The sequence below is a fragment of the Parvibaculum sp. genome, from assembly GCF_045863935.1.
GTDB lineage: Bacteria > Pseudomonadota > Alphaproteobacteria > Parvibaculales > Parvibaculaceae > Parvibaculum.
Genome location: NZ_BTVP01000019.1, coordinates 5,154 through 62,559, shown reverse-complemented (window position 1 = coordinate 62,559; position 57,406 = coordinate 5,154). Strand labels below are relative to the sequence as shown.

The window sequence follows — 57,406 nt, the reverse complement described above, 5'->3', positions numbered from 1 at the left end:
TATTTCGAGACGGTTGCCCGCAAGTACCGTCTCCTGCCGCATATCCATTTCAATACCGAGATCGTGGAAGCGCGTTTCGACGAGGCCGAGGGCCTCTGGCACATACGCAGCGCGGCCGGTGAGGCGTTCACGGCGAACGTCCTGATTTCGGGCGTCGGCCAGCTCAACCGTCCGGCCTATCCAAAAATCGAAGGTCTCGACGACTTCAAGGGCGCCGCCTTTCATTCAGCGCGCTGGGACCACGACGTCGATCTCGCGGGCAAGCGCGTCGGCGTGATCGGCAACGGCGCCAGCGCGATCCAGTTCGTGCCCGAAATCGCGCCCAGGGCCAGCAAGCTCACCATCTTCCAGCGCACACCGAACTGGTGCGTGCCGAAACCGGATCGTCCCTTCACGGATTTCGAGAAGAAGCTCCACCGCGCCATCCCCGCGCTTGCGCGACTGCAGCGCTGGTGGACCTGGATGATGCTCGAACGCAACTACCTGGCTTTCGTGCAGGGCAGTTTCTTCGGCAAGCTCTTCGAAAGGGCGGCGTTGAAGGAGATGGAGACCCACATCGAGGATCCCGAGCTCCGCAAGAAGCTGACGCCCGATTATCCCGCCGGCTGCAAGCGCATCCTGCTCACGAACGACTGGTATCCCACACTCGCGCGCGACAATGTCGAGGTCGAGACGAGTCACATTGCAAAGATCACCGCGGATGCCATCTTGACGGAAGATGGCGTTTCCCATCCCGTGGACGTCATCATCCACGCGACGGGATTTGAATCGACAGACTTTCTGGCGCCGATGAAGATTACCGGCCGCAACAACCTGGACCTGAACGATGTCTGGGCGCGCGGCGCCGAGGCGCATCGCGGTGTCGCGGTGGCGGGCTTTCCTAATTTCTTCATGCTCTATGGACCCAACACAAACCTCGGACACAACTCGATCATCTTCATGATCGAGTGCCAGGCGAACTACATCGCGCAATGCGTCGCGGCACTTCGCAACAGCAAGCTGCGCTACCTCGATGTCCGCAAGGAGGCGATGGAGAGCTTCAACCGTGAACTGCAGCAGGACATGCAGAAGACGGTCTGGGCGGCGGGCTGCTCAAGCTGGTACAAGACAGCGGACGGCAAGGTCACCAACAACTGGTCGAGCTTCACCGCGCGATACTGGTGGCAGATGCGCCATCCGGACTTCGAGGAATATTCGCTCGTTGCCGCATGACGGAATTGGCTTATGTACGGGGATAAGTACCCCCGACTGTCATCGAAATGTCATGAAAACGTCATCGAGTTCGGGGCAGCGTCACGCTCCCAAAATTAGGGTGCGCGTTTCCCGACCCGATTTCCCGGCCTGGTTTCAGAAATACCGCGCGATGCGAAGCTGGATGAAGTCGTCGTCGCTGTAGGAGAAGACCGGGTCCGAGCGCGGTACGTTGCCGAAGAAGCGTGCTTCGAGGCTGACGAAGTAATCCTCGCCGAAGCGCCGTTCCGCCTCCACGGAAAATCCGAAGGCCTGCGTGTCGAGATCGACTGTCGTGCCGGCGAGAACGGCTGTGGAGGCCTCGTCGTTGGGTGTCCAGCGCAGCGCCAGGAAGAGGTCGTTTGCGAACGGGTTCTGGTTGTTCGCGCCGCGGTCGTCCCAGACATATTCCGCGACGAGACCGGCATCGGATGGCGTGTCGAAGATTCCATACAATGTGTATTCGATGCCGCCGGTTGCCTGCAGGTTCTGCTCGTCGAGCTGGTCCTGCCAGAAGCCTTCGAACTTGTAGAGCCATGCGCCGGACGTTGCCTGGATATCCGTGCTGACGCGGTCGGTCTGCACGTAGTAGGGGATGAGGACCAGCCGCCCGCCGGAATCGAGGCCCGGAACCATCACGGGATTTCGGTTCGTACCCCGAAAATAGCTTACCCCCACATCCCAGATGTCGAACGTGTTGCTGTAGCGCAGGGCAAAGTCGAGATGCTGCTGCTTCGCGCCGCTCTCGTATTTCGTCTGCGTTTCATCGACGGGAATGTCGAAGGCCGGCCGGCCGGACAGGCTCGGAAAGGTGCGTTCGCGGAAGTAGGGCAGCAAATAGCCTGTGAAGGTGCCGATCTCCCATGTGGAAGAGACCATTGCCATCGGCTGGCCTAGTTTTTCTTCGCCGTCGATGCTTTCCACGAGGTCCGTCTGGTTGACGATGTCGACGAGATGGACCGCTTCGGTCACGCCCCAGAAGATCTTGTCCATGCCGACGTGGAATTCCCAATTGTCGATGACGCGGGCATATTTTGCCTCGCGCATGTCGACATGAGAGCGGTTTCCATCGCGCAGGTCCCATCGCGCGAAGGGCTTCACGACGATCCACTGGTTCGAATTGTCCCAGAAACTTTCGAACGTCACTTCGGCCGCGGCAGAGGTGTTCCATCGGCGCTGTTCGTTGCCGCTGGCGCTTTGGGTGAAGAGCTGCAACTCCGGTTCCACATAGCCGGTCACACGGATTTCGTCGGCATAGGCTGCCGTTGCGGTCATTGCAATCGCCAGCGCCGTTGTCGCGCCGATAACTCCGAATTTCATTCGATCCCCCACCCTCGGTCGCCACGATCCGCAGTGCCAGACAGGTACTTTGGATCGTGGCGTTCAAGCCTCATTTTCGCTCAGCGGGCGCGCTTGAGCGCGTTGGTGCTGAAGTCGTTCTGCGTCAACCCGTTGCCGAAGCTGTATTGTTCCCAGGTCAGCCGGGTCGATTTCCCCGTGACGACGTTCTCCATGAAGAGATCATGTGCGCGCCAGAACTTGTCCTTATAGAGACGGTAATCGTCGAATGTAAGGGTCTTCAGAAGTTGATCCTTGCGGTCGAAGTACTCGATCCGGCGCGGTTGATAGTCGGTCGTGTCTGTCCATACGGTCTGGCGCGTATATCCCGAATGCTCGTATTCGGGGTAGCGTTCGGTCACATGACAGGTGCGGTCGGCCACAGGCGCAGGACAGGCCTCGTCTCTCAGCCATTTGTAGCTGTACTTGCCGACTTCGGTGGACGAGAAGTCCTCGAATGCAAATTCGCTGCCCATGAAGGGGCCGGATTTGTTGACCGAGGAAATGCGCTTCACGCGTTTGACGGCCGGCAGGTACATCCACTGATCGTCCGGCTCGAGAATTTTCGCATAGGTGAGCAGCGCCGTGCCGTCCACATCGCGCGGCTTGTCGAAGACGTTCAGCGTCCAGTCGCCTTCCTCGGCATTCGAATTCTCGAGCGTCATGGAACGCAATTCGCGCTCGCTTGTCTCACCGTAGGCATTCTCGAGGATCATCTTCATCGAGGCCTTGGTGTCGCCGAAGCCTTGATTGCTGCGATCGGTCGCTTCGGCGATCGCAAGCCCCCTGGCGGCGGGATCGTCGGGCAGGGACACGCTGCCGGCCGCGCGAACGGTGGCGGGCGCCAGCATCAGTGCGGCGAGAGCGACGGCCGCCACGACGCGGCCACGAGGTAGGTCTTGTATACGCATTTGATCCTCCAGTTTATCCCTGCTCTCCGGTAGAGAGATTTTGTCCTATTGGCGTGGCCCGGTCTATTCCGCCGGAGACGTTGCCGCCGCATCCGCCGGCGCGACCGCATTCTTGCGGCGGTCGACCGTGATGAGCAACGACGGCAGAAGAAGGAAGTCGATAACGAGCGCCACGGCGACGGTCAGCGCCACCATGATGCCCAGCATCGCGTTCACCTTGAACGGTGACAAGGCCAGAATGGCGAAGCCGACGACCAGAACGAAGGTCGATACCCAAAGCGCGGTGCCGACCGTCGAGAAGGCGTAACGCACGCTGTCTTCCGGCGATTTGCCCTGTTCGATGCTCGCTCTGCGGTACTTGGAGAGAAAGTGCACTGTTGCATCGACGATGAGACCGAGCGCTGTCGCGATCACGAAGGTGGACCAGAAGCCGACTTCAGCCGTGAACAGGGCGAGGATGCCAAACGACACGAGCGGCGGCGTCAGGTTCGGGACGAGGCTTATCAGTCCAAGCTTGAGATTACGGAGAGCCAGCATCAGGCAAGCCGAAATCAGAATGAGCGCGATCGCCGTTCCGGTCGTCATGGAGTTGAAATTATTGCGCCCGATGAACGCAAACATGACGGACTGCCCGGCCGGATAGGAATACATATGTTCCGGTGCGTTTTTCCTGAGCCACGCATCGGCCCGGTTGATGAGGTCCTGCATCTGGGCGGTCGATACATCGGTCAGCGTCAGCGTGAGTTTGGTGGACGATTTGTCCACGTTGATCTGGTCGTTGAGGTCGAGCCCGTAAGGAAGCGACATCTCGTAGAGGAGCAGGAACTGCGCCGCCATTTGCCGGTCGTCCGGCACGCGGTAGTAGCTCTCGTCGTCGCCATGCATGCTCTTGTTGATGCGCTTCATGACGTCGGAGAAGGTCGAGACATGAACGACCTCCGGTTGCTCCCGGAACCAGTTCGCAAATTCTTCGAGCTTCGCCACGTATTCCGGATTGGAAACGCCACCGGTTTCGCCGGAGGAAAGCGAATAACTGATCTGGTAGATACCGGTGAGGTGATCTGCCGCCCAGTCGGAAGCGACCCGGAACTCCATCCTGTCGTCGAAATAGGTCACGAAGCGGTCATTGAACGTGAAGCGCGGCAGCAGCGTCGTGAATCCGACGATGACGACGGCCGTGGCGACCAGCAGCATGCGGCGATTGCCGATCACGAATTCGGCGAAGCGCTCCATGAACTCGCTTTGCCGTGTCAGTGTACCCTGTGCCTTCATCGGCAGGATGGCGGCGATTGCCGGCAGCAGCGTTACCGACAGGACCCAGGCGATCACCGCACCGGCCGCTGCCGTGTTGCCGAGATCGCGGAAGGGCGGGGCATCCGAGAAATTGAGGCTCGCAAAGCCTATCGCCGTCGTCACGCTGGTCAGGAAGACAGGCCCCCAGTTGACGCGCAGGCTTTCCACGATGGCGTCGAACTTTTCCCGGCCTCGCCGCATCTCGACAAGCATTGTCACGAGAATGTGGATCGAGTCGGCCACGGCAATGGTGAGAATGATGGTCGGCGCGCCGGAGGAGGGCGGCGTGAGCTTGACGCCGAACCAGCCCATGACGAGCCCCATGGCCGCCGCCGCAGACAGCGTGACCACCATGATGGTGGCGATGGTGCCCGGGATCGAACGGGTGAGGAAATAGACGGTCAGCGCCAGCACCAGATACATGGCCGGCGTCAGCGTTTTCAGATCCCTTTGAGCCGCTTCCGAAAAGGAACTGGACAAGGCGACGGAGCCGGTCAGTTCAAAGCGGATTTCGGGATGCTTCGCCCGCATGTCGGCGAGCAGTTCGCGTGCATAGGTCATGACGCCGGACGTCGCAACCTGGTCGTCGCGCGGCATCTTCAGCGTCGCGACGATCGCCGTCGTCGTTTCGTCGTCCGAAATGAGACGGTTTGCGATGACGGGTTCCCCGAGTGCGATGGCGCCCACCGCATCGGCCTGCGCCTGTGTGAGGGCTTGCGGGCTCTCGACAAGGTCGCGCACCGTCAGGTCGTCGTTCTCTGCGCGGGTATGCTGGTAGTTCGTGAGGCTGTCGACGCGGATCGAAAAGGGCGTCTGCCAGGCGCGCTCGGTGATCTCCTTCACGATGGCAAGGCGTTCAGGCGTGGTGATCTTGCCCTCGTTCGGACGAAGCACCCAGAGCAGCGTGTCGGGACTGGTATAGGTTCGCTCCAGCCGCTCGAAGGCCTGGAGGTTCGGATTCTGTTCGGTGAAGAAGTACCGGTAGTCGTTGGAGAATTCAATGAAGCGCCCGCCGCTGGCGAGAAACAGCGCGCCTGCGATAGCCGCCAGAACCACGAACCAGCGAAGCTTCACAACAAGCCTGCCGTAAGCCACCACCCAATTGTTCATGAGCCTCACTCCCAACGCCCTGCGGACACTATGGCCGCAGGCTTTCCAGGTAATCGAAGAATGCTGTAGCGGCCGACAGCCCGACATTTCTGTCCTGCGTCGCCTTGATCATGCTTGTGACGCCCTGATGGCTCGCGACAACGAGTGTCGCGACGCATTCGGGGTCGATATCCTTGCGTACCGTGCCCTTTGCCTGCCCCCTCACGAGGGCGGCTGCGATTGAGCCGCGCCACCGGTTGAACAGTTCCGTGAAATAGGACTGGAAGTCCTTGTCGATCCCCGACATTTCCTGCGAAAGGTTCTGGAACGGACAGCCGCGCAGCGGGGCGATGCCCAATTCCTCATTGGCGTACCGTTTGATGATGAGGCGGATCGAGGTGAGCGGATCGTCCGTGCTGGCGAGCGGCTTGATCCATGTCTGATCGATATGCGCGCCCATATGCTCCGCGACGGCGGCAAGGCCGAGCGCGTGTTTGTCGGGGAAATGATGGTAGAGCGAACCTTTGGTGCAGCCGGCCTTCCGGATGATCTCGTTCAAGCTGGCAGAGCGGAACCCTTGTTCGTAAATCTCGAAAAAGGCGGCATCGAGCAGGGCCTGGCGCGTACGGCTGCCGCGGGCAAGCCGCCCATCATGGACCGCCGTTGCCGCTGGAAGGTCTGTTTTCTCGAGGTTTTCCGCCATTTTTTATATAAACCGACCAGTTGGTATCTTTTATGAATAAACCGGTGCCTCGTCCCGGTCAAGTCCCCACTGGTGCGGTACGGCTGATCGGCGTCCAACCCTGCGAATGGCCAGGCCGCTATTTCTTGCTCTTCTTCTGCGGCTTGCCCTTCCGCTTCGTCGAAGCCATTTCCTCGAGTTCCTTCTTGCTCATGGACGCGGCCATGGACTTCGAGGCGCCTTTGAGTTCGCTCTTCTTCTTGTCACCGCGCTTGGCGGCAAGCGCCGCTCCCGCGGCCATCTGCTGGGATTTCGACTTCGCGGGCATGGAAAGCTCCTCTTCTTGATGAGTGGGGAACGATGGAACGTGTTGAGCGCCAGTTTGGTTCGCTCCACGGAGGGACCTCTCCGGCTTCTCCCAAATCAGACGAAATCGCGCGGTATCTGTTCCTGCCCGCTTGGCATAAGCGCCGAACGCTCCACATTTCCGGACGAATTATCAATTTTTATGGACGGGGTGGTTACGCGTATCCGCCCTGCCTCCTGCATCCTTTCCGCAACGAGCCGCCGCCGGCGTGAGCCGAAGAGCGGACATGAGGAGGAGGGAGAATTCCATGGATTTGGTGCAAGAGCCGGGGAGTGTTCCAGACAAGTCCGAAATCAGGTCCTGCTTCGATCCGCAGAGTGGAACGCTGGACCGGCGGGTCTTTGCCGACCAGGCGCTTTACGACCTGGAGATGAAGAATATCTACGCGCGCGCATGGAACTTCATGTGCCACGAAAGCCATATCCCGAATCCAGGCGACTACTTCATCAACTATATCGGCGAGGACCAGGTCATCGTCGTCCGCGACAGGCAGGGCGAGGTGCAGGTGCTCCTCAATACCTGCCGTCATCGTGGCAACGCGCTTTGCCGCGCCGAACAGGGCAACGCCAAATCGTTCGTCTGCTCCTATCACGGCTGGAACTACGACCTGAACGGCGACCTGATCGGTGTGCCGGGCCTGTCGTCCTACTACCGCAAGGACTTCGACAAGTCGCAATGGGGCCTCGCCAAGGCGGCGCAGGTCGATCACTTCCATGGCTTCTACTTCGCGACGCTCGATCCCGCCGCGCCGCCGCTTCACGATTATCTCGGTGAGGTCGGTCGCATCGGCCTGGGGCTCCTCGTTGCCAACGGCCCGGTCGAAGCCGTGGACGGCGTCCAGAAGAACGTCATCGACTGCAACTGGAAGATCGCCGTCGATAATCTGTTCGACTGGTATCACGTGCAATACAGCCATGCTTCCGCAGGCATTGCGGGCTTCATGGACCTCGCGGCAATCCTGCATCCGAACAACCAGATAGTGATGTTTGGAGAATACGGGCACGCAATCAGCGGCCCGGTCATTCCCGAGGAAAGGCAGGCGGAAATCGACGCTATGACGGATGAGGAGCGGCTTGCCGTCGTGGCGGAGGGAATGCTCAAGAATCCGGACAAGCCCGTGGCACCGCCGCGCCCCAGCGCCGCGCGGGACCTGCTCGGCCCCACCGGCGTGCGCTGCATGGGCCATCCCAACATCTTCCCGAACCTCTGGGTCTCGACGAACGGCACGCAGCTTTCGCTGCGCCTGCCGCGCGGACCTTTCGCAACGGAAATCTGGTGGTTCACCTTCCTGCCCAAGGGTTTGCCCGAGGAGATAAGAAAGAAGCAGATCGCCTTCAACGCGCATCTCTTCGGCCCGGCCGGCATGCTCGAGCAGGACGATGGCGAAAACTGGAGCCAGAGCACGCGTACCTCGCGCGGCGTGGTCTCGCGGAGCTATCGCCACCACCTCGCGATGGGCCTCGGCCATGACGAGGTCATGACCGACGCCGCAGGCGCCGCGCGCGTCGAAACCGCGATCAGCGAACATGCGCAGCGCTGGCTCTACCGCAACTGGATGGACTGGATGACGGCCGACGACTGGGCGGACCTGAAGGCCAACCGTTCTCCGGTCCCGCAGGGGAGGGTGTGATGTCGCAGGTAAAGACAGAGCAGGCCGAAACGGCCGGTCCCGACGCTCTTTCCTTTCAGCAACGCATGGAGCTTCAGTTCGAGATCGAACAGTTCCTCTACGCGGAAGCCGCCATGATCGACGGGCGCGCATACCGGACCTGGCTCGACCTCTGGACGGAGGATTGCACCTACTGGATGCCGATCCGGCGCACGGTGACGCTATCGGATATCGACCGCGAGTTCACGAAACGCGGCGACATGTCCTTCTACGACGATGGCAAGGCAGCGCTTGCCATGCGGATTGCCAAGATGGAGTCGGGTTCGTCCTGGTCGGAAGATCCGCCGTCACGCACGCGCCATATCGTGAGCAACGTGCGGATCATGGAAGTCGAAGGCAACGAGATCGGCGTGGAGGTGGCCTTTCTGCTCTACCGCAGCCGCCTCAACACCGAGGAGAGCATGTGGGTCGGCCGGCGGGTGGACAGGCTGAGGCGTGTCGACGGCGCGCTGAAGCTTTGCGGGCGGGAAATCTATCTCGACCAGACGCTCATTCGCGCGACCAACATGAGCACGCTGTTCTAGGCGGCATCGGAATTCCAACGAGCGGGGAGGCTCATGGGAGTTTTATCGGGAGAGGTCGCTCTCGTTACAGGGGGCGGGTCCGGACTTGGCCGCGCGATCGTCGGCAGGTTCGTCGAGGAAGGCGCGCGGGTGGTCGCGTTCGACCGCTCGGCTGAAAGGCTTGCCGCGCTTCGGGACGAGTATGGCGAAGCGGTTGCGACACATTCGGGCGATGTGCGTTCGCTCGACGACAACAAGGCGGCCGTTTCGCTCGCCGTGGAACGCTTCGGCAAGCTCGACTGCGCGATCGGCAATGCCGGCATATGGGATTACAGCGTCACGCTGGACGAGATGGCGGAGGAGCAGATCGGCGGCGCCTTCGACGAACTCTTCGGCATCAATGTGAAGGGCTACCTGCTGCTCGCGAAAGCCGCGCTTCCGGCCCTTGTCCGGTCCGGCGGTTCGCTCGTCTACACTGTCTCCAATGCCGGCTTCGATCCGGCGGGCGGCGGCGCGCTTTACACGGCCTCCAAGCATGCCGTCGTCGGGCTGATCCGCCAGCTTGCTTTCGAGTTTGCGCCGGTGGTGCGCGTGAACGGCGTCGCGCCCGGTCCGATCGACACTGATCTGCGCGGTCCAACCGCACTCGGTCTCTCCGAAACGGCCATCAGCAGCGTCGATCTTCCGAAGGTCGCAGCTCCGGTCGTGCCGCTCGGACGAGTACCGGCGACCTCGGAATATGCGGGCTCCTATGTCTACTTCGCCTCGCGCAGGGACAGCGCTCCGGCGACGGGCGGCGTTCTCATCTGCGAGACAGGCATCGGCGTCAGAGGAATAGGCGTCGTCTCGGCGGGGACGGGACTTGCGGCGAAATACGGAAACGGGAAGGCAACATCATGAGCGTGGCATCGCTGGGCTATATCGGTTTCGAGGTGAGCGACCTCAAGGCGTGGGACAATTACATGACGGGCTTTCTCGGGCTCATGCCGGGGCGAAGCAACGGCGCGTCGGCGCGCTACCGGATGGACGACCGCGCGTTCCGCCTCCAGATCGACGAGGGAAAGGCGGACGACATTTCCTTCATCGGTCTTGAGGTTGAGACCTGGGAGGGGATGCAGGCGCTGCGCGAGAAGCTGGACAAGGAAGGCGTCAAATACGCGCCCGCCTCCGACAATCTGAAGGCGGAACGCGGAGTGCGCGATCTCATCGTGCTCACCGACCCCGCCGGGCTTCAGATCGAGATCTATGTCGGGGCGACGGCGCTCACCAGCGTGCCGTTCAACTCGCCCGCGGGCGTGTCGGGCTACCTCACCGGCGAGCAGGGCGCGGGACATGTCGTGCTGGCGTCGGAAAAGATGGACGAGGTGCGCGACTTCTACACGCGGCTTCTCGGCTTCAGGCTTTCCGACACGATCGGCATCGCCATCGCGCCGGATTTCACGCTGACGCTCGAGTTCTATCACTGCAATCCACGCCACCACACGCTGGCGCTGGCGCCCATGCCCGCGCCCAAGCGGCTGCATCATTTCATGGTGGAGATGGCGACGATGGACGATGTCGGCTTCGCGATGGACCGCGTCGAGAAATGCGGCGTGAAGCAGACCATGACGCTCGGCAAGCACAGCAACGACCAGATGATCTCCTTCTACGCGGCAACCCCCTCGGGCTTCGAGGTGGAAGTCGGGACCGCAGGCATCGCCGTTCACGATGAGGTCTGGCGCGTCACCCATCATGAGGTCACGAGCATGTGGGGCCACAAGCGCTGCAACTGAATGGCCGCGACGGCCGCAAGAAACTCAAAAGAATCCAGAAATTTTGTCGACAGGAGAGGATATGAGCGTCACCGAAGAAAGCACGAGCCGGTTCGTTACCGTCAACGGCGTGAAGATTCACTACAACGAGGCGGGCTCGGGCCCAGCGCTCGTTCTCATTCACGGCGGCGGCCCGGGCGCGAGCGGCTGGTCGAACTACAACCGGAACATCGAGGTGCTTTCGCGCAGCTTCCGCGTGATCGTTCCCGATCTGCCGGGCTTCGGCAAATCGGACATCAAGCCGAAGGGCAGCGCCATGCCGGCCTGGTATGCGACCAAGATGGGCGAGCTCCTCGACGAACTCGGCATCGAGAAGGCGCATTTCGTCGGCAATTCGCTGGGTGGCATGGTGACGCTGCGCCTGGCGATGGACCGGCCGGAAAAGGTCGCTCGCATGGTGCTCATGGGGCCGGGCGGCAGCATTCCGATGTTCAGCCAGTTTCCGACCGAGGCAATCAAGACGCTCCTGTTCTTCTATGATGGCCCCGGACCCTCGATCGAGCGCCTGCGCGGCTTCGTCAAGGACTTCGTCTACGATCCCACGCAGATCACGGAGGAGCTTCTCGAAGGCCGTATGAAGACGGCTCTCCAGCCTCATATCGTCGAGACGCCTCCGATGCGCCCCGATCCCAAGGCGCTGATGGAGCCCGTTTGGTCCGATCCGCGCCTCGCTTCCCTCAAGCACGAGACGATGATCATCTGGGGGCGCGAGGACAAAGTCATGCCGATCGACATGGCGTTTCCGCTGCTCAAGCAGATTCCGCGCGCACGGCTCTTCGTGCTGCCGCAATGCGGACATTGGGCGCAATGGGAGCATGCCGACGAGTTCAATCGCGTAACGGCCGATTTCTTCGGAGCGGCCGATGCCGCTTGATCTGGGCGCGATAGCGGCCGCCCTGGCCGAGGCGCGGCGTAACCGGACCCCCATACCGCCGGTTACCGAAACCTCCCCCGGTTTCGACGTCGCCTCGGCCTACGCCGTCCAGGACATCAATACGCGGCGGCGTCTCGCGGCAGGCGAGCGGATCGTCGGCCGGAAGATCGGGCTCACATCGCCCGCCGTGCAGGCGCAACTCGGTGTAAGCGAACCCGACTACGGCATGCTGTTCGACGTGGACGACGCGAGCGACGCGGCATTTATGGCGGTGGCGGATATGATGCAGCCGAAGGTCGAGGCGGAAATCGCCTTCGTCCTCGACAAGCCGCTCAAATCCGCGACCCCCTCCATCGGCGAGATCGCCGCGGCAATCGGCTATGCGGTGGCGGCGGCGGAGATCGTCGACAGCGCCATCGCCGACTGGCGGATCACGCTGGCGGATACGGTGGCGGACAACGCATCCGGTGCGAAATTCGTACTCGGCAAGGACCGGCGGAAGCTTTCGGAAATCGACCTGCATCTCGGCGGCATGGAAATGCGTCTCGGCGAGCGGCAGGTGTCGGTGGGCGTGGGCGCCGCCTGCCTCGGCAATCCGTTGAACGCGGCCCTGTGGCTCGCGCGGAAGATGGCCGAAGTCGGCCGTCCGCTGGAGGCAGGCGACATCGTGCTTTCCGGCGCCCTCGGTCCCATGGTGAATGTTGCCGCGGGCGACAAATTCACCGTTCACGTGCAGGGGTTCGAGCCCTTGCATGTCTCTTTCGCCTAGGAGGGCGCATGGCCGGAGACAGGGAGAAGGTTCGCGCGGCGATCATCGGTTCGGGCAATATCGGCACCGACCTGATGATCAAGATCATGCGCCTCTCCAAATCGCTGGAGATGGCGGCGATGGTGGGCATCGATCCCGAATCCGACGGGCTTGCCAGAGCTGCGAGGCTCGGCGTTGCCACGACGGCGCAGGGTATCGAAGGGCTCTTGGCGATGCCGGAATTCGAGAGCATCGGCATCGTCTTCGACGCGACATCGGCAGGCGCGCACAGGCACCACAACGACATGCTGCAGGCGCATGGCAAGCAAGTGATCGATCTGACGCCTGCCGCCATCGGCCCCTATGTGGTGCCGAGCGTCAATCTCGACGGCTTCGCAAACGAGCGGAACCTGAACATGGTCACTTGCGGCGGACAGGCAACGATTCCCATGATCGCCGCCGTCAGCAGCGTATCGCCCGTGTTGTACGGTGAGATCGTCGCTTCCATCGCGTCGAAATCCGCCGGTCCCGGCACGCGCGCGAATATCGACGAGTTTACGGAGACGACGTCACGGGCCATCGAAACCGTTGGCGGCGCCAGGCGCGGCAAGGCGATCATCATTCTCAATCCGGCCGAACCGCCGCTCATCATGCGCGATACGGTGCACTGCCTGTGCGACGATGCCGACCCGGCGAAGATCGTCGCGGCCATCGAGAAGAAAGTTGCCGAGGTTCAGGCCTATGTGCCGGGCTATTGCCTGAAGCAGGCCGTGCAGATCGAGAAAGTAGGCGGCAACAACCCGCTTTACCTGCCGGACATGGACCGCGCCTTCACCGGTCTCAAGGTGAGCATCTTCCTCGAGGTCGAAGGCGCCGGTCACTACCTGCCGCCCTATGCCGGCAACCTCGATATCATGACGTCGGCCGCGCTGCGCACGGCGGAAGCTCTCGTTCAGAAGTGGCAGGTGGCGGCATGAACGTCCCCGACCGTCTTTACATTCAGGACGTGACGCTGCGCGACGGAATGCACGCGATCCGGCATCAATATTCTCTCGACCATGTGCGCGCCATCGCCCGCGCGCTGGACGATGCGGGGGTGGATGCCATCGAGATTGCGCATGGCGACGGGCTTTCGGGGTCGAGCCTCAATTACGGCTTCGGCGCCTGCACCGACTGGGCGTGGATCGAAGTGGTTTGCGACGTCGTCAAATCGGCTGTCGTGACGACGCTGCTCCTGCCGGGCATCGGGACCATCGAGGATCTGCGCCGGGCGCACGGCATGGGCGTGCGCTCCGTTCGCATCGCAACGCATTGCACCGAAGCGGACGTTGCGCGGCAACACATAGAGTCGGCGCGCAATCTCGGCATGGATGTCTCCGGCTTCCTGATGATGAGCCACATGTCGCCGCCGGAAGCGCTGGCGAAGCAAGCAAAGCTGATGGAGAGCTACGGCGCCCATTGCGTCTATGTGACGGACAGCGGCGGCGCCATGACGATGGACGACGTTGCCGCCCGCCTGCAGGCTTATGACAGGGTGCTGAAGCCGGAAACGCAGCGCGGCATCCATGCGCACCACAATCTGAGCCTTGGCGTGGCGAACTCGATTGCCGCCGTTCAGAACGGTGCCGTCCGCGTCGACGCATCGCTCACCGGCATGGGCGCGGGCGCGGGGAATGCGCCGCTCGAAGTCTTCATCGCGGCGGCCGACCGCTATGGCTGGAAGCATGGCTGCGACCTGCTCGCGCTGATGGACGCAGCCGAGGATATCGTCCGGCCCTTGCAGGACCGGCCGGTGCGCGTCGACAGGGAAACGCTGAGCCTTGGCTATGCCGGCGTCTATTCGAGCTTCCTCCGCCACGCCGAAGCGGCATCCGAGAGATACGGGGTCGATGTTCGCAGGATACTGCTGGAAGCCGGGAAACGCGCTATGGTTGGCGGTCAGGAAGACATGATCGTGGACATAGCCCTCGATCTCGCGCGGCAGGAAGACACGAACGCAGGTTGATCAACCCGGTCGGGAACCTACTCACGTATGGCCGATAGAACAGGAGCCGAAGCGAACGGCTTTCGATCGCTCGGGAGCATGGATGCCAGCGACATTCGCGCCGACGTGCGAATGGACGGTGTCTATTTTTTTCGCTCGTTCGCTTCATATCCTGTCAACAAGCGTCTCGATCCCGGCGACTTCTCCTATTGCTTTATGGTGCGCCGGGGGAATTTGCGATTGACGACCGACTTTCCCGAACCGAAAAGCATCGATCTCGCGCCCGGCGCCATCGTAGGCATCAGCGGGCTCGCGCCGCACCGCATTCATTCGATCCAGGACCCTGCGGAAGTCGCTGCGCCGGACGGTTTCCCGCACGTACCCATTTCCGAACAGATCGATGCGGGCAGCGACGTCGAACTCCTGCTAGGTGTCGTGCCGTCCGAGAATATGGCCCTCGGTAATCTCATCATCGGTCCGATCTATCTGAGTGAGGAATCGTCACCCGAGTGCGCACGCCGTATCTGGAAGGCAGCGGAAATGCTCGACGAGGAATTCGTCGGCGCCAGTCATGAATATGGACAGGCGATCATCATACGGAGAATTGCCGAAATCATCGTGATCAACATGACGCGCTCGATCCTCGAAAATCGAGGTAATGGAGATGGCCCAGAGATCGGCATGATGAAGAGCAGGGGCATCATCAAAGCCATCCGGGCATTTCTGGATGCACCGCTCGATGACTGGAGTATCGACCGGCTGGCGCGCATGGCCGGCATGTCGCGCACGAAATTCGCCGAAGACTTCCGGCGCATCGTCGGCCGCACGCCGATGCAGACGCTCGCGCGCATGCGCCTGACGCTTGTGACGCGAAAGATGCTCACGGAGGATCTCTCGGTGGAAGAGGCGGCCGACATGGCCGGCTATAGCTCGTCTGCGGCCTTCATCCGCGCCTTCAGCCGGGAGTTTGGCGTAACACCGCTGCGTTGGCGCAAGTTGCAATCGGCCGATGACGGAATCGAGAAAGACCGGAAGCCTCCGCTCTGAATTCCTTTTCGACGTTTCCCGGTCTGCCCTGCAACGACAGCTGTATTGATCTTCCCGGCGCGATAGGTGTTACTGGGTTGTCGAGGGACATGGTCCGGGCGATTCAGGAAAACCGATGCGTGGTGTCATCGTCGCTGGAGGAAACGCGTTGCGAATGGGCGGGCTGGAGAAGCCGCTCGTTCTCCTCCGTGGTCGTCCGTTGATTGACCACGTCATTGAACGTGTCCGTCCGCAGGTCGAGACGCTCGCTCTCAATGCGAAGGATGAGGCCAGCGCTCTCTATCGTGACACGGCGGCGCGGGAGTTTCCGGTACTGGCCGACAGGCTCGGCGGCGAAGCGGGACCGATCGGCGGCGTCCTCGCGGGACTTGACTGGGCCGCCAGTTGTGGTCCCGACTGGCTGGCAACTTTCCCGGCCGACACACCCTTCCTACCGCTTGATCTTGTCGAAAGGCTTGTTGCGCAGGCGGGCTCCGGCGCGCCGGTCGTTGCCATCACGCGGGAAAAGGTGCAGGGACTCTGCGCGATATGGCCGGTGAGTTGCCGTGTTGTGCTGGAAGATGGAATTAGGGCCGGCCGATACCGCAGCCTCTGGTGGACGCTCGACGATCTTGGCGCGGAGCGTTGCCACTTCGAGGATCCCGACGCTTTTTTCAACGTGAACACAGAGGAGGATCTCGCCGACGCCGAGCGCCTGGCGAAGGCTGCGAAAAATTCTGTATGAGCGCTGCCGGCGCTGTCTGGAATGAAACTTGCTGCGGGATCTGCCGGGCCATCTTGGCGGCTCGCCTCCTGTGTAACAGGTGATACAGGAACCGGTGCGGAAAGTGGACAGCGCCAGACCGCTCAAAATCCTCATCATCGACAGCAACGACGACCGCGCCGCAGTCGTCGAGGCCGGGCTCGCGGGCTATGGCGATGCGCAGATTCTTCGTATGGGACTGCTGACCGACCTCGTGCGGAAGATCGAGGAAATCCAGCCCGATGTCGTCGTCGTCGATGTCGATTCACCCGACCGCGACACGCTCGAAAACATGCGCAGCGTGTCGGATGTCCTACCTCGCCCGATCGTCATGTTTGTGGAGGAAAGCGAGGCATCGCTTGCCGAAGAAGCGCTTCGTGCGGGCGTCAGCGCCTACATCGTGGACGGTTTGAGTGCGAAGCGCGTAAAGCCGATCCTCGATGTTGCGATGTTGCGCTTCAAGGTCTTCCAGAAGATGCGCGAAGAGCTCGACAAGGCGAAGTCCGACCTCGCCAGCCGCAAGATCGTGGAGCGCGCCAAGGGCCTTCTCATGGAGCAGCGCAAGCTTTCCGAGGAGGATGCCTACAAGCTCCTGCGCAATACGGCGATGAAGGAGGGAAAGTCGATTCTCGACATCGCCGACAGCCTCATCTCGATCTCGCGAATGCTCAAGGGCTAGGCAAACCCTGTTCGCATCGTAATCATCCGGTTGAATTTTTGTGCAGTGCAAACAAAAATTACCCTTTAAAATCAAAACACTATTGCGCTCTCGGGGCGTTTGCATATCCTTCATGACAGTGAGCGCGCGGGGGTAACCGGCAGCGCTCCCCGCACAGGGCCAATGGCGGCCCTTGCGGACATAGCGGGTCAATGGCGGCCCACTCCAGACAATGGCGTCTGTTTCGGCGAGCGATCGCTGGACAGGCGCTTTTTTTGTTTCAGCGCGGCTCTGCCGCAAAGCAAGGGTGGCTGACGAATGGAATCCAGGGGCATGAGGATATCCGCTTTGGGGGCGGCGTTTGTATTGCTTGCCGCGACGGGCGGTGCCGCTTCGGCGGAAGAAGATCTGGGTGATGCCCTCCTGAACGGAAAGCCCATTATTGATCTTCGCGTGCGTTACGAGCATGTCGAACAGGACGGCGTGGCGAATAACGCCAATGCCTATACGGGCCGCGCGCGTCTCGGCTACGAAACCGGATCGTTCCACGGCTTCTCGGCTCTGACGGACTTCGACCTCATCGGTCATGCCGGGCCGGAAGACTATAACGACACGATCAACGGGCGCACGTCCTACCCCGTGGTGGCGGACGCGGATACGGCGGAATTGAACCGTCTTCAGATCGCCTATGCCGGCTTGCCGGACACGGTGGTCACGCTCGGCCGCCAGCGTATCATCCTCGGCAATGCGCGCTTCGTCGGCAATGTCGGCTGGCGGCAGAACGAGCAGACCTTCGACGCCCTGCGCGTGGTCAATTCGAGCATCGACGGGCTCGAGCTCGGCTATGCCTATGTCAACCGCGTGAACCGCGTCTTCGGCGAGGACAGCCCGGCGGGCCGGTTCCGCGGCGACAATCACCTCCTCAACGCGGACTACACCGGCTTCGGCAACGTCACGCTGGGCGCTTACGCCTATTTGCTCGATCTCAACGAAGCGCCGGTCCTGTCGACAGAAACGTACGGCTTGCGCGTTTCCGCCCCCTTCACGCTCGCGGAGAACACGAAGGTCACCCTGAACGGCGAATATGCGTGCCAGCATGACCGCGCCGGCAATCCCCGTTCGATCGATCTCGACTATGCACTCGCCGAGGCGGCGTTTTCCTGGGCGTCTCTCGGGCTGACGGCGGGATATGAGGTGCTGGAGGGCGACGGTGTCACGGGCTTCTCGACACCGCTGGCCACGCTCCACGCCTTCAACGGCTGGGCCGATACTTTCCTGGCGACGCCCGCTGCCGGCCTCGAAGATCTCTATGTCGGTGCGACCTACGCGATCGCCGGCATCCCCGCCATCGAGAAGCTCGTCATCGGCGCGACCTGGCATGACTTCTCCGCCGAACGCGGCGGCGCCGATTTCGGCAGCGAGCTCGACATGGTGGCGAACTTCGTCCTGACGAAGAGCCTCTCGCTCAATCTGAAATTCGCAAGTTTCGACGGCGATGGCGGTTTCGCAAGCCGCGACAAGAGCTGGGTCTCGCTGACCTACGCCTACTGACATGCACCCGCGCAATCCCAGTAAGGAGTCCGCCATGAAGGACAAGACCGGCAAGGAACCGAAATCCATCGACCGCCGCAACCTGCTCAAGTCGGGCGGAAAGCTGATTGGTGCGGCGACGTTGATGAAGGCCGCAACCGCCCTCGTTCCGGGTGGTGCCTGGGCGGCCGGCAGCGAGGGGCTCGAAAAGACGGACCTCACGCTCGGCATCATTCCGCTGACCGATTGCGCGCCGCTCGTCATCGCGCATGAAAAGGGCTATTTCGCGAAACACGGCATCAAGAGCCAGATTTCGAAGGAAGCCTCCTGGGCGAACATCCGTGACAAGGTCTCGATCGGCGCGCTCGACGCGGCGCATATGCTCGCCGGCATGCCGATTGCCTCCTCCCTCGGCATCGGCGCCATCAAGAAGCCGACCATCACCTCCTACTCGATGGACTTGAACGGAAACGGCATCACCGTCTCGAACGAACTCTACGACCGCATGGTCGAGGCGGACCCCGAAGCGATGGCCGAGCGCCCGCTCTCCGCCCGCGCCTTGAAAAAGGTGATCGACGCAGACAAGACGGCCGGCAAGAACGCCATGACCTTCGCCATGGTCTTCCCGGTTTCGACCCATAACTACGAAATCCGCTACTGGATGGCGGATGCAGGCATCAATCCGGACAGGGACGTCCGCCTCATCGTCATTCCGCCGCCCCAGATGGTCGCGAACCTCACCGCGAAAAACATCGACGGCTATTGTGTCGGCGAGCCCTGGAACGAGCGCGCCGTCATCGCGGGCATCGGCAAGACGCTCATCACCAACCATGAAATCTGGAACAACAATCCGGAGAAGGTCGTCGGCGTCAATCTCGACTGGGCGGAAAAGAATCCGAACACGCATATGGCGATGATCCGCGCGCTGGTCGAGGCGGCGCAGTGGATGGACCAGACCGAAAATCGTCTCGAAGTCGTCGAGATCATCTCGCGGAAGTCTTATGTCAACGCACCGGTCGATGTCGTGAAGATGTCGATGACTGGCACCTTCCGCTACGCGATCGACGAAGAGCCGCGCCCGATGCCGGATTTCAACGTCTTCTATCGCTATGCGGCGACCTTCCCCTGGCGTAGCCATGCGGTGTGGTTCATGTCGCAAATGGTCCGTTGGGGCCAGATCGAAGAGCCTCTCGATGTCGTCAAGGCGGCAAGCGAAATCTACCGGCCGGACATTTATCGCGAAGCGGTGAAAGGGCTCGGCATTCCCGTCCCCACCATCGACATGAAGACCGAAGGAACGCATGCCGAAGGATGGACGCTCGCGGAGGCGACGAGCCCGATTGCCATGGGCCCGGATCGCTTCTTCAACGGCGACGTCTTCAATCCGGGGAAGGTGCTCTCCTACATCGACGATTTCGAAGTGAAGAACCTCGCCTTCGCGATGGACGAATTCTCGAAGCTCAACACGTGAGGAGGTGGCGGATGAAAACGGCAGCACTCGCCATTGTCGAACCCATGGAGGAATCGCCGGCTGAAATGCGGGAAACTCACGAGCCGGTTCCGCCGGAGCGCGAAACGATGCGGCACGAGCCATCGAGGCTCGAGAACGCCTTGCGGCCCGTGCTCCTGCCAGCCATCACCTTTGCGCTCGTCCTGCTCGGCTGGACGATCATGCAGGCGGCCTTCGTGCCCGCTTTTCCGGATGTTCCGGCGGTCTGGAACAAGGCGGTCGAGATTTTCTCCGACCCGTTCTACGTCTACGGGCCGAACGACATGGGCATCGCCTGGCAGGTCATGTACTCGCTGGGCCGGGTTCTCGCGGGCTTCTTCCTCGCTCTTGCCGTCGGCATCCCGGCGGGTTTCCTCATCGGCGCGAACAAGACGTTCGAGCAGGCCTGGATGCCGCTCATCGCCATCCTGCGCCCGGTGAGCCCGCTCGCCTGGCTGCCGATAGGGCTGCTCGTCTTCCGAGCGGTCGACCCATCCGCCATCTTCGTCATCTTCATCACGAGCATCTGGCCCGTGATCCTCAACACGGCGGCGGGCGTGAAAGCGATCCCGCAGGACTATCTGAACGTCGCGCGCGTGCTGAATTTCAACCGCCGCGAAATGGTGACGAAGATCTACGTGCCGGCAACGCTGCCCTACATGCTGACCGGCATGCAGCTTTCGCTCGGTACGGCATGGATGGTCATCGTCGCCGCCGAAATGCTGACCGGCGGCATCGGCATCGGCTTCTACATCTGGGACGAATGGAACAACCTTTCCGTCCCCTCGATCATCGTCGCCATCGTCATCATCGGCTGCGTCGGCATCATGCTCGAAACGGGCATGGGTTTCGTCCGCCGCCGCTACGACTACACCGGCAAGAAGGAGTAGCGACCCATGACGGAACGAAATCAGATTCTGCGGATCAGCAAGCTCGGCAAGACCTTCGACACGCGCTCGGGCATGTTCGAGGCGCTGCGCGATGTCGATCTCTCGATCCATGAAGGCGAGTTCGTCTCCGTCATCGGTCATTCGGGCTGCGGCAAGTCCACGCTGCTCAATCTCGTCGCGGGCCTCGAAATGGCGACGCTCGGCGGCGTCTTTCTCGAAGGCAGGCTGGTCGACGGGCCGGGTCCGGAGCGGGCGGTGGTCTTCCAGAACCATTCGCTGCTGCCCTGGCTTACCGTTTACGGCAATGTCCGTCTCGCGGTCGACAAGGTTTTCGGTGGCCGCAAGACTTCCGCCGAACGCGACGGCTGGACGCGCGAAATGCTCGACCTCGTCAACATGGCGCATGCGGCCGAAAAGCGTCCGTCGGAAATCTCCGGCGGCATGAAGCAACGCGTCGGCATCGCCCGCGCGCTTGCCATGGAGCCGAAGGTACTGCTTCTCGACGAACCCTTCGGTGCGCTCGACGCGCTCACCCGCGCGCAGCTCCAGGACAGCGTGATGGAAATTCACGCCCGCCTCGGCAATACGGTTGTCATGATCACGCATGACGTGGACGAAGCCGTGCTGCTCTCCGATCGCATCGTGATGATGAGCAATGGCCCAGCCGCCGGCATAGGCGAGATTCACGACGTCGCGCTGCCGCGCCCGCGCCGGCGGCTCGAACTCGGCGAGAACGCGGACTATCTCGCCGCGCGCTCAGCCGTGATGCGTTTCCTCACCCGCAACCGCACGGACAAGGCGGCCTGACCATGACGAAAAGGCGGAAACTCATCGTCGTCGGAAACGGCATGGCGGGCTGCCGTGCGGTCGAAGAGCTGCTCGCTCTCGCACCGGATCGCTACGAGATCGAGATCTACGGCGCCGAACCGGAGGTGAACTACAACCGCATCATGCTCTCCCCCGTCCTCGCCAGAGAAACGAGTTTCGATGAAATCGTCATCAATGAGCGAGGGTGGTACGAGGAGAACGGCATCGCGCTTCGAAGCGGTGAGGAAGTCATCGCGATCGACGCCGCCTCGCGGACCATCGCCACGGACAAGGGCGCGCGTTCTTCCTACGACCGGCTGCTGATCGCCACGGGCTCGCTGCCCTTCATCCTTCCCGTGCCCGGCGCGGCGCTCGATGGCGTCATCGCCTTCCGCGACATTGCCGATGTGCGCCGGATGATCGCGACGGCGGAAGGCGGCGGCCGCGCCGTCGTGATCGGCGGCGGGTTGCTCGGCCTCGAAGCGGCAAATGGCCTTCGCACCCTTGGCATGCAGGTCTCGGTCATCCATCTCATGGACACGCTGATGGAGCGCCAGCTCGACGAGGCAGCGGGCTTCCTCCTGCGCCGCGAGCTCGAGATGCGCGGCATCGAGGTGCTGACGGGCGCACAGACCGAAGAGATCGCCGGCACGGGCCATGTCGAAGGCGTGCGCCTCAAGGACGGGCGCCTCGTGTCCGCCGATCTCGTCGTCATGGCGGCGGGCATCCGCCCGAACATCGCGCTCGCCCGCGACGCCGGGCTCGCCTGCAACCGCGGCATCGTCGTCGACGACTTCATGCGCAGCTCCGATCCCGCGATCCTCGCCGTGGGCGAATGCGTGGAGCACCGGGGGCAGGTCTACGGCCTCGTCGCCCCCATCTGGGAGATGTGCCGCGCGGCCGGCGCCACGCTCGCGGAAGAGGAAGGCGAGGGCTACCGGGGGTCCGTCACCAGCACCAAGCTCAAGGTGACGGGCGTCGATGTCTTTTCGGCGGGCGATTTCGCGAGCGGCGACGACAGGGAGGACATCGTCTTCCGCGATGCCGCGCGCGGCGTCTACAAACGCCTCGTCATCTCGGAAGATCGCGTCATCGGCGCCGTTCTCTATGGCGATACGCAGGACGGAAGCTGGTACTTCAATCTTCTGCGCGAGAAGGAGAACATCGCCGAACGCCGCGAAACGCTGATCTTCGGGCCCGCGCTTGCCGGTGCCTCCCAGGACCCTAATGCCGCCGTTGCCGCGCTGCCCGACACAAGCGAAATCTGTGGCTGCAACGGCGTCTGCAAGGGCGCGATCGTGAATGCGATCCGGGAGAAGGATTTGACGACGCTCGATGGTGTGCGCGCCCACACCAAGGCGTCCGCCTCCTGCGGTTCCTGCACCGGGCTTGTCGAAAAACTGATGGCGCTCACCCTGGGCGATACCTACAACCCCGCCGCCGTCGAGCCGATATGCGCCTGCACAGATCTCGGTCACGATGAGGTTCGCCGTCTCATCAAGGCGAAGGAGCTCAAGACCATCCCGGCCGTGATGCAGGAACTCGAATGGAAAACCTCCTGCGGCTGCGCGAAGTGTCGCCCGGCGCTCAACTATTATCTCGTCTGCGACTGGCCGGACGAATATGCCGACGACTATCAGTCGCGTTTCATCAACGAGCGCGTCCACGCCAATATCCAGAAGGACGGCACCTATTCCGTCGTGCCGCGCATGTGGGGCGGCATGACGAGCGCGAAGGAGCTGCGCGCCATCGCCGATGTCGTGGACAAGTTCGCCATTCCCGCCGTGAAGGTCACGGGCGGCCAGCGCATCGATATGCTGGGCATAGCCAAGGAAGACCTGCCGGCCGTCTGGGCCGATCTCGGCAAGGCCGGCTTCGTCTCCGGCCACGCCTATGCCAAGGGGCTCCGCACGGTGAAAACCTGCGTCGGCACGGACTGGTGCCGCTTCGGTACGCAGGATTCGACTGGTCTTGGGATCCGCATCGAGAAATTCATGTGGGGATCGTGGACGCCCGCCAAGGTCAAGATGGCCGTCTCCGGCTGTCCCAGGAATTGCGCGGAGGCGACCTGCAAGGATGTCGGTGTCATCTGCGTCGACTCCGGCTACGAGATCCAATTCGCGGGCGCCGCGGGCCTCGACATCAGGGGAACCGAGAAACTCGGCCTCGTAAAGACCGAGGACGAGGCGCTTGAGCATGTCGTGGCGCTCGTCCAGATGTACCGTGAACAGGCGCGTTATCTGGAGCGCATCTACAAATGGGCGAAGCGCATCGGCTACGACGAAATCCGCCGCCAGATCATGGACGATGACGAGCGCCGCAGATCCCTGTTCGATCGCTTCGTCTTCTCGCAGAAATTTGCGCAGGTGGACCCCTGGTCCGAGCGCGTCTCGGGCAAGCACAAGCATGAGTTCAGGCCCATGGCCGAAATCGGTTTTCCCCGGGCAGCGGAGTGAGCGCGATGGCGAGCTGGATCGAAATTGGCAGACTGTCGGACATTCCGCCGCGCGGCGCGCGCTGCGTGACGACGCCACTGGGGCGCATCGCCATTTTCCGGACGGCAACGGACGACTTCTACGCGATGGAGGATCGCTGCCCGCACAAGGGCGGCCCCTTGAGCCAGGGCATCGTTCATGGCGCGGCCGTTACCTGTCCCTTGCACAACTGGGTGTTCTCGCTTGAAACCGGCGCCGCGCTCGGCGCGGATGAGGGATCGGTGCGCACCTTCGCGCTGAGGCGGGAAGGGGAAAAGATATTGATGGATGTCGATCTCATGGCCTCCGTCGCGGCGGACTAGAAGGCGCCGGCGTGCGGCATATGAAAATGATGAAGCAGCCTCTCGCGAAAACCACCTGCCCCTATTGCGGGGTCGGCTGCGGCGTCACTGCCCCCCGCGGGGCCGCGAGAGGAGCCCGCATTTCCGGAGACGTCTCGCACCCGGTAAATGCGGGCCGCCTCTGTTCCAAGGGCTCTCTTCTCGGGGAGACGACGGGTCTTGAAGGCCGCCTGCTTCATCCGATGAAGAAGGGCGCGCGAATCGGTTGGGACGAGGCGCTTGACGGGATCGCCGCGAAATTCGCCGCCATCGTCGATGCGCATGGACCCGACGCTGTCGCCTTCTATGTCTCGGGACAGCTCCTCACCGAAGACTATTACGTTGCCAACAAGCTGATGAAAGGCTTCATCGGCAGCGGCAACATCGACACGAATTCCCGCCTTTGCATGTCGTCTGCCGTCGCCGCGCACAAGCGCGCTTTCGGCGAGGATGTCGTGCCCGGCTGTTATGAGGACTTCGAGGAGGCGGACCTCGTCGTGCTTGTGGGCTCCAACACGGCATGGTGCCACCCGATCCTCTATCAGCGGCTGCTCGCGGCGAGAGCTGAGCGCGGCACGCGCCTCGTCGTCATCGATCCGCGCCGCACCGCGACCTGCGACGATGCCGACCTGCACCTTCCGATTGCGCCGGGCGCCGATCTCGCTCTCTTCAATGCGCTCTTCTGCGAAATCGCAGCGCGCGGTGCCGCCGACCCGGCCTACGTCGCAAATCATACCGAGGGCCTTGAGGAAGCGCTCGCCGCCGCGCGTGAAGGTCACCGATCCGTTGAGGCTGCGGCGGAAGCCTGCGGCATCGATGCGCGCGACCTCGAAACCTTCATCCGCTGGTTCGCGGAAACGGAGCGTGTCGTCACTGCCTTCTCGCAAGGGATCAACCAATCGAAGACAGGTGTCGATCAGGCCAACGCCATCGTCAATTGCCATCTTCTCACCGGCCGCATCGGCAGGCCCGGCATGGGCCCTTTCTCCATCACCGGCCAGCCGAACGCGATGGGCGGGCGCGAGGTCGGCGGTCTTGCAAACCAGCTCGCCGCCCATCTCGATTTTTCGGAGGAGGGCTGCTCCACGCTCTCCCGCTTCTGGCAGACGGATCGCATCGCGACGTCGCCTGGCCTCAAGGCGGTCGATCTCTTCGACGCCGTCGCGGCGGGGCGCGTGAAGGCGCTCTGGATCATGGCGACGAACCCTGTCGTAAGCCTGCCCAATGCGGAACTCGTGCGCCGCGCGCTTCAGACCTGCGATTTCGTCGTGCTCTCGGACTGTGTCGCGAACACGGACACCGCCGCCTGCGCGGACGTTCTTCTGCCCGCCGCCGCTTGGGGCGAAAAGGATGGCACGGTCACGAATTCGGAGCGCCGCATTTCTCGCCAGCGCGCCTTCATGACACCACCCGGCGAGGCGAAGCCTGACTGGTGGATCGTCAGCGAAGTCGCCCGGCGCATGGGGTTTGCCGATGCCTTCCCTTATCGCGGCCCGGCGGACATCTTTCGTGAACACGCACGTCTTTCCGGCTTCGAAAACGATGGCGCGCGCGTCTTCGACATTTCCGCTCTCTCCGATGTAAGCGACGCAGACTACGAAGCGCTTGCGCCTGTCCAGTGGCCGGTGAGGGCGTCGGGCGGCACACCGCGTCTGTTCGGCAACGGCCTCTTTCCCACGCCGTCGGGCCGCGCCCGCTTCGTGGCCTCGATGCCGCCTCTCCCCGCGACGCGACGGGGCGCTTTCCCGTTCACACTGAATAGCGGCCGCCTGAGGGACCAGTGGCACACCATGACGCGCACGGGCCTTTCCCCGGTGCTCGGCTCCAATGCGCCGGAGCCCACGGCTGAAATTCACGAGGCGGATGCCCGCGCCGCCGGCATCGAGGATGGCGGCTTCATGCGTATCGTCACGGCCTATGGTTCCGCCGTCTTCCGCGCGCATGTGAGTGCCGGGCAGCGCCAGGGCTCGCTTTTCGTGCCGATCCACTGGTCGGCGGCAAACAGCGCCGGCAGCGGCGCCGGACGCGTGGCGCATCCCGAACGCGATCCCCTGTCGGGCCAGCCCGCCTTCAAGCACACACCCGCCCGCGCCGAGCCCGTCATTCCGCAGTGGCGCGCGTTCTTTCTGTCGCGGCGGAAAATTCCGGCTCCCGCCTGTGGCTATTGGACGGTCCGCCGCGTCGAGGGCGGCTGGCTCTATGAGCTCGCCGGTCTGGCCGCGGAGGATACGCCGCCTGACATCGACACTCTTGCGCCGCCGCCCGACGCGGAATGCGAGCGGATCGAGATGCGCGACGTCGCTGGTGGAGCGCTCCGTCAGGCAAGGATGCAGGACGGCCGTCTCGCCGACTGCCTGATGCTGACGCGAAGCGGCTTGCTTCCCCCGCGCGACTGGCTGGTCGGCCTCCTCGCCGCCGAAACCCTCGGTGCTGAGGAGCGCCGCGCCCTGCTCGCGGGCCGCCCGGCAGAGGGGGGAGTGAAAGGCGAGGGACGCATCGTCTGCGCCTGCATGGGCGTACGCTCCGGCGCGATCCTCGCTGCGATTGCCGACGGCGCGCGCGATGCCGCCGCCGTCGGCGAAAAAACAGGCGCGGGCACGAATTGTGGCTCCTGCCGCTCGGAGATCCGCAATCTGATCGAACAGGTCGAAAGGACCGAAGCGGCGTGACCGGAAGTCATCGCGAAAAAAGGGGAGTTGACAAAAATGTAATGTAATATACATTACACAAAGTGCCGTCCCGGTCATGGCTCCCCCGCCATGTGCGCGCATCTCCCCACCTCCTCTGCGCACCGGGACGGTTACATCTCGTGAGTACGACAGGAGCCAAGATGCGTGGCGAAGTGGTTGTGAGGTTTGCGGCCTTCCTTTTGGCGGCGGCGGTGCTGAGCGGGTGCGACGACGGCGGAGAGCAAGGCGGCCCACCGCCGGCGGAAGTCAGCGTCGTGACGGTGAAGCCGGAGCGGCTGGAAGTGACGACGGAGCTTTCCGGGCGCACATCGGCCTATCGCGTGGCGGAGATACGTCCCCAGGTGAACGGCATCGTCCAGAAGCGGCTCTTCGAAGAGGGCACGAAGGTCGAGGAAGGGCAGCAGCTCTACCAGATCGACCCGGCGCTCTATCAGGCGAACTTCGATGCGGCGAAGGCCGCGCTCGCCAAGGCAGCGGCGAATGAAAAGGCCGAAAGGGCCCGCGCGGCGCGATACAAGGAACTTGTCGCCGTGAATGCGGTGAGCAAGCAGGACTACGACGACGTCATGGCCGCGCTCGCGCAGAGTTCGGCGGATGTCGCAACCGCGAAGGCCAATCTCGATACCGCCGAAACCAATCTTGCCTACACAAAAGTCTTTGCTCCGATTTCCGGCATCATTGGCCGCTCCTCGGTGACGGAAGGCGCGCTGGTCACGGCAAATCAGGCGACGGAACTCGCCACCGTGACGCAGCTTGATCCCATTTACGTCGATCTCACCCAATCCGCGGCGGACCTGCTCAGGATGAAACGGGCGATGGCCGAGGGCCGCATCCAGGGTGCGAAGGACGGCAAAGCGCCTGTGACGCTGAAGCTCGAGGGCAGCGAAGAGCAATATGGCGGTACCGGCGAGCTCCAGTTCTCCGGCGTCACCGTCGCGCCGGACACGAGCATGGTTCAGTTGCGTGCGATCTTCCCCAACCCCAATGCCGAGCTTCTGCCCGGTCTCTTCGTGAGGGCCATCGTGAAGCAAGGCGTGCTCGAGAGCGCGATCCTCATTCCACAGCAGGGCGTATCGCGGACGCCGGATGGACAGGCGCAGGTCTGGCTCGTCGGTGAGGACGGCAAGGTGATGCAGAAATCCGTCACCGCGCTGCGTGCCATCGGCGACAAGTGGCTCATAACCGAAGGCCTTGTGGCGGGCGACCGTGTCGTGGTCGCGGGCGTGCAGAAGCTGCGGCCGGGCACCGAAGTCCATGCGGTTGAAGCCGGTGAAGACGCGCAACAACCCGCCGGCGCACCGCAGCAGCAGGGCGGGAAGCCCTGAGGCACAGGCGGCAGAGGCGCGATTCAGGTTCAATGAGGCATTAGTTCAACATGGCGAATTTCTTTATCGACCGTCCCGTCTTCGCCTGGGTCATTGCCATCGTCATCATGCTGGCGGGCACTCTTTCGATCATGCAGTTGCCGATCGAGCAGTATCCGCCGATCGCGCCGACCTCTGTGACCGTTACCGGAACCTATCCGGGTGCATCCGCGCGAACGGTCGAAAACACCGTGACGCAGGTCATCGAACAGAAGATGAATGGCATCGACTATCTGCGCTACATGTCGTCGACCAGCGACTCTTCCGGCTCGGGCACGGTGACCCTCACATTCGAACCTGAGGCCGATCCGGACATTGCGCAGGTGCAGGTACAGAACAAGCTGCAATCGGCTCTGCCTCTGTTGCCGCAAGAAGTGCAGCAGCAGGGTGTGACGGTCGCGAAATCCGCCAGAAACTTCCTCATGGTTATTGCGTTCATTTCGGCGGACGGCCGAACCAACGAAACCGAGATTGCCGACTACGTCGCATCGCACATCCAGGATCCGATAAGCCGCGTGAATGGCGTGGGCGAGATTCAGCGTTTCGGGCCGCAGCACGCCATGCGTATCTGGATCGATCCGCAAAAATTGCAGAGCTACGGAATTTCGATATCGGACATTACCGCGGCAATAAGCGCGCAGAACGCAGAAGTATCGGCTGGACAGCTCGGCGCCCGCCCGGCGGTGGGAGGTCAGCAGCTCAACGCCACTGTGACGGCGCAGACGCGCCTTGAAACGCCGGCTCAGTTCGAAAACATCCTGCTCCGGGTCAATGAGGATGGATCGCAGGTGCGTCTCAAGGACGTGGCCCGTGTCGAACTCGGCTCCGAAAACTATCAGAACATCGGACGCTATAATGGCGATCCGGCGTCGGGCATTGCCATCCGGCTCGCATCCGGGGCGAACGCGCTGGACACGGCGGAGGCGGTTCGCGCGAAGATTGCCGAACTCGAACCCTTCTTTCCCGAGGGGTTGAAGGCGGTCTTTCCCTACGACACGACCCCCTTCGTCCGTCTTTCGATCAATGAAGTGATCAAGACGCTCGCGGAAGCGATCGTGCTCGTCATTCTCGTGATGTATCTGTTCCTCCAGAACGTCCGGGCGACGTTCATCCCCGCCATCGCCGTCCCCGTCGTCCTTCTCGGCACGTTCGGCATCCTTTCGGCATTCGGCTTCACGATCAACACACTCACCATGTTCGGCATGGTGCTGGCTATCGGCCTCCTCGTGGACGACGCGATCGTGGTGGTTGAAAACGTCGAGCGCGTCATGAGCGAGGAGGGATTGTCGCCGCGGGAAGCGACCAGAAAGTCGATGGGCCAGATCACCGGCGCGCTCGTCGGCATCGGCCTGGTGCTGAGCGCCGTTCTTGTTCCGATGGCCTTTTTTTCCGGTTCGACGGGCGCGATCTATCGGCAATTCTCGCTGACCATCGTATCGGCCATGGCGCTATCGGTGATTGTCGCACTGGTTCTGACACCCGCGCTCTGTGCGACGATTCTGAAGCCGGTAAAGAACCACGGCGAGGAGAAACGAGGTTTCTTCGGCTGGTTCAACCGCATGTTCGACCGGGGCGGGCGCTCATACGATACGGGTGTGCGCCGCTTTCTCGCCGGCCCGGTACGTTATATGGCTATCTATGCCGTTATCGTCGCCGTTCTCGGCGCGCTGTTCCTGCGCCTCCCGACATCCTTTCTGCCGGACGAGGACCAGGGCTTCATGATGACCCTGGTCACGGCGCCGGCGGGAGCGTCGGCGGAGCGCACACGCGAGTCCATGAAGCTCGTGGAGGATTACCTCCTGAATCGGGAGAAGGATTCCGTGCAGGGCCTGTTTTCTGTCGTGGGATTCAACTTCGCCGGCGCGGGCCAGAATTCGGCGATGGCCTTCATCAACCTGAAGCCTTTCGACGAACGCGGAACCGACGAGACAAGCGCCTTCAGCGTCGCGCAGCGTGCCATGGCATATTTCAGCACCATGAAGGATGCGATGGCGTTCGCCATCATTCCGCCAGCGATCACGGAACTGGGCACCGCTTCGGGGTTCGACATGCAACTCATCGACCGGGCGGGGATCGGCCATGAGAAGCTCATGCAGGCGCGCAACCAGCTTCTCGGCCTCGCGGCGCAAAATCCGAAGCTCGTGGGCGTGCGTCCGAATGGACTGGACGACATGCCCGAGTTCCGCGTCGATGTGGATCAGGAGAAGGCGGCGGCGCTCGGTCTCGCTCTTTCCGACATCAACAATACACTGTCGGCAGCCTGGGGTTCGAGCTACGTCAACGACTTCATCGACCAGGGACGCGTCAAGAAAGTCTACCTCCAGGCCGACGCCCCTTTCCGGATGCTGCCGGAGGACGTCTACAGGCTTCATGTGCGCAATGCGAATGGCGAGATGGTGCCTTTTTCCGCCTTCGCGACCACGCATTGGACGTATGGATCGCCGCGCCTCGAGCGCTTCAACGGTTCGTCCTCGCGCCAAATCCAGGGCGCGGCCGCGCCGGGCGTGAGTTCCGGCGACGCAATGACCGAGATGGAAAAGATCATGGCGCAATTGCCGGAAGGCGTCGGCTATGAGTGGACGGGATTGTCCTATGAGGAACGTCAGGCGGGCGCGCAGGCGCCGGCTCTCTACGCGCTTTCGCTTTTGTTCGTGTTCCTCTGCCTGGCCGCGCTCTACGAGAGCTGGTCTATCCCGGTGTCGGTGATGCTGGTCGTGCCTCTCGGTGTTCTCGGCGCGGTGCTTGCTGCGACCCTGACCGGGCTTTCCAACGACGTCTACTTTCAGGTCGGGCTGCTCGTCACGATCGGTCTCGCCGCGAAGAACGCCATCCTGATCGTCGAATTCGCGAAATCTCTCTACGAAGAGGGCGAAAATCTGATGGAAGCAACAATGCGCGCGGCCCGCTTGCGCCTTCGGCCGATCATCATGACCTCGCTTGCCTTCACGCTCGGCGTGCTGCCGCTGGCAATTGCGTCGGGGCCCGGATCGGGCAGCCAGAATGCCATCGGCATCGGCGTCATGGGGGGCATGATCTCGGCGACGGTCCTCGCCATCTTCTTCGTGCCGCTCTTCTTCGTCGTGGTGCAGCGCTTCTTCCCGAAGCGGGCTGTCGCGGCGTCCATGCCCGAGACGGAAACCGACCGATGACCAGGTTCATTCCATCTGCTGCCCTTTCGTTTCTTCTCCTCGGCGGTTGCACCCTGGCGCCGGACTATGAGCGGCCGGCCGCGCCTGTGCCGCTCAACTGGCCGGCGGGAGCCGCCTATGGAGATGTGGAAGCCGCCGCGAAGAGCGGCGTCGAGGTCGCGGATCTCGGCTGGCAGGATTTCTTTCTGTCGGACGCGATGCGGAGCTTGATCGCGCAGGCGTTGGCGAACAATCGCGACCTGCGCGAAGCGGTGCTCAATGTCGAACAGGCGCGCGCGCTCTATCGCGTACAGCGCGCCGATCTGCTGCCCAGCATCAGCGGCGACGCGACCATGGCGCGCGAGCGCGTGCCGGGCGATTTGTCGGGAACGGGGCAGGCGCAAACCGGCACGAGCTATGGCGTGCAGGCGAACGTCGCCGCTTACGAACTCGATCTCTTCGGCCGCGTGCGCAGTCTCAACGAGCAGGCCCTGCAGGAGTATTTCGCGACGGACGAGGCGCGCCGTGCTGCGCAGATTTCCCTTATCTCGGAAGTAGCCAACGCATATCTGACGCTCAAGGCCGACCAGCGACTGCTGAAGCTCACCGAGGAAACGCTGGTGGCGCAGGAGCGCTCCTTCGACCTCGTGAAGATGACCTATGAGCGCGGCGTGTCGTCGAAGCTCGATCTCGCACAGGCGCAAACCGCCGTCGAGACGGCGCGGGTGAACCGTTTCGCTTACATTCGCCAGGTCGCGCAGGACCGCAATGCCTTGACGCTTCTTGTCGGCGCGCCTGTCGACGATGCGATGCTGGACGGCGCACAGGACATCGAGAGTTTCGTCGCGGACCTGCCACCGGGACTGCCGTCGGACCTGCTGACGAACCGGCCCGACATAAGGCAGGCCGAGCACTCGCTGCGTGGTGCCAACGCGAATATCGGAGCGGCGCGGGCAGCCTTCTTTCCCAGTATCACGTTGACCGCTGCGGGCGGCACGACGAGCAGTTCGCTGTCCGGTCTGTTCGATCCCGGTTCCGGCGCCTGGAGCTTCATGCCGCAGATCAGCATTCCGATTTTCGAGGGCGGGCGGAACATTGCCAATCTCGAAGTGGCGGAGATAGAGAAGGACATCAATGTCGCTCTCTATGAGAAGAGCATTCAGACGGCCTTCCGCGAAGTGGCGGATGCTCTGGCGGGACAGGGCACCTATGGCAGCCAGGTGGATGCGCAGAATGCGCTGGTGGAGGCGACAGCCGAGAGCTACACGCTTGCGGAGCGCAGATATCGCAGCGGGATCGACAGCTATCTCACCGTTCTCGATGCGCAGCGTTCCCTTTACGCAGCGGAACAGGAGCTTATTCGTACCCGGCTTGCGCAAGTGAGCAATACGGTCACTCTGTACAAGGTTCTGGGCGGAGGCGGCCTCGAACGAAGGGTGGACCAGGGCGTCTCGACGACCCCGGCCGCCGAAAACGGGGGGTGAGAACGGTGATACAGGAACGGAGGGGCAAGGAGCCGTCGCGCCGCGAGAAGAGACGACTGGCAATTCTCGATGCCGCGCGTGAGGTTTTCTTACAACAAGGCTATGGGGCTACCAGCCTCAACGACATCGTCAGCGTATCGGGCGGGTCGCTTGCAACGCTCTACGATCTCTTCGACGGAAAGGCCGGTCTCTTTCGCGAGACGATCGAGCAGGAGTGTCAGAATTTCTTCGGTGTGCTCGACTCGGAAGATATAGACGCACTACCGCTCCGCGAGGCGCTGCGCCTTGTCGCCAGGCAGTTCTTCGACGGCGTGATCCAGCAGCCGAAAATGTCGCTACTCCGCATCGTCGTTGCCGAGGCGCCGCAATTCCCGGAAGTCGGCGCCACCTTCTATAGTGCCGGCCCGCAAAGGGGCCGCGAATTGGTCTCGACCTACCTCGAGAAACAGTCGCGACGCGGCCTGCTCAAGGTCGACGATTCGATGCGCGCGGCGGATGTCTTCATCGCACTTGTGCTCGGTGAGTATCAAATGAAGATGCTTTGCGGCGAAGAAGTGAAACTGACACCGGAAGAGGTGGATCGGCATCTCGACTACACGCTCGACTTGTTCCTGAAGATCTACGGCGCTGAAAATCCGGAATTGGCGGCGCAAGATGCCAATGCCTGCGGTGTTTGAGCGGAACCGAGACCGCTTTGTTCAATCCAGCATGATCGCGTAGGCTGGCGGCATGAGCACAAAGAAGAACGCCGTTTCCGAGAAACCGGTTGTCGAGCCTCGCCAGAGCAGATCGAAGGCTACCTATCGCAGTTTGCTGGCTGCCGCTCAGAAAATTCTGGTCGAAGAAGGGCTGGAAGGCCTGAACTCCAACGCGATTGTGGAGCGGGCCGGTTTGACCGCGCCTGCTTTCTACCGCTACTTCGAAGACAAGCACGCGATGCTTGCAGCGTTGGGCAGGAACCTGATGAATGCCCAGAACGCCGTGCTGGAGACCGCGCTGGCGGACGTCGCGGAGCTGCCCGGCGCGCTCGTTGATCAGACGAGGGCGCTGCTGTGGCGCACGCTCAAGGTGACGGAAGCCTTCGAGGGCGGCTACGCGCTGATGGTATCGCTCCGTGCCATCCCCGCGCTGCGGTCGATCCGCCTCGAGTCTCACAGTCATGTCGCACGGATCATGGCCGAGAGATATCTGGAGGCCAATCCTCATATTCCCCGTGACGAAGCCTATGACCGCTGCCGGCTGGCAAACGAAATTGGTTACGCCTGCGTTGAAATGCTTCTGGAAACGGACGAATGCGATCGTGCGCGGGTCGTCGACCGGACCGCGAAGGCGATAGACGCGGTCCTGTTCGGATAAGCGGCGCCGGCTATTCGGGCGTTACCGGCTTTTGGCCATAAGTGAGAAACGCACCGAACACCGCTTCCATCTGTTCGTCGGAGAGAAGGGTGGGGCCGCCGATGGCGAGCGTGCCGTAGTAAAACGACGCCTGCACCTCAACCTCGCGTGCGATCATGAGCGCTTCGGCGAGCGTGCGCCCGAGTGCGATCTGACCATGATTGGCCATGAGGCAGGCACGGCGGCCCTCCAGCGTGGCGATGACGGCGCTGGCGAGTTCCTCCGAGCCGAACAACGCGTAAGGCGCCACGCGAATGTCGGGACCGCCACTCACTGCCGTCATGTAGTGGAGCGGAGGGATCGGCTTGTTCGCGCAGGCAAGCGTCGTGGCGTATTGCGAGTGGCAATGCACCACGGCGTTGATGTCGGGCCGTCCCGAGAGAAGCCCTGCATGCATGCGCCATTCGCTTGTCGGCCTCACATCGCCGCTATAGGCGCCGGACAGGTCGATCTTCACCATGTGGTCGGGCGTCAACTGTACCGCCGGGATGCCCGACGGGGTGACGAGGAAATGCTCGCCGAATCGCACCGAGGCATTGCCCGCCGTTCCGTGATTGAGGCCCGAGGCGTCCATCTCCCGCATCACGGTTACGAGGCCCTGGCGAAGTTTGTCTTCATTCACGATCATGTCAGGCAACTTTCCTTTTGAGTGTGCCGAGCGTTCCAAGTCCCTTTGCAACCTCGGCCGCGGTATCGGTGGCAATGTCCATCGCATCGCGGAACGAAAGCCCTTGCGAGAGACCGCTGATGAACCCTGCGCAATAGCTGTCGCCGCAGCTGGTCGTATCGACCGGGGTGATCGACTTTGCCGGAACCTCGAAGATTTCGCCATTGCTCCGGCCGATGCTGCCCGCACCGCCGCGCTTGATAATGCAGGATGCCGCGCCCATGCCGGTGAATATTTCGAGCGCATTTTCCACGGGCACATCGCCCAGCAGAACGCGCACCTCTGCTTCGCTCGGCATGAAGCAATCGACATAGGGCAGCAAGGCGCGCAGGGTCTCGATGGTCTGCGGCTGCGGAGCGATGAGATCGCAGGTGACATAGGTGCCGCCAGCGCGGATGCTTGCAACCGCGGCAAGGGCTTCCGGCGACGACAGGTTCGGAAATCCGACGCCGCCAAAGTGGAAGAAGCGCGATCCACGCGCCGTCTCGATGGCGGCAGGGCTCATGGCGGTCAATAGGCTCGCACCCAGCATATGAAAGACGGGGCGCTCGCCGTCGGACCGGATGGTCAGTACGCTGGTCGATGTCGGCAGCTCGCCGAGGCGCGCGATCTGTTCGCAGTCGATGCCGGCCCGCTTCAGGAGTTGCAGCACGATATCGCCATTTACATCCTGGCCGACAGCCGAGATCACCGCCGTGTCGAGCCCGAGCGTCGCCGCCACCATCGCCGTTCCCGAGGCGGTGCCTGCAGGGGCGAGCGCGATTTCCTCGACAAGCGTCGGCTGCTGCGCGTCGGGCAGGGCATCCACCGGCCGAACCAGTATGTCGAGCGTGGTCAGTCCCACGCATGTCAGATCGCGCATATTCCTCTCCCTGGGAACTCGTAAAGAAGCCTTGCATCGGGCCTCCGATCAATATAATAGTAATTACTATTGTTTCGCAAGCGGAGACGGCAATGAGCGGGAAGATCGACGAGGCTTTGAAGGCGAGGGCTGCCAGGGTCATTCCGGGCGGCATGTACGGTCATCAGTCGGTCGCGCTTCTGCCGCCGCATGCGCCGCAGTTTTTTGTACGGGCGAAAGGGGCCTATCTCTGGGATGCGGACGGCCAGCGCTATATCGACTTCATGTGCGGCTACGGCCCCAATCTGTTCGGTTACTGCAATCCCGAGATCGATGCGGCCTATGCAAGGCAAATGGCCGAGATCGACGTGGCGACGGGACCGACGCCCCGAATGGTGGAGCTTGCCGAAGCCTTCACCGGCATGGTGACACACGCCGATTGGGCGATGTTCTGCAAGAACGGCACGGACGCATCCAGCATGGCGTTGCTGACGGCACGCGCCTACCGGGGCCGCAAGAAGGTGCTGATGGCGAGCGGCGCCTATCATGGCGCCGCGCCCTGGTGCACGCCCATTCCCGCGGGCACCGTGGAAGACGACCGCGCCCATTTCATCTATTATCAGTACAATGACGTAGGCAGCCTGGAACACGCGGTGGCGCTGGCGGGCGACGATCTTGCCGCGATCTTCGCTTCGCCCTTCAAGCACGACGTATTCGTCGATCAGGAGCTTCCCGATCCGGCCTATGCCCGCCGCGCGCGTGAATTGTGCGACGAGAAGGATGCGCTCCTTCTCGTCGACGACATCCGGGCGGGGTTCCGGATCGAACGGGATTGCAGCTGGACGCATCTCGGCGTCGCGCCGGACCTTTCGACCTGGGGCAAGGCAATCGCGAACGGCCATCCTATTTCGGCGCTTCTCGGCAATGACCGGGCGAAGGAAGCCGCGTCGAAAATCTATGTGACCGGCTCCTTCTGGTTCGCGGGCGCCGCGATGGCGGCATCGCTCGAAACGCTGCGCCTCATCCGCGAGATGGATTACCTGGAACGCACGATTGCGCTGGGCGATCGGTTGCGCACCGGGCTTGCCGCAATCGCGCAGGCGCGTGGCGTCAATCTCAGCCAGACCGGACCGTCGCAGATGCCACTGATCATGATTGCGGACGACGAAGGGCATTGCGATTTCGAGAGCAGCTCCGCCTTTGCCGGCGGAATGATGGCAGGCGGCGCCTATTTCCACCCCTTCCACAACATGTTCATCGGCGCCGCCATGACCGAGGCGGATATCGATCGCACACTGGAGATCGCAGACAGCGTTGTGAGAAAGTTTTCCCCATCGGTCAAAGCCTGAAAGGCAGACAGTGACACACAAGCAAACTTATACGGACAAAGTCGTTCTCCTCGCGGGCGCGTCGTCCGGCATCGGCCGGGTTCTGGCCATGAAGATGGCGGAGGAGGGGGCCAAGCTGATCGTGACGGCGCGCCGTCGCGAAAAGCTGGAGAGGCTGGCTGAAGAAATCGAAAAGCGCGGCGGCCAATGTCTCGCGCTCGCAGCCGATGCCGAAGACGCGGACGCCGCCGCGCAGGTGGTCGCACGCGCCGTCGAAACATTCGGCCGCATCGATCTCGCGGTACTCAATGTCGGCGGCGCCCCCGCGCTCGACATGCACGAGATGAACGCACGTGACGTCACGGCCTATATGCGGTCGAACTACGACACGATCGTGAACTACCTGTTTCCCGTGATCGACCAGATGATCGCGCAAAAGGGCGGCGTCATTGCGCACACGAACTCGCTTGCCGGGTTCCTCGGCGTGCCGCTGCAGGGCCCTTATTCGGCCGCCAAGGGCGCGCTGCGGCTGCTCGTCGACACATGCCGCGTCGAATTTGCCGATGACGGGATCGAGTTTGTCTCGATCTATCCCGGCTTCATCGCAACCGAAGCGACGGTGGGAGACGGCATGCCTGCCCCGTTCGAACTTTCCGAGGAGGAAGCGGCCGCCCGCATACTCAAGGCAATCCGTGCCGGCCGCTGGGATTACGCGTTCCCGTTCCCGACGAGCTTCCTTGCGAAGCTTGGAGCCGTCCTCCCGAAGCGGATAGCCGTTTCAATTCTGGGAAGGGATTTTCGCACACAACGGGCCAGGTTGGTCTCGATGGGGGACACTGGAATCCCCCGAGCAAGCTGACGATGCATATGATGCCTGAGAGGTAGGCGGAATTTTCCTGTGCCTGTAAGCGCATTAGGAGATACAACGGCGTAAACTTGGCCGCTTGAATACTCCCGAGGTCCGGGGACGCCTTTGAATACGCCGAAAAACAAAATCTCCATCGCGCCCATGATGGATTTGAGCGATTTGTCTTTGATGACGGGCGTTTAGAGGATGGCATGTGCGCAGTGTGTGCACGAAAAGAATCGGAAGCAGTCTGGCTTGCGAGCATTCACCGATACGCGATAGGCAACCAACAGCCGCCAGTCAGCGGCAGGCCTGCGTTTGGGGTGGCAATTCCAGGAAGTCGTGCAGAAAGACGGCCTCACCTCAATCCGTATCCAAACCTCGTTGAGCGCCTGCGCGGCGTGGTGCACTAGATACACGTACAGCGCTTTGGAGGAACCCGGCGGTCATACCGGGATCAATCCTCGCTTGTTAGCTGATCGAGCACGGTTTGGATTGCGGTGCGCGCGACCGGACGCCCGAACTCGCTCTTGCCGAGGGACAAGACGCCATGGGCGAGCGCCAGCAAGGTTCTCGCCGCGTCCACCGTTGCGACGCCTGGAGCCACTTCGCCTCTCGACTTGGCTTCGTCCACCGCGCGTCTCAGGCTCCGCTCCACGAGGCGAAAATGCCTGTCGACGATCCGGCTCACATCGGCGTCCCGTCCCGAAATCTCGACAAGTGAATTCATCATGAGGCAGCCGCGGCGTCTGGCCACCCGCGGACCGTCTACCATCCTCGTCAGGAACTTCCGGATACCGTCGAGCCCGCCCGGATCCTGCAGCAAGGCGAGATTACCGGCCTTCATGTTCTGCGAATAAGTTTCGAGACACTGAAGGAACAGCGCCTTCTTGTCTCCGAAGGTCTCGTAGATGCTGAACCGGTTGATGCCCATCCGCTTTTCGAGTGCGGATATGGAAGTCGCATCGTAACCCAACTCCCAAAAAAGAGCCTGCGCGCTTTCAAGGGCGATTTCGGGCTGGAATGATTTTCGGCGTGGCACGGTGCTTGTTCCTAAACGATCGGTAAGATATTACTATTTGTCGGACAAAGAGGGCAAGAGATACCGGAAATCCGGCAATTACCCAAAACAGGCGGAGCTCCAGGCGGAGTCATGGAAACCGGGACCGAAAGCGTTTCCCTTGAAAGCCTGATGCAGGCGGCGCAGGCCGGCGATGGAACGGCCTATGAGCATCTCCTGAGATCGGTCGTACCTGTGCTTCGGCGTCAGGCGCGAGCGAAATGGATCGGATCGATCGACCCGGAGGATCTGGTTCAGGACGTGCTCCTCTCGTTGCATTCCGTCAGACACACCTACGATCCGGCGCGGCCGTTTCTTCCGTGGTTAAGTGCCATTTTTCGCCGGCGGCTGGTCGATCTCCAGCGGCGGCACATCAGAAAAGCGAAAAACGAAGTCACAACGGACACGCTGCCTGAAACATTTTCCGCGGATGAAACGAACTGGCTTGAAGACGGGCAGGGCGACCCGGACCTGCTGAAGAGCGCTATCGCATCGCTCCCGGCGGGGCAGCGAAAGGCAATCGAACTTCTGAAGATCCAGGAATTGTCCCTGAAGGAAGCGGCGGAGCGGACCGGAATGTCCATTTCCGCCCTCAAGGTGGCGGTTCACCGGGGCATGAAGTCCCTGAAACAAACGCTGGGAGCCTGACCCGCATGAACGGAATTGGAAAATGCGCGGAGTAACGTCGTGAGAACGGAAGAGTTGGTTGGTTCTCTGGCAGGCGATGTCAGGCCCGTCCGGCGGCTCTCTTCGCCTCCGGTTCGCCTGCTTGTTTGGTTCGGTCTCTCCTTGCCCTGGGTTGCCCTTATCGTCTGGTACCGGGGCCCGAGGGCGGATATCGCCTTGAAGATCGGTGAAGGCGGCTGGCTGTTCGAGCAGTCACTGGCGCTGACGACGGCGCTTGTGGCCGGTCTCGCGGCGCTGTGCGCCAGCATTCCCGGCCGTCCTGTCTGGGAGCGTGTTCTTCCTCTGCTGCCGCTGGGACTCTGGATTGCGATCGTTGTTGGCGGCAGCGTCCGGAGCGTCATGGTCGGCGGGGCATGGAGTTCGCTTGTGAAGGTCGATTGGGTCTGCCTTCCCAATATCGCCTCGCTCGGTGTTGTTCCCGCCATTGCAATGATCTCGCTCATACGCCGGGGGGCGCCCGTCTCGCCTTACGCGACAATTGGCTATGCCGCACTTGCCGCGACCGCGCTTGCCGAGTTCGGGCTCAGGTTTTTCCACGCGGAAGACGCAAGCCTGATGATCCTGGTTTGGCAAATGGGGTCCGTCGCACTCCTGACGGCGATCTGCACCGTCTTTGCGCGACATCTCTTTCCTTGGCGGATCGGCATCCGGACCGTGACCGGGTAGCCGCGCCATTCTCCACCCACCCACACCACACCGAAATGAAGGAAAAGCCAATGTCGCTCAAATCCCGTGTCACCGTTCCCAATCTCGACCTGCCACTTGCGGGAGGAGGCAGGTTCAACCTTGCAGAACAGAAGCCGGCGGCGTTCACGATGCTGGTCGTCTATCGCGGCCTCCACTGCCCTATTTGCAAGGGCTACCTCAATGACCTCAACCGCAAGATGGATGACTTCGAGCAGGCGGGTGTGATTGCCGTAGCCGCCACATCCGACAACGCCGAGCGAGCCGAGAAGGCAAAGCTCGGCTGGAAGCTCGACAGGCTTCCGCTTGCCTACGACATGCCGATCGACATTGGCCGCGAATGGGGATTGAGCGTCTCGAAGGCGATCGCGGACGCCGAGCCGGAAGTCTTCCTCGAACCCGGCCTCTTCCTCGTCGATCCCGGCCGGAAGCTCTATGCGGCCTCGGTTCAGACCATGCCGTTTGCCCGACCGAACTTCGCCGAAGTCCTTCAGGCAGTTCAATATGTCGTGAAGAATGGCTACCCCGCCCGCGGAGAGGCATAACCCGGCGGGGGCGTACCGGGCGCCGCTCACGCGACTGTGACCGGTCATTGTGCAACCTGATGATTGTTTGTGCCGAACAACCTCATGTCGGCTCGCCGCTGAAGCGCGGTCCGTCCGATGTGCTGCGGCACAAACACAATCAGAGGAACACACAATGCGTACGCTCAAGAAGTCCATGCTGGTTCTCGGCTCCGCCGTTGCGCTCGGAAGTATCGCCATGGTCGCGGCGCCGGCGCCCTCGCACGCCCCCCAAACAGTCTCGGGGGCGGCCCGCCCGGGCGCGGCCCCCGCTTTCGCGGCGGGCGCCAGCGCGGCGGCGGGCCAACCCAGGTTCTCGCGCTACGGCAAACGGTAATCTGTCCGCGCTTTAAGTTCGAAAGCGTCAGACCGGCGTCGATGGGTGTCCTTTGCGGCGCCTGTCGGCTCCGGTTTGCGCGTCGGGCACCCTTCAATCGAGATCGAGCGCTTCGCGTATTTCCGCCAGCCGGACTTCGAGATCGATCTTCTTCCAGGAAACGACTTCCAGTCGGCGGTCCTCGAAAACATCGCGCTCCGGGTGTTCTCTCCGCCACGCCTCGATCGCGACATCGCGCTCCCGGATCAGCGCTTCGAGGTCGGCCCTGTAAACGACGGGTACGGCCGACACCCAGAGATTGACCGCGGGCGCGGGAACCGGCCCCTCGATCTGGAACCGGTCGAGCATCGCAATGGTGTCCTCTGCCGTGTAGAAGGCTTCGTCGGTGACCCACCTGTTGGTCGTGAATAGCCCGACGGGAAATCCCCGCTGATCGACCGATATGCCGGCAAGGTGACAGATCGTCTTGTCGTCGCGGCTTCGCGAGAGGCCGTCCATGCCGCCGGCCTTTTCCGGCCGCAGGAAGAGATGGAAATGCCCGAAGTCGCTGTAGCTCGGCCTGGCTGGTGGGTGCGCGTGGAAATAATACTGACTTCCATTCTCCGGGTCGCAGATATCGCCGGGGGGATAGTGTTCGAGTTCAACGAATGGCATTCCCTGCAACACCTCAAGGACGATATTCGATCCCGCTTCCGCAAATGACTGCATGGCGGCGACGATGCCGGCGGCCGCGTTGGCGGCCTGCTCGAGCTTTTCAGCGTTCATTTCGGTTGCCGCCGCTATAGGCGCCGTATGCGCCATAGGACGCAACGAAGAAGGGCACCATATAGGTCAGCGTGCCGCGCAATATGTCCACCTCACCGGTGGCGAGAATGGACGCACCCTGATTGATGACATTCAGAATGGTGCCGACAACCAGCGCCACGCGAAAAGCCCTCAGGGATTCTCGTCGGGAGAAGGTTCTCTTCAGCGCTTCCGTGTCCATGATTTGGCATCCATTTTTGTTGTCGTTCATCGGGTATCGGCGGGTTTCGGCGTCCGGGGCGATCACGGCAGAGTAAGCCTGAACCGTTCGAAGTCGGACGACTTTGCCAGAAGCTGCCTTGGCAGCGCTTTCAATGCATCGATTTCCTCTTCCTCCAGCGAAAGAGAAGTCGGGATGGCATTGAACCATTCCCTCTCCTCGGCATCCTCGATGTCCTCCAGTGTGAGGCTCACAAAATGGACGCGCACTTTCGCTTCGCGCGGCGCCCGGCGGTTGTTGACCATCCGCTCCCAGTCCTGAAAGCTCCGCCGCGCCTCGGCCACCGTATTGGTGTTCAGAAGATTGAGCGCGGCATCGAAGGACGCGATAGTCGTGGAAACGATTCCGGGTTCTCGTCCCTCGGTCGACCATTCATAGGGCTTGTAGCTTTGCGCGTTCGAAATGATGACCAGGACCTGCGTTACCTGGTCGAGAGAGGATTTCGTGAATGCACCCTGCATGCTCGGCACATCCCCGCCATGCAGGACGGGACTCATGATCGAGCCCCGAATACCGAGATTGTCCGTCACGCCGCCATCGACGAGACGAACGACCGGCATGCGATCCGGATCAAGGTATCGCTCGAGCTGCCGCGCCACCTGATACGCACCCGATTCCCGGTTCCGCCGTTTCAGGGCCTCCTCGACCCAGGGCTTGTGCCGCCCGGTGCAATCCCGAGCGTAATTTCGCAACGGGATCGGCGCGAAGAACACGGGCACCGCCGACGACGCAAGCACAGCGTTCGCGACCGGATAGCGTCCGAGATCCGAGCAGAGGAAGTCGAATTGCTGTTGAACGAATGAGAAGGTCAAGCCGGTGTTCAGGTCGCTGGCATTGATGATGGTACAGGGCAAGTCGAGCCCTCGCATCGACGAAAAGGTCTTTCCCTCGAAAACCTCGGAATCGAGCCAGTCTGCCGCAAGATCGCTGCGATTGAAATTTTCGGAAGTCAGTGCGCCCAGCGAGATCGGGTTCGCGAGCCTCGCAAGCATTTCCGCCTGGACGTCGCGCTTGAGGAAACGCGTTTCGTAGTCTTCGAATATCCGTTCCCCGAAAAGTCCATAATAGGCAGCCGTGTAGCTGCCGCCGGACACGGATGTGACCACGTCGATCTCGTCGATCAGTTTGTGTTCCGTCCCGCCAATGGAGATTGTCGTGTCGCGCAGTGTTTCGAGAAGCCCATAGGACATTGCCGCCGAGCGCATTCCGCCGCCCGAAAAGGCAAGGATGACGAAAAGTTCGTCCGCCTTGCCCCGCGGCGAACAGTGCCTCACCGGATCGTTATCGTGTGTTCCGGACATTTCAACCGGGGCATTCCAGTTGCGCGTGGCGCAGCCGGCAAGAGCGAGTACAGCCATGAGCACCCCTGCCAGTCGTGTCATGCTGTGATGTGTCTTTCTGTTCACCGTGGCCGGCAATTAGCCTACGTTTGACGAGCGATTTCGCCATTGAGATTAATGGATGCAGAAGAGGGAAGAACCTCACACCTTCGTGAAAGACGCGAGGTAACCTCCACCGCTATGCAGGCGAATTCGTTGTCATGCCAGCCTGCGAAAGTCACCCCATCGCAGAATGTCGTTCTGGCTACCTTCGTTCGCCTCACTCCTCGGAAAAGCATGGGGGCGAATGAACCCGCGACATGCCGCCGCTCGTGCCCCCACCGGATCCTCCGCTATCCGGACGAGCGGCGGCAGATCGCCCCGGTCTGCCTCTTACCGAAGTCCAGGTTTCCCCCACAGAAATGAAATGACCGTCATGTCTTTCCGGGTAGTGATTTTACAGGTCGCGCTGGCACTTCTCTCGAGCACGCAGATGACGGCGACAGCCGCTCTCGCGATGGACATCGACAGCGAATGCGCGGCCTTCTCGGACGTGGATTTCGACGGCAGTTTTTCGGAGGCGCTCGGCGACCGGCTCTACCATCGCGGCTTCTACCCGGAAGCAATGACGGCATGGCATTGCGCTTTCCTGGAGGAAGCGGATTCGGGCGCCGCATTCCGGATGGCCGTCGAATACATCGACGCAAAAGTGGTCGAGTACGATTCCGGCCGGGCGCTGGAACTGCTGACGGCGAGCGCCGTGCGGGGAGAGGCAAGGGCGCAGTTCGAACTAGGTGCGATCTACGAGGATGGCACGCTCGACAAGGCAGACCCGGTGCGGGCGATGCTCTGGTACATGGCCGCGGCCCAGCAGGGGCATGCTGCTGCGGAGTTCAGTCTCGGTAACATGCACGAAACGGGATCGTTTGCGGGAAGCGATAAGTTACTGGCGTATTCGTATTACGAACTGGCGGACCGCCACGGCTTCCCGTTGGTTGCGAAGGAAGCAAAGGAGCGCCTGGCCCTGGAGCTGTCTGATCGGGATATAGAGCTTGCACGGCAGACCGTCAGGAGGGTCGAGGAAAAGCGAAGAACGGTACCGGCCTCCCGCTGATAGCCAATGCTGCCAGAACGCCGCCCCCGTCACACCGGTTCGTGCTTGCCGGCGTTCCAGTCCTTCGCGCTCAGTGCCTCCTTCGCATAAACGAGCGGCTCTGTCTCCAGCGGCGTTCCCAGTGTGTCGTTCCAGCGGTTGAGAAAGCCGAAGAGCGAGATGATGGCGACGATCTGAAGTATCTGCTTTTCCGAATAGAACTTCCGCAGATCCTCGAAATCCGCATCGGTCACTGCGTTCGGTGTCTGCCCGGCCGCCTGCGCAAAGCGCAACGCGGAGCGTTCGGCGTCGCTGAACGAGGGATGGGTCTCGTATTCCCAGATGGCCTCGAGTTTTTCCGTGTCCGCGCCGGCGTGATGTGCCGAATGATGAGTATGCGCCTGGCAGTACAAGCACCCTGCGGAGTAGCTGCACATATAGGCGATCATGTTATTGAGGCCCGGCGGCAGGTCGGAATTCAGGTTTACTGCCGCGGCAAGTCCCGCAAACGCCTGAACCAGTTCCGGCCGGCGGGCCATGATCAACAGGCTGTTCGGCAGGAATCCCATCGCGGTTTCGACCATCGACAGTATCGGCACGAGTTCTTGCGGAACCGAAGCGCGGTCGAGCGGAAGCATCCTGGACATGAGACATCCCCCTTTTTTGCGGACCGCGCCGTTAGGGCGGGTATCTGGTGATATCTGATTACAAGGCCGTGCCTGAAATCACGCTTGTGTGAACAGGAAATCCTGGGGCCGGCCCCGCCTTCGGCATGCCTTGTCACGAACAGGTGAACGTCTGTTTCCGGAAGGTGAACACGCGATGAGATGCCGCGGCGGTAAGTTTGTTCATCGTCTCGTTAGCCGAACACGGAAATCTGAAACGGCGGTGAAGTATGATCGGGTTGCGACGTTTTTCGATGTCTGGTTTCGTCGCCGCACTGGTGATATCCGGCACAGTGGCTACGGCGCCGGCGCAAGCAGGGCCGCCGTTGTCGACCGCCTCGGCTTTCGAGGCTCGCTTTGCTCGCGCATGGCCAAACACGGATTTCTCCTCTGTTGAGATACCGGCGGACGAAATCTTGTCGGGGGGTCCCCCCAGAGACGGCATTCCATCGATCGATGCCCCCCGGTTCGTGCGCCTGAGGAACGGAAATCCATCTGGATGGGCGTCCCGCCTGCGCGACAGGGAACCGGTGATATCGATCGAAATTTCCGGTGACGCTAGAGCTTATCCGCTGCGCGTTCTGATGTGGCATGAGATCGTCAACGACGAGGTCGGCGCCATGCCGGTCGCGGTCACCTACTGCCCGTTGTGCAATGCATCGATCGTATTTGACCGGCGCATGACGGGGCAGGTGCTTGACTTCGGTACGACGGGGCTCCTGCGGCACTCGGACCTGGTCATGTATGACCGTCAGACGGAGAGCTGGTGGCAGCAGTTCACCGGAAGTGCATTTGCAGGAACGCTGCAGGGACACAAACTCAGGATGGTGCCCTCGCGCCTCGAGAGCTTCGCCGCATTCAGGCAGCGTCATCTGTCCGGCCTGGTCCTGGTGCCGGAAGATCCGGACTCCCGGCGATACGGGGTCAATCCCTATGGCGGCTACGACAGCGCGGCGGGGCCGGGATTTATGACCGGCGAGGTGAATACATATCCTCTCGCTCCAATGGACCGTGTGGTGGTGTTCGAGCTGGATGGAGCGCCGGCTGGCGTCGCATTGGACTATCTGCGTAGCGTGAAGCGCCTCGCCGTGAACGATGTGGTCCTTGAATGGGAACCGGGACAGGCATCGGCACTCGACACGCGGAGCATTGCCGATGGGAAGGACGTCGGAAACGTCGTTGTGCAAAAGCGGGGCCGGAACGCGAAGGTCGATATCCCTCACCAGGTGACGTTTGCCTTTGCATATCGTTCTTTCTTTCCCGCGGGTGCCATCATCGGATTGCAGTTCAATCATGGCGCGGCGGAGTAGGTTCTTGCGGGAGCGTCGCGGCGGCGTAACATTTTTCGCGGCATGCGCGAATGACAAAGCCGCGCTCATCGAGCCGCACGGTTCGCGGGCAATCAGCACGAAGTGTGATTTTTGACGTTCACATCACGCCCCGCACGAGTTCCCTTCATGCCTTCACCCGCCGGTCAGCCGGATATCCGTTCCTCCGTCGGCGGTATGCTGGTGCGATGCCGCTTGTGTTGGCGCATTACGGCAATGGTCTTCCTCGCCATCATGGTGATCGAAGCGGCAATTCTCGTCCCTTCATACCGAAACTACGAGCGGGACCGGCTCGCTTCGGTGTTCGATGCCGCTTCCGCCGCCGTGGATGCCGGATATGAAATCGCCGGCCGCCCGGGCCTCGAAAGCGACGGGATGCGTGCGGCCGCCACCGCCCTCATGGGAACGGCAGGCCTGAGAGGGCTGGCGATCGTCGACCCCCACGGTGGCCTCGTGCTCGCGGTGGGGCGATTGTCCGAGGCACCGGTCGTCCCGGCTCTTGGACAGGGGACCGGGATTCGCCAGATCGATCGTTCATCTGCGGCGGCAACACGCGCCTTCGGCGCGTTGCCCGGCTACCGGCTGGTACTCGACGTCGATACCCCCTTTCTGTCCGGAGACCTGAAAAGGTTTCTGGTGCGGATCGGTGGGTTGATCGCGGTCATCTCACTCGTTGTCACCGTGGCGACGATGTTCGTGCTTCGGGGCGTCGTACTCGAGCGTCTCGTGCAGCTCGCTCACAATATTTCCCTCGCAACCCGCAAACCTGAGAGGGCGCAGGAGCACCAGACGCCTGCCGGGCGGCCGGATGAACTTGGAATTCTCACGTCGAATGTAAATTCGCTGCTCATTTCCACCTCGGTTGCGCTGGCCGCGGTTCGCGAGCGGGAGGAGCGGCTTGTCGGTCTGAACCGGACCCTGGAGCAGCGTGTCCAGGAACGAACGGCGGAATTGAGCGATGCGAAAATTGCCGCCGAAACTGCGAGCAATGCGAAATCCGCATTCCTTGCGAATATGAGCCACGAGCTCCGGACCCCCCTGAATGCGATTATCGGATTTTCCCAGCTCTTGACGTCCGATGAGGACGATGTTTTCACGGATGACCGTTATCGCGAATACGTGGTCGATATCTGCAAAAGCGGCGAACATCTTCTCGCGCTCATCAACGACCTCCTCGACATTTCACGCATCGAGGCTGGCCGCTTTGAACTCAGCGAGGAAGAGGTCGACATCGACCGAATGATCGGGGATGTCATGAGCCTCGTCTCGCTCCAGGCGCGAGAGAAGGACATTGCGCTGACGGTATCCGATTCCCGGGCGGCATCCATGCTTCTGGCGGATTCGCGCGTCCTGAAACAGATCGTCCTCAATCTCGTGGCCAATGCGGTCAAGTTCACGCCGAGGGGCGGGCAGATACGTACCGAAGTCCGGGTATCGGCGGCGGGCGACATCGGTATCGCCGTGATCGACACGGGCATCGGAATAGCGGACGACAAGTTGGAAATGGTTTTCGAGCCCTTCGGTCAGGTCGCCAGCCATCTCGCTCGCGAACACCAGGGCGCCGGTCTTGGCTTGCCGTTGAGCAAACGGCTCCTGGAGCTGCATGGGGGTACTCTTGAAATCAGGAGTACGCTGGGAAAGGGAACGCGGGCTACCGCGTGGTTGCCTGCCAGCCGCAGGTTGAGGAAAGCCCGTATCTCATAAGTCCGGGGTGCGGCCCGGCCCGGGGTGGCGGGCGTCGGGAGTGTGCGGTTGGCAGGGGCGGGTCATGTCCGGCGCGGAACTTTGAAACCTCCCTGAGAACCTCGCATCCTCGACGCCGCCGGAATCAGAACGGTACCTTGCCATCCATGATGACGGCTTCGCGCTGGGCGCCCTCGGCATTGGTGAAACTGAACTTCTGGCCGACGCTAACATCGCCGTTCTGCATCGCCACGCATTGTTCTCCGCCGCCCGACTGCCAGGACACGCAGAGCTGATCGCCGTTCTTCTTCCACGTGCCGACATCGGCTTCGCCAGTCGAGGTCGCAAGTGATGCCGAGCCGTTCTCGTTGAAATAGTAGCGCGTTTCCTTTCCGTCGGCCGACACCGAAACTGTGTTGCCGATAGCGGTATCGAGCGCCGTCGCTGCCATGGCGGCCGGCATCGCGGCGAGAGTGAAAAGAACCGCACCGGCGGCGAAAATGGTCTTCATTTGTTTCTCCCTTTTGATTGTCTGGATGTTCGCGTCCTTGCGGCGGTCCGAACGCAACACGATGCAGCGTCCGTCTCGCCGTTCTCACTCATACTCGAACTCAAACTTGATCGCTTTGGCCCAGTGTTCGCGCAACCGCCTCGTCCACCGAGAACAATCCGCCGCCCTTCGACACGAGGTACAGCAGCATCGCCGCCCATGTCATGTGAACCACATAGGCTTCGGGATAGACGAAAATCTGAATGACCGCCGTCATGACGAGAAGGGCAAGCGCGCTCAATCGCGTGGCAAGGCCCACCAGCACGAGAACCGAAAAGATGTGCTCGGCGTAGGTTGCCATATAGGCGGCCCAAGCGGACGGAATGACGGGCAAGGCGTACTCGTTCTCGAAAAGGTAGAAGGTGCTGCTCTTCAACGTCAGAAGTCCGTCGACCTTCGTCCGCGCGGACAAGAAGAAAACGAAGAAGACGGCTACTCGCATCAAGGAGGCGTAGATCCAGTCCGGAATGCGCGCGAGGATGGAATGTGCCAGGAGAATAAGACGGCTGGCCTGTTGAAAGAGCTCGCCCATTTTGAACCTCCGTGATGGACAATGAATCTGTCGGGACGCCCGGAGATTTCGACCCAGCGACCCCGGCCGCCGGGTTCGGCACGAGGACGGACGAGTTTAGTGGCGGAGGCCCGGCTCCGGCGACTGTCGGAACCGGGCCGGGCTTCCCCGATACGCGTTACGACGGAAGCTGCGTGTCCTTCGCTTCGAGGCTGCCATTGCCATGGGGCGTTTCGATGCTGGTGCAGGTGCCGGCCGGAACCAGGCTCCAGGCATTGCCCTGATAGTCGAGCGTGGACGTGCCCGCGCAGGTCGTGCCGGGGCCGGCCGCGCAGTCGTTCTTGCCGGCCAACGCGACGCCGTAGCACTTCTCCATGGATGCGTCTTCTGCCTGAGCCGGCGCAGAGAAGCTCGCAAGCGTCAGCGCCGTTGCAATGGCGCTGGCTGCGGCGAGCGAGTTGGTGAAGGTGATTTTCGACATATTGTAGTCTCCAATTTGACTTTGATGACTGGGATTGACGCAACAAAACAACGCGGCCACCGGGAGCGGACAGAGGAGAACCCGCAAATCTTCCGCAGCTCACAAGCATGAACCTGACGGATATCGCGGGCTTTGGAAAATCACTTGGTTTCACGATATTCAACGCCGCGCGCACGAGCGATCACAGCCGCGTGACTGCACTTGCCGGAGCGGATATTGGATCGGCGACTCGTGTAACCTCCGGGCGTCCTCGAACGAATATCGCCGAAATCCGCCCACGGCCGCATGCCGACTGTTTGTAGGCGGAGCAAATACGCGGTCGCTTGCTTCTCTTCTCACGAGAGGAAGAGCAAAAAGGGAAGCCGTGGACCGAGGCAATTTGAGGGACAGAGTTCCGCTCGCAAGACGTTCCACCGTTCGGGCTTCTATCTTAGGGCGGCGATGCGGGAAGCCGGGCCTCGATCGCTTTTGCACGTCGCAGACAGAGGGCGACCGATTCTCTGCTTTTCCATGACAATTTCGTGTAGCCGGCAGAAGAAAGGTCTGTGTTAGTCTGTAGCCATGAAGCGATCTGTCCACAGTTGCCGAAGCATATCTCGGATCCGCCATTGGCTTGCGGCAGCGGTGACGGTCGCGCTGTTGCTGACAGCGGTTTCGGCGCCGGCGAACGATCTCAATATGATCGCATCGGCAAACGCTATGGACGAGATGGCAGATTCAGGCCACAGCGGGTGCGACGACACCAAACCGAAGACGTGCGAAGGCTCGGCCCTCTGCATGACTGCCTGCGGCAAGTTACCGCTTCAGCTCGCCGCCGCGCCTGAATTTGTCCCGGTTGAGCTTGCCCTCAAGTCGGTTCGCGAGCCGGATATTGGTCGGACCGATCTTTCTCCCTCACCTTTGCGACGCCCTCCCAGGCTGGTGTGACGCACCGGCACGCGGCCGCTTCTGGCCGCGCGTGATTGTCACATCAGGTTCTGGAGAGTCATATGGTTCGCTTAACCAAAGCGTTCGCGACCGCCATGCTTGCGGCTGTCGTGACGGCAGCCGGCGCAAGGAGCATCGCCGGCGCCCAATCTCAAGCTTACAAATTCGAGGCCGTCTCGGAAAAAATTCCGGTTGGCGAGAGCGTGCGGATCGAGGTCCGGCTGCTTGAGCCGGGCGGCGCGCCGGTTCCGGCCGGGAATGTGGACATCGTCTCGTCTCGGCTCGACATGGGTCCCGACGGCATGGCGGTGATGGAGACGCCCCTCACACCGGTTTCGGCTGGCGTGCCGGACGTTCTGGCCTTCGAAGCGAAGATCGCGATGGCCGGCCGCTGGACGCTCGGCATCGTGGCCGAAGTCGGCGGTGCGTCCGATCCTGTCGAAGGCGAGGTCGTCTATACGGCGGTAGAGGAGGCGGCCGATGCCGCGACCGCCGCGCCTGCGTCTGGAGAACGGAAAGTCCGTTATTACCGCAACCCGATGGGCCTGCCCGACATATCGCCGGTGCCGAAGAAGGATTCGATGGGGATGGATTACATCCCCGTCTATGAGGAGGATGTGGCGGCGCCCGCCGGAACCGTCCGTATCGGTCCGGAAAAAACGCAACGCGCTGGCGTCAGGACGGCGCCGGTCGAACGCCGCGACCTCGTCCGCACGATCCGCGGCGCCGGTACCGTAACCGTAGACGAAGCGCGCGTGGCACTGGTGACGGCGCGGTTCGACGGATTTGTCGAACGTCTCGATGTCCGCACCACTGGCGGCACGGTGGCGGCCGGCGAACCGCTGCTGACAACCTGGATCGAAAGCGACGAATTGCTGCGCAAACAGGCCGATTATCTTTCGGCATTGTCGCGCGGCGGCCGCGATGTCGAGCGTGCCGCGAGCAATCTCCGCCTCTTCGGCATTTCCAATGCCGTCATCGCGGAAATGGCACGCACGCGCACACCGGCGCGGGTGGTGACCTTCGAGGCGCCGGTCGGCGGCACTGTGCTCGAGAAACCCTCGCTCGACGGCATGCGCTTTGCGGCCGGTGACACGCTCTTCCGGATCGCCGATCTGTCGAGCCTCTGGGTGATCGCCGAAATCACCGAACAGGACCTCGCGCTCGTCCGCCCCGGCCAGACCGCACAATTGTCGATGCCGGCCATGCCCGGCGAACCGCGTGCGGCGATTGTCGATTTCGTCTACCCCGATATCGCGATGACGACCCGTTCGGGCCGGGTTCGGCTCGTCGTTCCGAACCCGGACGGGGACCTCAAGCCCGGCCATTTCGTGCGCGTCGATATCGGTGCGCCGGTCGGCGGCGAACCGGTGCTTGCGGTGCCGGCGGCCTCGGTCATCGATGACGGCACTCGTCAGGTTGTCTTCGTCGCGCGCGGCAACGGGCTCTTCGAACCGCGTGACGTTCGCCTCGGTGCTCGCGCCGGCGCCGACGTCGAGATCAGGGAGGGGCTTGCCGCTGGCGAAGAGGTCGTTACATCCGGCATCTTCCTGATCGACGCCGAGAGCAATCTCCAGGCGGCGCTCTCGGCTTTTACCGCCGAACAGGTGACGCCATGATCGCGGGTATCATCGGCTGGTCGGCGCGCAACAGCGTTCTGGTGCTGATCGGCACGCTCTTTGCGATCGTTGCCGGTGTCTATTCGATCGCGCGCATCCCGCTCGACGCGATACCGGACCTGTCGGACACGCAGGTCATTATCGTCACCGACTATCCCGGCCAGGCGCCGCAGGTCGTCGAGGACCAGGTGACCTTCCCGCTCGCGACCGCGATGCTCAACGTGCCGCGCTCGCGCGTCGTACGCGGCTTTTCCTTCTTCGGCGTTTCCTTCGTCTATGTCGTCTTCGAAGATGGCGCCGACCTCTATTGGGCACGAAGCCGTGTCCTCGAATATCTGAGTGCGGCGGTGGAACGTCTGCCGGACGGCGTGACGCCGTCGCTCGGGCCGGATGCGACCGGCGTCGGCTGGGTCTATCAGTATGCGCTGAAATCCTCCGAGCTGAACCTTGCCGAACTCCGCTCGATTCAGGACTGGCAGGTCCGCTTCGCCGTCTCGCGTGCCGAGGGCGTCGCCGAGGTGGCAACGGTCGGCGGCTTCGTCCGGCAATATGCCATCATCGTCGATCCGCTCCTGCTGAAGGAAACCGGGCTGACGCTTGCGGGCATCGCCGCAGCGGTCCGCGCCAGCAACATGGATGTCGGCGGCCGTACCATCGAGCTTGCCGAAACCGAATTCATGATCCGCGGCCGTGGTTATCTTGACGGCATCGCCGACATCGAAAAGATCGTACTCCGGGCCGAGAGCGGCACGCCGCTCCTGCTGCGCGACGTGGCGCGCGTCGAGCTTGCGCCGGACGAACGGCGCGGCGTCGCGGAATTGGGGGGCGAGGGCGAGGCGGTCTCCGGTATCGCCTTGCAACGTCATGGCGCCAATGCGCTCGATGTCATCGAAAACGTCAAACGCGAGCTCGCGGCCGTTGCGCCAAGCCTGCCCGGCAACACCGAAATCGTCGAGGTTTATGACCGCTCGGCGCTGATCGGTCGTGCCATCGACACGCTGGTGCGCACCCTGATCGAAGAAAGTATCGTCGTGACGTTGGTCTGCCTTCTGTTCCTCTGGCATGCGCGAAGCGCCTTTGTCGCAATCGTCACGCTGCCGGTCGGCATTCTGATGGCGCTCGCCGCAACTCATTTGCTTGGTATCCCTTCCAACATCATGAGTCTTGGCGGCATCGCCATTGCGATTGGTGCCATGGTCGATGCGGCAATCGTGATGATCGAAAATGCCCACAAGCGGCTCGAGCATGCGCCACCCGGCGCTTCGCGCACCGCCGTCGTCATCGAGGCGGCGCAGGAAGTGGGCCCGGCGCTCTTTTTCAGCCTGCTGATCATCACCGTCTCTTTTCTGCCGATCTTTACGCTTGAGGCACAGGAAGGCCGCCTCTTCAAGCCGCTCGCCGCGACCAAGACTTTCGCGATGGCGGCTGCCGCCTTTCTTTCAATCACGCTGGTTCCGGTGCTGATGACGATCTTCATTCGCGGCCGGATCGTGCCGGAGGCCAGGAATCCGCTCAACAAGGCACTGATCTGGGTCTACAGGCCCCTGATCGGCCTGGTGCTGCGCGCCCGGGGCGTCACCATCCTTGCGGCGGTTCTCGTGCTCGTCGTCACGGTTGTGCCGCTCGGTCGCATCGGTTCGGAGTTCATGCCGAACCTCAACGAGGGGACGCTTCTCTACATGCCGACCACGCTGCCGGGCCTCTCGGTAACGAAGGCCGCCGAACTGCTGCAGACGCAGAACCGGATCATCGCCGGTTTTCCCGAAGTCGCCTCGGTCTGGGGCAAGGCAGGCCGCGCCGACAGTGCGACGGATCCCGCGCCGCTGGAGATGTTCGAGTCGATCGTCAATCTGAAACCCGAAGACGAATGGCGGCCGGGCATGAACCTGGACAAGCTGATCGCCGAAATGGACACCGCGCTCCAGTTTCCCGGCGTCTCCAATGCCTGGACGATGCCCATCAAGGCCCGCATCGACATGCTCTCGACCGGCATCCGCACGCCGGTCGGCGTCAAGATATTCGGGCCCGACCTCGTCGAACTCGAACGGATCGCCCGCGAGGTCGAAACCGTCCTGCGGGCCGTTCCCGGCACTTCGTCGGCTTACGCCGAACGCGTCAATGGCGGCTATTTTCTCGACATCAGGCCCGACCGTGACCGCATCGCCCGGCTCGGGCTTTCGATGGAGACGGTGCAGGAGGCGATTGCGATGGCGCTGGGCGCGAAAGCCCTCACCACGACGGTTGAAGGGCGCGAGCGCTACGACGTGGTGCTGCGTTATCCGCAGGCCTCCCGCGCCAGTCCGGACGCGATCGCGCGCGAAGTTTTCGTCGCAACGCCCGCCGGTGCCGCCGTTCCGCTCGGCGAGATCGCCGACATCACGCGCGCGCGCGGGCCCACCATGATACGCACCGAAAGCGGCCAGCCGGTCGTCTATGTCTTTGTCGATATCCGCGGCCGCGATCTTGGCGGCTATGTCGGCGAGGCGCAGCGCGTTGTGGCTGGCGAAGTCGCGCTGCCGCCCGGCTACACGGTCGCCTGGAGCGGCCAGTTCGAATATCTGGCCCGTGCGGCGCAGCGTCTTGCGCTCGTCGTCCCGGTCACGTTGCTCGTGATCTTCCTGCTCCTCTATCTCAACTTCAAGAGCCTCACCGAAACCTTCATCGTGATGTTGTCGCTGCCCTTCGCACTGGTGGGCGGACTCTGGCTGATGGCGGCGCTCGATTTCAACATGAGCGTTGCGGCCGCCGTCGGTTTCATCGCGCTGGCAGGGGTGGCCGCCGAAACCGGCGTCGTGATGCTGCTGTATCTTGATCACGCGCTTCGCGACGCGAAGGCCATGGCTGCGGCCGAGGGCCGCGCCTTCACGCGCGCGGTTCTCAACGGCGCGATCATGGAGGGCGCCGTCTGGCGCGTGCGGCCGAAAATGATGACCGTCATCACCATCATGGCCGGGCTCCTGCCGATCCTCTGGGCCACCGGCACCGGCGCCGAGGTGATGCAGCGCATCGCCGTACCGATGATCGGCGGCATGGTGTCTTCAACCATCCTCACGCTGGCGGTGATCCCGGCGATCTATGCGATCGTTCACGGCATGGGATTGTCCGAAGACGACACCGGAGATGAAGGCTGAGTGCAAATGAATGCAGCTCGATCGACCGCGTCCACCTCCACCTCCACCTTCGGACAAAGGGCTCGACAATACGCCGCCCGGTCGCGGCGGCCCCGATTGCGCAACTTGACGAGAGACATTATTCGGGGTCTTTCGACGATCCCGATTTTTCTCTTGTACCTACACGCGCATCGAAGGGTACAACAGCGTAAACTAGGCCTCTTGAAGCCCGATCAGAGCCCGATAAACTGTTGAACACGCAAACAAATAAAATCGCGATCGCCCCTATGATGGACTGGACGGACCGGCATGACCGGTTCTTCCTGCGTCTCATCACGCGCCGTGCGCTTCTCTATACGGAGATGGTGACGACCGGCGCCGTGCTGCATGGGGACCGCGCGCGGCTGCTCGGTTTCGATGCGTCGGAACATCCCGTCGCCGTTCAGCTTGGCGGCTCCGATCCCGCCGATCTTGCGGAAGCAGCCCGCATCGCGGCGGACTTCGGTTACGACGAAGTGAACCTCAATGTCGGCTGTCCCTCGGACCGCGTTCAGTCCGGTCGCTTCGGCGCCTGCCTCATGCTCGAACCCGGCCTCGTCGCGCGTTGCGTCGAGGCGATGCGCGGCGCGGTCGCAGTTCCCGTCACCGTGAAATGCCGCATCGGCGTCGACCATCAGGCACCGGAAGAGGCGCTACCCGCCATGGCGCGCGCGGTCCGCGAGGCGGGCTGCGAAACGCTCATCGTCCATGCGCGCAAGGCCTGGCTCGAAGGTCTGTCGCCGAAGGAAAACCGCGACGTGCCGCCGCTCGACTATCCGCTGGTCTACCGGCTGAAAGAGGCGATGCCCGACACGGAAATCTTCATCAATGGCGGCATCGCGTCGCTCGACGAGGCACAAGCGCATCTCGCTCATGTCGATGGCGTCATGCTCGGCCGTGCCGCCTACCAGAACCCCTACCTCCTGGCCGGGGTGGATGCGCGTTTCTACGGCGACGACAGTCCGTCGCTCTCCCGGCATGAGGTCCTTGAAACCTTTCTGCCTTATGTGCAAAGAGAATTGGCGCATGGAACACATCTCCATGCGATGACACGGCATATACTGGGCCTCTTCCAGGGATGCCCGGGCGCGCGCGCCTTCCGCCGCCACATCTCCGAGAACGCGCCGCGTCCCGGCGCAAACGAAAATGTCATCCGCGAAGCCATGGACATGGTCTCGCGATCAGGACCCGCCCCCGAATCCAGAAAAGACCCGGCACTCGCCGCGGCTCGATAGATAAAGAACCGACGCATGAACATCGAAGCCATGTCGCTCATGGAACTCGCGCCTTTTGCGGCCGGGCTCATCGTCACCGGCCTTGTCGCCGGCGTCCTCGCGGGCCTTCTCGGCGTCGGCGGCGGCATCGTCATCGTGCCGGTCCTCTATCATGTCTTCACGCTGCTCGGCATCGACGAAGCGGTGCGCATGCATCTCGCCGTCGGCACCTCGCTCGGCACAATCGTGCTGACTTCGATCCGTTCCGTTCGCGCCCACGCAAAAAAAGGC

52 protein-coding genes and 1 pseudogene (1 of these 53 running past the window's edge) are annotated in these 57,406 nt (G+C 62.2%); 38 read left to right on the top strand and 15 right to left on the bottom strand.

Annotated features, from left to right (window positions below):
• On the top strand, positions 1–1,212 hold the 3' portion of the coding sequence (locus ACKUUH_RS09950) for a flavin-containing monooxygenase (RefSeq protein WP_407949756.1). The gene continues 291 nt to the left of window position 1, outside the view; the window shows 1,212 of its 1,503 coding nt (coding positions 292–1,503); its start codon lies beyond the left edge, outside the window; the stop codon is at positions 1,210–1,212.
• 135 nt (positions 1,213–1,347) lie between these two features.
• Here ACKUUH_RS09950 and ACKUUH_RS09945 read toward each other — a convergent pair whose 3' ends face one another.
• The 5 genes from ACKUUH_RS09945 to ACKUUH_RS09925 form a co-directional block, all read right to left on the bottom strand.
• Entirely contained in the window at positions 1,348–2,550 is a 1,203-nt protein-coding gene (locus ACKUUH_RS09945) for a hypothetical protein (RefSeq protein WP_407949755.1), read from the bottom strand.
• Between the two features lie 80 nt (positions 2,551–2,630).
• On the bottom strand, positions 2,631–3,479 hold the full coding sequence (locus ACKUUH_RS09940) for an outer membrane lipoprotein-sorting protein (RefSeq protein WP_407949754.1): 849 nt from the start codon (positions 3,477–3,479) through the stop codon (positions 2,631–2,633).
• Positions 3,480–3,542: 63 nt separating this feature from the next.
• A complete protein-coding gene (locus ACKUUH_RS09935; RefSeq protein ID WP_407949753.1) occupies positions 3,543–5,882 on the bottom strand; it encodes an efflux RND transporter permease subunit in 2,340 nt (779 codons plus the stop codon).
• 28 nt (positions 5,883–5,910) lie between these two features.
• Positions 5,911–6,564, bottom strand: a complete 654-nt coding sequence (locus ACKUUH_RS09930; protein WP_407949752.1) for a TetR/AcrR family transcriptional regulator — start codon at positions 6,562–6,564, stop codon at positions 5,911–5,913.
• A gap of 118 nt (positions 6,565–6,682) precedes the next feature.
• A complete protein-coding gene (locus tag ACKUUH_RS09925) occupies positions 6,683–6,871 on the bottom strand; it encodes a DUF3008 family protein (RefSeq protein ID WP_407949751.1) in 189 nt (62 codons plus the stop codon).
• A gap of 286 nt (positions 6,872–7,157) precedes the next feature.
• On the opposite strand from ACKUUH_RS09925, the gene ACKUUH_RS09920 reads away from it, so the two are divergent.
• The 23 genes from ACKUUH_RS09920 to ACKUUH_RS09810 all read left to right on the top strand — a co-directional run bounded on the left by ACKUUH_RS09920 (position 7,158) and on the right by ACKUUH_RS09810 (position 34,499).
• Complete coding sequence (locus ACKUUH_RS09920) at positions 7,158–8,540, top strand: aromatic ring-hydroxylating oxygenase subunit alpha (protein ID WP_407949750.1); 1,383 nt, start codon at positions 7,158–7,160, stop codon at positions 8,538–8,540.
• The gene (locus ACKUUH_RS09915; protein ID WP_407949749.1) at positions 8,540–9,103 is read left to right on the top strand and encodes an aromatic-ring-hydroxylating dioxygenase subunit beta; all 564 of its coding nucleotides are present in this window, start codon (positions 8,540–8,542) and stop codon (positions 9,101–9,103) included. Before ACKUUH_RS09920 ends, ACKUUH_RS09915 begins: the two co-directional genes overlap by 1 nt.
• A 33-nt stretch (positions 9,104–9,136) precedes the next feature.
• Positions 9,137–9,982: a 3-(cis-5,6-dihydroxycyclohexa-1,3-dien-1-yl)propanoate dehydrogenase gene (hcaB, locus tag ACKUUH_RS09910; RefSeq protein ID WP_407949748.1), complete on the top strand. Its 846-nt coding sequence runs from the start codon at positions 9,137–9,139 to the stop codon at positions 9,980–9,982.
• On the top strand, positions 9,979–10,854 hold the full coding sequence (locus ACKUUH_RS09905) for a VOC family protein (RefSeq protein WP_407949747.1): 876 nt from the start codon (positions 9,979–9,981) through the stop codon (positions 10,852–10,854). The genes hcaB and ACKUUH_RS09905 overlap by 4 nt, the downstream gene beginning before the upstream one ends.
• 61 nt (positions 10,855–10,915) lie before the next feature.
• Positions 10,916–11,767 carry an alpha/beta fold hydrolase gene (locus tag ACKUUH_RS09900; protein ID WP_407949746.1) on the top strand — a complete coding sequence of 284 codons (852 nt, stop codon included), beginning with the start codon at positions 10,916–10,918 and terminating at the stop codon, positions 11,765–11,767.
• Positions 11,757–12,536 (top strand): 2-keto-4-pentenoate hydratase, encoded by a 780-nt coding sequence (locus ACKUUH_RS09895; protein ID WP_407949745.1) that lies wholly within the window; start codon positions 11,757–11,759, stop codon positions 12,534–12,536. Before ACKUUH_RS09900 ends, ACKUUH_RS09895 begins: the two co-directional genes overlap by 11 nt.
• Before the next feature lie 8 nt (positions 12,537–12,544).
• Positions 12,545–13,492: an acetaldehyde dehydrogenase (acetylating) gene (locus tag ACKUUH_RS09890; protein ID WP_407949744.1), complete on the top strand. Its 948-nt coding sequence runs from the start codon at positions 12,545–12,547 to the stop codon at positions 13,490–13,492.
• On the top strand, positions 13,489–14,520 hold the full coding sequence (gene dmpG, locus ACKUUH_RS09885) for a 4-hydroxy-2-oxovalerate aldolase (protein WP_407949743.1): 1,032 nt from the start codon (positions 13,489–13,491) through the stop codon (positions 14,518–14,520). Before ACKUUH_RS09890 ends, dmpG begins: the two co-directional genes overlap by 4 nt.
• A gap of 78 nt (positions 14,521–14,598) precedes the next feature.
• On the top strand, positions 14,599–15,546 hold the full coding sequence (locus tag ACKUUH_RS09880; RefSeq protein WP_407949742.1) for an AraC family transcriptional regulator: 948 nt from the start codon (positions 14,599–14,601) through the stop codon (positions 15,544–15,546).
• 115 nt (positions 15,547–15,661) lie between these two features.
• The gene (gene mobA, locus ACKUUH_RS09875; RefSeq protein ID WP_407949741.1) at positions 15,662–16,270 is read left to right on the top strand and encodes a molybdenum cofactor guanylyltransferase MobA; all 609 of its coding nucleotides are present in this window, start codon (positions 15,662–15,664) and stop codon (positions 16,268–16,270) included.
• A 103-nt stretch (positions 16,271–16,373) separates the two neighbouring features.
• Positions 16,374–16,967, top strand: a complete 594-nt coding sequence (locus ACKUUH_RS09870; protein ID WP_407949740.1) for an ANTAR domain-containing response regulator — start codon at positions 16,374–16,376, stop codon at positions 16,965–16,967.
• A 312-nt stretch (positions 16,968–17,279) separates the two neighbouring features.
• Positions 17,280–18,497, top strand: coding sequence for a hypothetical protein (locus tag ACKUUH_RS09865; protein ID WP_407949739.1), 1,218 nt, complete (start codon positions 17,280–17,282; stop codon positions 18,495–18,497).
• Positions 18,498–18,531: 34 nt separating this feature from the next.
• Positions 18,532–19,947 (top strand): CmpA/NrtA family ABC transporter substrate-binding protein, encoded by a 1,416-nt coding sequence (locus ACKUUH_RS09860; RefSeq protein WP_407949738.1) that lies wholly within the window; start codon positions 18,532–18,534, stop codon positions 19,945–19,947.
• A gap of 11 nt (positions 19,948–19,958) precedes the next feature.
• Positions 19,959–20,855, top strand: a complete 897-nt coding sequence (gene ntrB, locus ACKUUH_RS09855; RefSeq protein WP_407949736.1) for a nitrate ABC transporter permease — start codon at positions 19,959–19,961, stop codon at positions 20,853–20,855.
• Positions 20,856–20,861: 6 nt separating this feature from the next.
• Positions 20,862–21,662 (top strand): ABC transporter ATP-binding protein, encoded by an 801-nt coding sequence (locus tag ACKUUH_RS09850; RefSeq protein ID WP_407949735.1) that lies wholly within the window; start codon positions 20,862–20,864, stop codon positions 21,660–21,662.
• A gap of 2 nt (positions 21,663–21,664) precedes the next feature.
• The gene (nirB, locus tag ACKUUH_RS09845) at positions 21,665–24,118 is read left to right on the top strand and encodes a nitrite reductase large subunit NirB (RefSeq protein WP_407949734.1); all 2,454 of its coding nucleotides are present in this window, start codon (positions 21,665–21,667) and stop codon (positions 24,116–24,118) included.
• A gap of 5 nt (positions 24,119–24,123) precedes the next feature.
• Positions 24,124–24,459: a nitrite reductase small subunit NirD gene (gene nirD / locus ACKUUH_RS09840; RefSeq protein WP_407949733.1), complete on the top strand. Its 336-nt coding sequence runs from the start codon at positions 24,124–24,126 to the stop codon at positions 24,457–24,459.
• Between the two features lie 20 nt (positions 24,460–24,479).
• Positions 24,480–27,146, top strand: a complete 2,667-nt coding sequence (locus tag ACKUUH_RS09835) for a molybdopterin-dependent oxidoreductase (protein WP_407949762.1) — start codon at positions 24,480–24,482, stop codon at positions 27,144–27,146.
• Positions 27,147–27,307: 161 nt separating this feature from the next.
• Positions 27,308–28,492, top strand: a complete 1,185-nt coding sequence (locus ACKUUH_RS09830) for an efflux RND transporter periplasmic adaptor subunit (RefSeq protein ID WP_407949732.1) — start codon at positions 27,308–27,310, stop codon at positions 28,490–28,492.
• Positions 28,493–28,542: 50 nt separating this feature from the next.
• On the top strand, positions 28,543–31,680 hold the full coding sequence (locus tag ACKUUH_RS09825; protein ID WP_407949731.1) for an efflux RND transporter permease subunit: 3,138 nt from the start codon (positions 28,543–28,545) through the stop codon (positions 31,678–31,680).
• Positions 31,677–33,143, top strand: a complete 1,467-nt coding sequence (locus tag ACKUUH_RS09820) for an efflux transporter outer membrane subunit (RefSeq protein WP_407949730.1) — start codon at positions 31,677–31,679, stop codon at positions 33,141–33,143. The genes ACKUUH_RS09825 and ACKUUH_RS09820 overlap by 4 nt, the downstream gene beginning before the upstream one ends.
• Positions 33,144–33,148: 5 nt before the next feature.
• Complete coding sequence (locus tag ACKUUH_RS09815; RefSeq protein WP_407949729.1) at positions 33,149–33,820, top strand: TetR/AcrR family transcriptional regulator; 672 nt, start codon at positions 33,149–33,151, stop codon at positions 33,818–33,820.
• Between the two features lie 52 nt (positions 33,821–33,872).
• Positions 33,873–34,499, top strand: coding sequence for a TetR/AcrR family transcriptional regulator (locus tag ACKUUH_RS09810; protein WP_407949728.1), 627 nt, complete (start codon positions 33,873–33,875; stop codon positions 34,497–34,499).
• A 10-nt stretch (positions 34,500–34,509) separates the two neighbouring features.
• Here ACKUUH_RS09810 and ACKUUH_RS09805 read toward each other — a convergent pair whose 3' ends face one another.
• Entirely contained in the window at positions 34,510–35,166 is a 657-nt protein-coding gene (locus tag ACKUUH_RS09805) for a class II aldolase/adducin family protein (protein ID WP_407949727.1), read from the bottom strand.
• A 1-nt stretch (position 35,167) separates the two neighbouring features.
• Positions 35,168–36,067 (bottom strand): carbohydrate kinase family protein, encoded by a 900-nt coding sequence (locus ACKUUH_RS09800; RefSeq protein ID WP_407949726.1) that lies wholly within the window; start codon positions 36,065–36,067, stop codon positions 35,168–35,170.
• Between the two features lie 92 nt (positions 36,068–36,159).
• Between ACKUUH_RS09800 and ACKUUH_RS09795 the strand changes: the two genes are divergently transcribed.
• Positions 36,160–37,395 (top strand): aminotransferase class III-fold pyridoxal phosphate-dependent enzyme, encoded by a 1,236-nt coding sequence (locus ACKUUH_RS09795; RefSeq protein ID WP_407949725.1) that lies wholly within the window; start codon positions 36,160–36,162, stop codon positions 37,393–37,395.
• A 10-nt stretch (positions 37,396–37,405) separates the two neighbouring features.
• Complete coding sequence (locus ACKUUH_RS09790) at positions 37,406–38,233, top strand: SDR family NAD(P)-dependent oxidoreductase (RefSeq protein ID WP_407949724.1); 828 nt, start codon at positions 37,406–37,408, stop codon at positions 38,231–38,233.
• Positions 38,234–38,678: 445 nt separating this feature from the next.
• Here ACKUUH_RS09790 and ACKUUH_RS09785 read toward each other — a convergent pair whose 3' ends face one another.
• Positions 38,679–39,263, bottom strand: a complete 585-nt coding sequence (locus tag ACKUUH_RS09785; RefSeq protein WP_407949723.1) for a TetR/AcrR family transcriptional regulator — start codon at positions 39,261–39,263, stop codon at positions 38,679–38,681.
• Positions 39,264–39,413: 150 nt separating this feature from the next.
• Here ACKUUH_RS09785 and ACKUUH_RS09780 point away from each other — a divergent pair, with 150 nt between their 5' ends.
• The 4 genes from ACKUUH_RS09780 to ACKUUH_RS09765 all read left to right on the top strand — a co-directional run bounded on the left by ACKUUH_RS09780 (position 39,414) and on the right by ACKUUH_RS09765 (position 41,552).
• A complete protein-coding gene (locus ACKUUH_RS09780; protein ID WP_407949722.1) occupies positions 39,414–39,929 on the top strand; it encodes a sigma-70 family RNA polymerase sigma factor in 516 nt (171 codons plus the stop codon).
• 39 nt (positions 39,930–39,968) lie between these two features.
• Positions 39,969–40,634 (top strand): NrsF family protein, encoded by a 666-nt coding sequence (locus tag ACKUUH_RS09775; protein WP_407949721.1) that lies wholly within the window; start codon positions 39,969–39,971, stop codon positions 40,632–40,634.
• 50 nt (positions 40,635–40,684) lie between these two features.
• Positions 40,685–41,197: a peroxiredoxin-like family protein gene (locus ACKUUH_RS09770; RefSeq protein ID WP_407949720.1), complete on the top strand. Its 513-nt coding sequence runs from the start codon at positions 40,685–40,687 to the stop codon at positions 41,195–41,197.
• A gap of 154 nt (positions 41,198–41,351) precedes the next feature.
• The gene (locus ACKUUH_RS09765) at positions 41,352–41,552 is read left to right on the top strand and encodes a hypothetical protein (protein WP_407949719.1); all 201 of its coding nucleotides are present in this window, start codon (positions 41,352–41,354) and stop codon (positions 41,550–41,552) included.
• 93 nt (positions 41,553–41,645) lie between these two features.
• Here ACKUUH_RS09765 and ACKUUH_RS09760 read toward each other — a convergent pair whose 3' ends face one another.
• The 3 genes from ACKUUH_RS09760 to ACKUUH_RS09750 all read right to left on the bottom strand — a co-directional run bounded on the left by ACKUUH_RS09760 (position 41,646) and on the right by ACKUUH_RS09750 (position 43,934).
• Positions 41,646–42,317 carry a DUF6969 family protein gene (locus ACKUUH_RS09760; RefSeq protein ID WP_407949718.1) on the bottom strand — a complete coding sequence of 224 codons (672 nt, stop codon included), beginning with the start codon at positions 42,315–42,317 and terminating at the stop codon, positions 41,646–41,648.
• Positions 42,307–42,537, bottom strand: a complete 231-nt coding sequence (gene nrtS, locus ACKUUH_RS09755; RefSeq protein WP_407949717.1) for a nitrate/nitrite transporter NrtS — start codon at positions 42,535–42,537, stop codon at positions 42,307–42,309. Before nrtS ends, ACKUUH_RS09760 begins: the two co-directional genes overlap by 11 nt.
• A 62-nt stretch (positions 42,538–42,599) precedes the next feature.
• A complete protein-coding gene (locus tag ACKUUH_RS09750; RefSeq protein ID WP_407949716.1) occupies positions 42,600–43,934 on the bottom strand; it encodes a patatin-like phospholipase family protein in 1,335 nt (444 codons plus the stop codon).
• 388 nt (positions 43,935–44,322) lie between these two features.
• Here ACKUUH_RS09750 and ACKUUH_RS09745 point away from each other — a divergent pair, with 388 nt between their 5' ends.
• Entirely contained in the window at positions 44,323–45,009 is a 687-nt protein-coding gene (locus ACKUUH_RS09745) for a tetratricopeptide repeat protein (RefSeq protein WP_407949715.1), read from the top strand.
• Between the two features lie 29 nt (positions 45,010–45,038).
• Here the strand turns inward: ACKUUH_RS09745 and ACKUUH_RS09740 are convergent, their stop codons facing one another.
• Positions 45,039–45,635: a carboxymuconolactone decarboxylase family protein gene (locus ACKUUH_RS09740; RefSeq protein ID WP_407949714.1), complete on the bottom strand. Its 597-nt coding sequence runs from the start codon at positions 45,633–45,635 to the stop codon at positions 45,039–45,041.
• Between the two features lie 248 nt (positions 45,636–45,883).
• Between ACKUUH_RS09740 and ACKUUH_RS09735 the strand changes: the two genes are divergently transcribed.
• Together ACKUUH_RS09735 and ACKUUH_RS09730 are read left to right on the top strand one after the other, a co-directional pair.
• Positions 45,884–46,963: a DUF3179 domain-containing protein gene (locus tag ACKUUH_RS09735; protein ID WP_407949713.1), complete on the top strand. Its 1,080-nt coding sequence runs from the start codon at positions 45,884–45,886 to the stop codon at positions 46,961–46,963.
• 147 nt (positions 46,964–47,110) lie between these two features.
• Entirely contained in the window at positions 47,111–48,685 is a 1,575-nt protein-coding gene (locus ACKUUH_RS09730; protein WP_407949712.1) for a sensor histidine kinase, read from the top strand.
• A gap of 124 nt (positions 48,686–48,809) precedes the next feature.
• On the opposite strand, the gene ACKUUH_RS09725 is transcribed toward ACKUUH_RS09730, so the two are convergent.
• The 3 genes from ACKUUH_RS09725 to ACKUUH_RS09715 all read right to left on the bottom strand — a co-directional run bounded on the left by ACKUUH_RS09725 (position 48,810) and on the right by ACKUUH_RS09715 (position 50,206).
• A complete protein-coding gene (locus tag ACKUUH_RS09725) occupies positions 48,810–49,175 on the bottom strand; it encodes a hypothetical protein (protein WP_407949711.1) in 366 nt (121 codons plus the stop codon).
• Positions 49,176–49,275: 100 nt separating this feature from the next.
• Positions 49,276–49,746, bottom strand: coding sequence for a DoxX family protein (locus ACKUUH_RS09720; protein WP_407949710.1), 471 nt, complete (start codon positions 49,744–49,746; stop codon positions 49,276–49,278).
• A 157-nt stretch (positions 49,747–49,903) separates the two neighbouring features.
• A complete protein-coding gene (locus ACKUUH_RS09715) occupies positions 49,904–50,206 on the bottom strand; it encodes a DUF2282 domain-containing protein (protein ID WP_407949709.1) in 303 nt (100 codons plus the stop codon).
• 624 nt (positions 50,207–50,830) lie between these two features.
• On the opposite strand from ACKUUH_RS09715, the gene ACKUUH_RS09710 reads away from it, so the two are divergent.
• From ACKUUH_RS09710 to ACKUUH_RS09690, 5 genes and pseudogenes are all read left to right on the top strand, one after another.
• Positions 50,831–51,133 (top strand): hypothetical protein, encoded by a 303-nt coding sequence (locus ACKUUH_RS09710; protein WP_407949708.1) that lies wholly within the window; start codon positions 50,831–50,833, stop codon positions 51,131–51,133.
• 62 nt (positions 51,134–51,195) lie between these two features.
• The gene (locus ACKUUH_RS09705) at positions 51,196–52,752 is read left to right on the top strand and encodes an efflux RND transporter periplasmic adaptor subunit (RefSeq protein ID WP_407949707.1); all 1,557 of its coding nucleotides are present in this window, start codon (positions 51,196–51,198) and stop codon (positions 52,750–52,752) included.
• Complete coding sequence (locus ACKUUH_RS09700; RefSeq protein ID WP_407949706.1) at positions 52,749–55,883, top strand: efflux RND transporter permease subunit; 3,135 nt, start codon at positions 52,749–52,751, stop codon at positions 55,881–55,883. Before ACKUUH_RS09705 ends, ACKUUH_RS09700 begins: the two co-directional genes overlap by 4 nt.
• Positions 55,884–56,113: 230 nt before the next feature.
• Entirely contained in the window at positions 56,114–57,136 is a 1,023-nt protein-coding gene (gene dusA, locus ACKUUH_RS09695; RefSeq protein ID WP_407949705.1) for a tRNA dihydrouridine(20/20a) synthase DusA, read from the top strand.
• A 15-nt stretch (positions 57,137–57,151) separates the two neighbouring features.
• Positions 57,152–57,406, top strand: a pseudogene (locus ACKUUH_RS09690) (TSUP family transporter); the annotation flags it as partial.

Coding starts and splice junctions, on each gene's coding strand:
- ACKUUH_RS09945 (WP_407949755.1), bottom strand. CDS start 2,550: ATGAAATTCGGAGTTATCGGCGCGACAACGGCGCTGGCGATTGCAATG.
- ACKUUH_RS09940 (WP_407949754.1), bottom strand. CDS start 3,479: ATGCGTATACAAGACCTACCTCGTGGCCGCGTCGTGGCGGCCGTCGCT.
- ACKUUH_RS09935 (WP_407949753.1), bottom strand. CDS start 5,882: ATGAACAATTGGGTGGTGGCTTACGGCAGGCTTGTTGTGAAGCTTCGC.
- ACKUUH_RS09930 (WP_407949752.1), bottom strand. CDS start 6,564: ATGGCGGAAAACCTCGAGAAAACAGACCTTCCAGCGGCAACGGCGGTC.
- ACKUUH_RS09925 (WP_407949751.1), bottom strand. CDS start 6,871: ATGCCCGCGAAGTCGAAATCCCAGCAGATGGCCGCGGGAGCGGCGCTT.
- ACKUUH_RS09920 (WP_407949750.1), top strand. CDS start 7,158: ATGGATTTGGTGCAAGAGCCGGGGAGTGTTCCAGACAAGTCCGAAATC.
- ACKUUH_RS09915 (WP_407949749.1), top strand. CDS start 8,540: ATGTCGCAGGTAAAGACAGAGCAGGCCGAAACGGCCGGTCCCGACGCT.
- hcaB (WP_407949748.1), top strand. CDS start 9,137: ATGGGAGTTTTATCGGGAGAGGTCGCTCTCGTTACAGGGGGCGGGTCC.
- ACKUUH_RS09905 (WP_407949747.1), top strand. CDS start 9,979: ATGAGCGTGGCATCGCTGGGCTATATCGGTTTCGAGGTGAGCGACCTC.
- ACKUUH_RS09900 (WP_407949746.1), top strand. CDS start 10,916: ATGAGCGTCACCGAAGAAAGCACGAGCCGGTTCGTTACCGTCAACGGC.
- ACKUUH_RS09895 (WP_407949745.1), top strand. CDS start 11,757: ATGCCGCTTGATCTGGGCGCGATAGCGGCCGCCCTGGCCGAGGCGCGG.
- ACKUUH_RS09890 (WP_407949744.1), top strand. CDS start 12,545: ATGGCCGGAGACAGGGAGAAGGTTCGCGCGGCGATCATCGGTTCGGGC.
- dmpG (WP_407949743.1), top strand. CDS start 13,489: ATGAACGTCCCCGACCGTCTTTACATTCAGGACGTGACGCTGCGCGAC.
- ACKUUH_RS09880 (WP_407949742.1), top strand. CDS start 14,599: ATGGATGCCAGCGACATTCGCGCCGACGTGCGAATGGACGGTGTCTAT.
- mobA (WP_407949741.1), top strand. CDS start 15,662: ATGCGTGGTGTCATCGTCGCTGGAGGAAACGCGTTGCGAATGGGCGGG.
- ACKUUH_RS09865 (WP_407949739.1), top strand. CDS start 17,280: ATGAGGATATCCGCTTTGGGGGCGGCGTTTGTATTGCTTGCCGCGACG.
- ACKUUH_RS09860 (WP_407949738.1), top strand. CDS start 18,532: ATGAAGGACAAGACCGGCAAGGAACCGAAATCCATCGACCGCCGCAAC.
- ntrB (WP_407949736.1), top strand. CDS start 19,959: ATGAAAACGGCAGCACTCGCCATTGTCGAACCCATGGAGGAATCGCCG.
- ACKUUH_RS09850 (WP_407949735.1), top strand. CDS start 20,862: ATGACGGAACGAAATCAGATTCTGCGGATCAGCAAGCTCGGCAAGACC.
- nirB (WP_407949734.1), top strand. CDS start 21,665: ATGACGAAAAGGCGGAAACTCATCGTCGTCGGAAACGGCATGGCGGGC.
- nirD (WP_407949733.1), top strand. CDS start 24,124: ATGGCGAGCTGGATCGAAATTGGCAGACTGTCGGACATTCCGCCGCGC.
- ACKUUH_RS09835 (WP_407949762.1), top strand. CDS start 24,480: ATGAAAATGATGAAGCAGCCTCTCGCGAAAACCACCTGCCCCTATTGC.
- ACKUUH_RS09830 (WP_407949732.1), top strand. CDS start 27,308: ATGCGTGGCGAAGTGGTTGTGAGGTTTGCGGCCTTCCTTTTGGCGGCG.
- ACKUUH_RS09825 (WP_407949731.1), top strand. CDS start 28,543: ATGGCGAATTTCTTTATCGACCGTCCCGTCTTCGCCTGGGTCATTGCC.
- ACKUUH_RS09820 (WP_407949730.1), top strand. CDS start 31,677: ATGACCAGGTTCATTCCATCTGCTGCCCTTTCGTTTCTTCTCCTCGGC.
- ACKUUH_RS09810 (WP_407949728.1), top strand. CDS start 33,873: ATGAGCACAAAGAAGAACGCCGTTTCCGAGAAACCGGTTGTCGAGCCT.
- ACKUUH_RS09805 (WP_407949727.1), bottom strand. CDS start 35,166: ATGATCGTGAATGAAGACAAACTTCGCCAGGGCCTCGTAACCGTGATG.
- ACKUUH_RS09800 (WP_407949726.1), bottom strand. CDS start 36,067: ATGCGCGATCTGACATGCGTGGGACTGACCACGCTCGACATACTGGTT.
- ACKUUH_RS09795 (WP_407949725.1), top strand. CDS start 36,160: ATGAGCGGGAAGATCGACGAGGCTTTGAAGGCGAGGGCTGCCAGGGTC.
- ACKUUH_RS09780 (WP_407949722.1), top strand. CDS start 39,414: ATGCAGGCGGCGCAGGCCGGCGATGGAACGGCCTATGAGCATCTCCTG.
- ACKUUH_RS09770 (WP_407949720.1), top strand. CDS start 40,685: ATGTCGCTCAAATCCCGTGTCACCGTTCCCAATCTCGACCTGCCACTT.
- ACKUUH_RS09765 (WP_407949719.1), top strand. CDS start 41,352: ATGCGTACGCTCAAGAAGTCCATGCTGGTTCTCGGCTCCGCCGTTGCG.
- ACKUUH_RS09760 (WP_407949718.1), bottom strand. CDS start 42,317: ATGAACGCTGAAAAGCTCGAGCAGGCCGCCAACGCGGCCGCCGGCATC.
- nrtS (WP_407949717.1), bottom strand. CDS start 42,537: ATGGACACGGAAGCGCTGAAGAGAACCTTCTCCCGACGAGAATCCCTG.
- ACKUUH_RS09750 (WP_407949716.1), bottom strand. CDS start 43,934: ATGGCTGTACTCGCTCTTGCCGGCTGCGCCACGCGCAACTGGAATGCC.
- ACKUUH_RS09745 (WP_407949715.1), top strand. CDS start 44,323: ATGACCGTCATGTCTTTCCGGGTAGTGATTTTACAGGTCGCGCTGGCA.
- ACKUUH_RS09740 (WP_407949714.1), bottom strand. CDS start 45,635: ATGTCCAGGATGCTTCCGCTCGACCGCGCTTCGGTTCCGCAAGAACTC.
- ACKUUH_RS09735 (WP_407949713.1), top strand. CDS start 45,884: ATGATCGGGTTGCGACGTTTTTCGATGTCTGGTTTCGTCGCCGCACTG.
- ACKUUH_RS09730 (WP_407949712.1), top strand. CDS start 47,111: ATGCCTTCACCCGCCGGTCAGCCGGATATCCGTTCCTCCGTCGGCGGT.
- ACKUUH_RS09725 (WP_407949711.1), bottom strand. CDS start 49,175: ATGAAGACCATTTTCGCCGCCGGTGCGGTTCTTTTCACTCTCGCCGCG.
- ACKUUH_RS09720 (WP_407949710.1), bottom strand. CDS start 49,746: ATGGGCGAGCTCTTTCAACAGGCCAGCCGTCTTATTCTCCTGGCACAT.
- ACKUUH_RS09715 (WP_407949709.1), bottom strand. CDS start 50,206: ATGTCGAAAATCACCTTCACCAACTCGCTCGCCGCAGCCAGCGCCATT.
- ACKUUH_RS09705 (WP_407949707.1), top strand. CDS start 51,196: ATGGTTCGCTTAACCAAAGCGTTCGCGACCGCCATGCTTGCGGCTGTC.
- ACKUUH_RS09700 (WP_407949706.1), top strand. CDS start 52,749: ATGATCGCGGGTATCATCGGCTGGTCGGCGCGCAACAGCGTTCTGGTG.